The sequence below is a fragment of the Pseudomonas sp. efr-133-TYG-5 genome (assembly GCF_030209175.1).
In the GTDB taxonomy this organism is placed as follows: Bacteria; Pseudomonadota; Gammaproteobacteria; order Pseudomonadales; family Pseudomonadaceae; genus Aquipseudomonas.
Map to the genome: position 1 here is coordinate 57,672 of NZ_JARVSM010000005.1, position 55,092 is coordinate 112,763.

General features: G+C 62.7%; 58 protein-coding genes, 2 tRNA genes, 2 pseudogenes and 1 riboswitch (2 of these 63 running past the window's edge). Of the genes and pseudogenes, 36 read left to right on the forward strand and 26 right to left on the reverse strand.

Annotated elements, in window-relative coordinates; genetic code table 11:
- The 3 genes from QRN70_RS18700 to QRN70_RS18710 form a co-directional block, all read left to right on the forward strand.
- Positions 1–700, forward strand: partial view of a 2-hydroxyacid dehydrogenase gene (locus QRN70_RS18700; protein WP_285419409.1) — the 3' portion only. 266 nt of this gene lie to the left of the window's left edge; the window shows 700 of its 966 coding nt (coding positions 267–966); its start codon lies off the left edge, out of view; its stop codon occupies positions 698–700.
- A 33-nt stretch (positions 701–733) separates the two neighbouring features.
- Positions 734–1,732 (forward strand): methyltransferase, encoded by a 999-nt coding sequence (locus QRN70_RS18705; protein ID WP_285419410.1) that lies wholly within the window; start codon positions 734–736, stop codon positions 1,730–1,732.
- A 39-nt stretch (positions 1,733–1,771) separates the two neighbouring features.
- A riboswitch (yybP-ykoY riboswitch) is annotated at positions 1,772–1,896 on the forward strand.
- A gap of 88 nt (positions 1,897–1,984) precedes the next feature.
- Entirely contained in the window at positions 1,985–2,569 is a 585-nt protein-coding gene (locus QRN70_RS18710; protein WP_285419411.1) for a TMEM165/GDT1 family protein, read from the forward strand.
- 123 nt (positions 2,570–2,692) lie between these two features.
- On the opposite strand, the gene QRN70_RS18715 is transcribed toward QRN70_RS18710, so the two are convergent.
- The gene (locus tag QRN70_RS18715; protein ID WP_096822780.1) at positions 2,693–3,511 is read right to left on the reverse strand and encodes a M48 family metallopeptidase; all 819 of its coding nucleotides are present in this window, start codon (positions 3,509–3,511) and stop codon (positions 2,693–2,695) included.
- Between the two features lie 1,352 nt (positions 3,512–4,863).
- Here QRN70_RS18715 and QRN70_RS27815 point away from each other — a divergent pair.
- Positions 4,864–5,061, forward strand: a pseudogene (locus tag QRN70_RS27815) (HAMP domain-containing protein); the annotation flags it as partial.
- 111 nt (positions 5,062–5,172) lie between these two features.
- Positions 5,173–5,916 (forward strand): methyl-accepting chemotaxis protein, encoded by a 744-nt coding sequence (locus QRN70_RS27820; protein WP_502941621.1) that lies wholly within the window; start codon positions 5,173–5,175, stop codon positions 5,914–5,916.
- A 105-nt stretch (positions 5,917–6,021) separates the two neighbouring features.
- On the opposite strand, the gene QRN70_RS18725 is transcribed toward QRN70_RS27820, so the two are convergent.
- Genes QRN70_RS18725 through QRN70_RS18735 form a run of 3 tightly spaced genes read right to left on the reverse strand, consistent with a single transcriptional unit; the run spans position 6,022 to position 7,134 of the window.
- Positions 6,022–6,645 carry an SOS response-associated peptidase gene (locus tag QRN70_RS18725; protein WP_285419413.1) on the reverse strand — a complete coding sequence of 208 codons (624 nt, stop codon included), beginning with the start codon at positions 6,643–6,645 and terminating at the stop codon, positions 6,022–6,024.
- Positions 6,646–6,681: 36 nt separating this feature from the next.
- On the reverse strand, positions 6,682–6,942 hold the full coding sequence (locus QRN70_RS18730) for a putative signal transducing protein (RefSeq protein ID WP_003228093.1): 261 nt from the start codon (positions 6,940–6,942) through the stop codon (positions 6,682–6,684).
- A gap of 9 nt (positions 6,943–6,951) precedes the next feature.
- Positions 6,952–7,134, reverse strand: coding sequence for a CPXCG motif-containing cysteine-rich protein (locus QRN70_RS18735; RefSeq protein ID WP_096797159.1), 183 nt, complete (start codon positions 7,132–7,134; stop codon positions 6,952–6,954).
- 142 nt (positions 7,135–7,276) lie between these two features.
- On the opposite strand from QRN70_RS18735, the gene QRN70_RS18740 reads away from it, so the two are divergent.
- Positions 7,277–8,440, forward strand: coding sequence for a 1-acyl-sn-glycerol-3-phosphate acyltransferase (locus QRN70_RS18740; protein WP_285419414.1), 1,164 nt, complete (start codon positions 7,277–7,279; stop codon positions 8,438–8,440).
- A gap of 54 nt (positions 8,441–8,494) precedes the next feature.
- Here the strand turns inward: QRN70_RS18740 and QRN70_RS18745 are convergent, their stop codons facing one another.
- Positions 8,495–8,773, reverse strand: a complete 279-nt coding sequence (locus tag QRN70_RS18745) for a hypothetical protein (protein WP_285419415.1) — start codon at positions 8,771–8,773, stop codon at positions 8,495–8,497.
- Between the two features lie 193 nt (positions 8,774–8,966).
- On the opposite strand from QRN70_RS18745, the gene QRN70_RS18750 reads away from it, so the two are divergent.
- Positions 8,967–9,173 (forward strand): hypothetical protein, encoded by a 207-nt coding sequence (locus QRN70_RS18750; RefSeq protein WP_047296561.1) that lies wholly within the window; start codon positions 8,967–8,969, stop codon positions 9,171–9,173.
- Positions 9,174–9,276: 103 nt separating this feature from the next.
- On the opposite strand, the gene QRN70_RS18755 is transcribed toward QRN70_RS18750, so the two are convergent.
- On the reverse strand, positions 9,277–9,861 hold the full coding sequence (locus QRN70_RS18755) for a YajG family lipoprotein (protein WP_115984461.1): 585 nt from the start codon (positions 9,859–9,861) through the stop codon (positions 9,277–9,279).
- A gap of 204 nt (positions 9,862–10,065) precedes the next feature.
- Here QRN70_RS18755 and QRN70_RS18760 point away from each other — a divergent pair, with 204 nt between their 5' ends.
- Both QRN70_RS18760 and mqo read left to right on the forward strand, forming a co-directional pair.
- Positions 10,066–10,299 (forward strand): hypothetical protein, encoded by a 234-nt coding sequence (locus tag QRN70_RS18760; protein ID WP_039766297.1) that lies wholly within the window; start codon positions 10,066–10,068, stop codon positions 10,297–10,299.
- Positions 10,300–11,034: 735 nt separating this feature from the next.
- Positions 11,035–12,543 (forward strand): malate dehydrogenase (quinone), encoded by a 1,509-nt coding sequence (gene mqo / locus QRN70_RS18765; protein WP_285419416.1) that lies wholly within the window; start codon positions 11,035–11,037, stop codon positions 12,541–12,543.
- Positions 12,544–12,619: 76 nt separating this feature from the next.
- Here mqo and QRN70_RS18770 read toward each other — a convergent pair whose 3' ends face one another.
- From QRN70_RS18770 to QRN70_RS18785, 4 genes are all read right to left on the reverse strand, one after another.
- The gene (locus QRN70_RS18770) at positions 12,620–12,907 is read right to left on the reverse strand and encodes a PA4642 family protein (RefSeq protein ID WP_285419417.1); all 288 of its coding nucleotides are present in this window, start codon (positions 12,905–12,907) and stop codon (positions 12,620–12,622) included.
- 63 nt (positions 12,908–12,970) lie between these two features.
- Positions 12,971–13,450 carry a hypothetical protein gene (locus QRN70_RS18775; RefSeq protein WP_285419418.1) on the reverse strand — a complete coding sequence of 160 codons (480 nt, stop codon included), beginning with the start codon at positions 13,448–13,450 and terminating at the stop codon, positions 12,971–12,973.
- Positions 13,451–13,569: 119 nt separating this feature from the next.
- Positions 13,570–14,043, reverse strand: coding sequence for a WbuC family cupin fold metalloprotein (locus tag QRN70_RS18780; protein WP_285419419.1), 474 nt, complete (start codon positions 14,041–14,043; stop codon positions 13,570–13,572).
- A gap of 3 nt (positions 14,044–14,046) precedes the next feature.
- Positions 14,047–14,604, reverse strand: a complete 558-nt coding sequence (locus QRN70_RS18785; protein WP_285419420.1) for a hypoxanthine-guanine phosphoribosyltransferase — start codon at positions 14,602–14,604, stop codon at positions 14,047–14,049.
- A 165-nt stretch (positions 14,605–14,769) separates the two neighbouring features.
- Between QRN70_RS18785 and upp the strand changes: the two genes are divergently transcribed.
- Together upp and QRN70_RS18795 are read left to right on the forward strand one after the other, a co-directional pair.
- Positions 14,770–15,408, forward strand: coding sequence for a uracil phosphoribosyltransferase (upp, locus tag QRN70_RS18790; RefSeq protein ID WP_285419421.1), 639 nt, complete (start codon positions 14,770–14,772; stop codon positions 15,406–15,408).
- A 2-nt stretch (positions 15,409–15,410) separates the two neighbouring features.
- Positions 15,411–16,685: a uracil-xanthine permease family protein gene (locus QRN70_RS18795; protein ID WP_285419422.1), complete on the forward strand. Its 1,275-nt coding sequence runs from the start codon at positions 15,411–15,413 to the stop codon at positions 16,683–16,685.
- Between the two features lie 130 nt (positions 16,686–16,815).
- Here QRN70_RS18795 and hemH read toward each other — a convergent pair whose 3' ends face one another.
- Together hemH and QRN70_RS18805 are read right to left on the reverse strand one after the other, a co-directional pair.
- Complete coding sequence (gene hemH / locus QRN70_RS18800) at positions 16,816–17,841, reverse strand: ferrochelatase (protein ID WP_285419423.1); 1,026 nt, start codon at positions 17,839–17,841, stop codon at positions 16,816–16,818.
- Positions 17,842–17,854: 13 nt separating this feature from the next.
- The gene (locus QRN70_RS18805; protein WP_285419424.1) at positions 17,855–18,757 is read right to left on the reverse strand and encodes a TIGR01777 family oxidoreductase; all 903 of its coding nucleotides are present in this window, start codon (positions 18,755–18,757) and stop codon (positions 17,855–17,857) included.
- Positions 18,758–18,954: 197 nt separating this feature from the next.
- Here QRN70_RS18805 and QRN70_RS18810 point away from each other — a divergent pair, with 197 nt between their 5' ends.
- The 12 genes from QRN70_RS18810 to QRN70_RS18865 all read left to right on the forward strand — a co-directional run bounded on the left by QRN70_RS18810 (position 18,955) and on the right by QRN70_RS18865 (position 29,013).
- Positions 18,955–19,941, forward strand: coding sequence for an NAD(P)/FAD-dependent oxidoreductase (locus QRN70_RS18810; RefSeq protein WP_285419425.1), 987 nt, complete (start codon positions 18,955–18,957; stop codon positions 19,939–19,941).
- Positions 19,938–20,153, forward strand: a complete 216-nt coding sequence (locus QRN70_RS18815; protein ID WP_285419426.1) for a TIGR02450 family Trp-rich protein — start codon at positions 19,938–19,940, stop codon at positions 20,151–20,153. The genes QRN70_RS18810 and QRN70_RS18815 overlap by 4 nt, the downstream gene beginning before the upstream one ends.
- A gap of 127 nt (positions 20,154–20,280) precedes the next feature.
- The gene (locus QRN70_RS18820) at positions 20,281–21,243 is read left to right on the forward strand and encodes a YbgA family protein (protein WP_285419427.1); all 963 of its coding nucleotides are present in this window, start codon (positions 20,281–20,283) and stop codon (positions 21,241–21,243) included.
- Positions 21,243–22,184, forward strand: coding sequence for a MerR family transcriptional regulator (locus QRN70_RS18825; protein ID WP_285419428.1), 942 nt, complete (start codon positions 21,243–21,245; stop codon positions 22,182–22,184). Before QRN70_RS18820 ends, QRN70_RS18825 begins: the two co-directional genes overlap by 1 nt.
- A 20-nt stretch (positions 22,185–22,204) precedes the next feature.
- Positions 22,205–23,650: a deoxyribodipyrimidine photo-lyase gene (gene phrB, locus QRN70_RS18830; protein ID WP_285419429.1), complete on the forward strand. Its 1,446-nt coding sequence runs from the start codon at positions 22,205–22,207 to the stop codon at positions 23,648–23,650.
- On the forward strand, positions 23,643–24,065 hold the full coding sequence (locus QRN70_RS18835) for a nuclear transport factor 2 family protein (RefSeq protein WP_285419430.1): 423 nt from the start codon (positions 23,643–23,645) through the stop codon (positions 24,063–24,065). Before phrB ends, QRN70_RS18835 begins: the two co-directional genes overlap by 8 nt.
- Positions 24,062–24,844, forward strand: a complete 783-nt coding sequence (locus QRN70_RS18840; RefSeq protein WP_285419431.1) for an SDR family NAD(P)-dependent oxidoreductase — start codon at positions 24,062–24,064, stop codon at positions 24,842–24,844. Before QRN70_RS18835 ends, QRN70_RS18840 begins: the two co-directional genes overlap by 4 nt.
- The gene (locus tag QRN70_RS18845; RefSeq protein WP_285419432.1) at positions 24,841–26,088 is read left to right on the forward strand and encodes an NAD(P)/FAD-dependent oxidoreductase; all 1,248 of its coding nucleotides are present in this window, start codon (positions 24,841–24,843) and stop codon (positions 26,086–26,088) included. Before QRN70_RS18840 ends, QRN70_RS18845 begins: the two co-directional genes overlap by 4 nt.
- Positions 26,085–26,900, forward strand: coding sequence for a DUF1365 domain-containing protein (locus QRN70_RS18850; protein WP_285419433.1), 816 nt, complete (start codon positions 26,085–26,087; stop codon positions 26,898–26,900). Before QRN70_RS18845 ends, QRN70_RS18850 begins: the two co-directional genes overlap by 4 nt.
- On the forward strand, positions 26,887–28,158 hold the full coding sequence (locus QRN70_RS18855; RefSeq protein WP_285419434.1) for an SAM-dependent methyltransferase: 1,272 nt from the start codon (positions 26,887–26,889) through the stop codon (positions 28,156–28,158). Before QRN70_RS18850 ends, QRN70_RS18855 begins: the two co-directional genes overlap by 14 nt.
- A complete protein-coding gene (locus tag QRN70_RS18860) occupies positions 28,151–28,654 on the forward strand; it encodes a DUF2878 domain-containing protein (protein WP_285419435.1) in 504 nt (167 codons plus the stop codon). The genes QRN70_RS18855 and QRN70_RS18860 overlap by 8 nt, the downstream gene beginning before the upstream one ends.
- 53 nt (positions 28,655–28,707) lie before the next feature.
- Positions 28,708–29,013 (forward strand): YkgJ family cysteine cluster protein, encoded by a 306-nt coding sequence (locus QRN70_RS18865; protein WP_285419436.1) that lies wholly within the window; start codon positions 28,708–28,710, stop codon positions 29,011–29,013.
- 92 nt (positions 29,014–29,105) lie between these two features.
- On the opposite strand, the gene QRN70_RS18870 is transcribed toward QRN70_RS18865, so the two are convergent.
- The 6 genes from QRN70_RS18870 to hemA form a co-directional block, all read right to left on the reverse strand.
- Positions 29,106–29,624 carry an acyloxyacyl hydrolase gene (locus tag QRN70_RS18870; RefSeq protein ID WP_285419437.1) on the reverse strand — a complete coding sequence of 173 codons (519 nt, stop codon included), beginning with the start codon at positions 29,622–29,624 and terminating at the stop codon, positions 29,106–29,108.
- 112 nt (positions 29,625–29,736) lie between these two features.
- Positions 29,737–30,528, reverse strand: coding sequence for a glutamate racemase (gene murI, locus QRN70_RS18875; RefSeq protein ID WP_285419438.1), 792 nt, complete (start codon positions 30,526–30,528; stop codon positions 29,737–29,739).
- Positions 30,521–31,276, reverse strand: coding sequence for a molybdopterin-synthase adenylyltransferase MoeB (locus tag QRN70_RS18880; RefSeq protein WP_285419439.1), 756 nt, complete (start codon positions 31,274–31,276; stop codon positions 30,521–30,523). The genes murI and QRN70_RS18880 overlap by 8 nt, the downstream gene beginning before the upstream one ends.
- The gene (prmC, locus tag QRN70_RS18885; protein ID WP_285419440.1) at positions 31,270–32,100 is read right to left on the reverse strand and encodes a peptide chain release factor N(5)-glutamine methyltransferase; all 831 of its coding nucleotides are present in this window, start codon (positions 32,098–32,100) and stop codon (positions 31,270–31,272) included. The genes QRN70_RS18880 and prmC overlap by 7 nt, the downstream gene beginning before the upstream one ends.
- Positions 32,101–33,183 (reverse strand): peptide chain release factor 1, encoded by a 1,083-nt coding sequence (prfA, locus tag QRN70_RS18890; RefSeq protein ID WP_285419441.1) that lies wholly within the window; start codon positions 33,181–33,183, stop codon positions 32,101–32,103. It lies immediately after the preceding gene.
- Positions 33,180–34,466, reverse strand: a complete 1,287-nt coding sequence (gene hemA, locus QRN70_RS18895; protein ID WP_285419442.1) for a glutamyl-tRNA reductase — start codon at positions 34,464–34,466, stop codon at positions 33,180–33,182. The genes prfA and hemA overlap by 4 nt, the downstream gene beginning before the upstream one ends.
- Positions 34,467–34,648: 182 nt before the next feature.
- Between hemA and QRN70_RS18900 the strand changes: the two genes are divergently transcribed.
- From QRN70_RS18900 to ychF, 8 genes are all read left to right on the forward strand, one after another.
- A complete protein-coding gene (locus QRN70_RS18900; RefSeq protein ID WP_285419443.1) occupies positions 34,649–36,373 on the forward strand; it encodes a tetratricopeptide repeat protein in 1,725 nt (574 codons plus the stop codon).
- A 3-nt stretch (positions 36,374–36,376) separates the two neighbouring features.
- Positions 36,377–36,994 (forward strand): lipoprotein insertase outer membrane protein LolB, encoded by a 618-nt coding sequence (gene lolB / locus QRN70_RS18905; protein ID WP_285419444.1) that lies wholly within the window; start codon positions 36,377–36,379, stop codon positions 36,992–36,994.
- Positions 36,995–36,997: 3 nt separating this feature from the next.
- Positions 36,998–37,849 carry a 4-(cytidine 5'-diphospho)-2-C-methyl-D-erythritol kinase gene (ispE, locus tag QRN70_RS18910; RefSeq protein ID WP_285419445.1) on the forward strand — a complete coding sequence of 284 codons (852 nt, stop codon included), beginning with the start codon at positions 36,998–37,000 and terminating at the stop codon, positions 37,847–37,849.
- 37 nt (positions 37,850–37,886) lie between these two features.
- Positions 37,887–37,961, forward strand: a tRNA-Gln gene (locus QRN70_RS18915).
- 47 nt (positions 37,962–38,008) lie between these two features.
- Complete coding sequence (locus QRN70_RS18920) at positions 38,009–38,950, forward strand: ribose-phosphate pyrophosphokinase (protein WP_003171603.1); 942 nt, start codon at positions 38,009–38,011, stop codon at positions 38,948–38,950.
- 141 nt (positions 38,951–39,091) lie between these two features.
- Entirely contained in the window at positions 39,092–39,694 is a 603-nt protein-coding gene (locus QRN70_RS18925) for a 50S ribosomal protein L25/general stress protein Ctc (protein ID WP_095136806.1), read from the forward strand.
- 170 nt (positions 39,695–39,864) lie between these two features.
- Positions 39,865–40,449, forward strand: coding sequence for an aminoacyl-tRNA hydrolase (gene pth, locus QRN70_RS18930; RefSeq protein ID WP_285419446.1), 585 nt, complete (start codon positions 39,865–39,867; stop codon positions 40,447–40,449).
- 22 nt (positions 40,450–40,471) lie between these two features.
- Positions 40,472–41,572 (forward strand): redox-regulated ATPase YchF, encoded by a 1,101-nt coding sequence (gene ychF / locus QRN70_RS18935; protein ID WP_285419447.1) that lies wholly within the window; start codon positions 40,472–40,474, stop codon positions 41,570–41,572.
- Positions 41,573–41,754: 182 nt separating this feature from the next.
- On the opposite strand, the gene QRN70_RS18940 is transcribed toward ychF, so the two are convergent.
- Complete coding sequence (locus QRN70_RS18940) at positions 41,755–42,972, reverse strand: MFS transporter (protein WP_285419448.1); 1,218 nt, start codon at positions 42,970–42,972, stop codon at positions 41,755–41,757.
- Positions 42,973–43,304: 332 nt separating this feature from the next.
- On the opposite strand from QRN70_RS18940, the gene QRN70_RS18945 reads away from it, so the two are divergent.
- Both QRN70_RS18945 and QRN70_RS18950 read left to right on the forward strand, forming a co-directional pair.
- Complete coding sequence (locus QRN70_RS18945; RefSeq protein WP_285419449.1) at positions 43,305–45,362, forward strand: methyl-accepting chemotaxis protein; 2,058 nt, start codon at positions 43,305–43,307, stop codon at positions 45,360–45,362.
- Positions 45,363–45,477: 115 nt separating this feature from the next.
- Positions 45,478–45,554: transfer RNA gene (locus QRN70_RS18950), tRNA-Met, on the forward strand.
- Positions 45,555–45,642: 88 nt separating this feature from the next.
- Here QRN70_RS18950 and QRN70_RS18955 read toward each other — a convergent pair.
- Complete coding sequence (locus tag QRN70_RS18955; RefSeq protein WP_285419450.1) at positions 45,643–46,752, reverse strand: DUF2817 domain-containing protein; 1,110 nt, start codon at positions 46,750–46,752, stop codon at positions 45,643–45,645.
- A gap of 154 nt (positions 46,753–46,906) precedes the next feature.
- On the opposite strand from QRN70_RS18955, the gene ggt reads away from it, so the two are divergent.
- The gene (ggt, locus tag QRN70_RS18960; RefSeq protein WP_285419451.1) at positions 46,907–48,739 is read left to right on the forward strand and encodes a gamma-glutamyltransferase; all 1,833 of its coding nucleotides are present in this window, start codon (positions 46,907–46,909) and stop codon (positions 48,737–48,739) included.
- A gap of 80 nt (positions 48,740–48,819) precedes the next feature.
- On the opposite strand, the gene QRN70_RS18965 is transcribed toward ggt, so the two are convergent.
- The 6 genes and pseudogenes from QRN70_RS18965 to QRN70_RS18985 form a co-directional block, all read right to left on the reverse strand.
- Positions 48,820–49,053 carry a helix-turn-helix domain-containing protein gene (locus tag QRN70_RS18965; protein ID WP_285419452.1) on the reverse strand — a complete coding sequence of 78 codons (234 nt, stop codon included), beginning with the start codon at positions 49,051–49,053 and terminating at the stop codon, positions 48,820–48,822.
- Between the two features lie 7 nt (positions 49,054–49,060).
- Entirely contained in the window at positions 49,061–49,621 is a 561-nt protein-coding gene (locus tag QRN70_RS18970) for a DUF2975 domain-containing protein (RefSeq protein ID WP_285419453.1), read from the reverse strand.
- A gap of 90 nt (positions 49,622–49,711) precedes the next feature.
- Positions 49,712–50,311 carry a flavin reductase family protein gene (locus QRN70_RS18975; RefSeq protein ID WP_285419454.1) on the reverse strand — a complete coding sequence of 200 codons (600 nt, stop codon included), beginning with the start codon at positions 50,309–50,311 and terminating at the stop codon, positions 49,712–49,714.
- Positions 50,312–50,413: 102 nt separating this feature from the next.
- Complete coding sequence (locus QRN70_RS27825) at positions 50,414–50,845, reverse strand: methyl-accepting chemotaxis protein (protein ID WP_502941622.1); 432 nt, start codon at positions 50,843–50,845, stop codon at positions 50,414–50,416.
- A 156-nt stretch (positions 50,846–51,001) separates the two neighbouring features.
- Positions 51,002–51,730: pseudogene (locus QRN70_RS27830) on the reverse strand (PAS domain-containing protein); the annotation flags it as partial.
- A gap of 115 nt (positions 51,731–51,845) precedes the next feature.
- Positions 51,846–53,159: an MFS transporter gene (locus QRN70_RS18985; RefSeq protein ID WP_285419456.1), complete on the reverse strand. Its 1,314-nt coding sequence runs from the start codon at positions 53,157–53,159 to the stop codon at positions 51,846–51,848.
- 266 nt (positions 53,160–53,425) lie between these two features.
- Here QRN70_RS18985 and QRN70_RS18990 point away from each other — a divergent pair, with 266 nt between their 5' ends.
- Positions 53,426–54,844, forward strand: a complete 1,419-nt coding sequence (locus QRN70_RS18990; protein WP_285419457.1) for a short-chain fatty acid transporter — start codon at positions 53,426–53,428, stop codon at positions 54,842–54,844.
- A 157-nt stretch (positions 54,845–55,001) separates the two neighbouring features.
- Positions 55,002–55,092: the 5' portion of an acid phosphatase gene (locus tag QRN70_RS18995; RefSeq protein ID WP_285419458.1), read on the forward strand. It continues 1,610 nt past the right edge of the window; 91 of the gene's 1,701 nt are visible here — the first part of the coding sequence; the start codon lies at positions 55,002–55,004; its stop codon lies off the right edge, out of view.

Consider the following 55,092-nt stretch of genomic DNA (forward strand, 5'->3'; position numbering starts at 1 on the left):
CCGCGCCCATGGCATTACCGTGTGCAACTGCCAGGGTTACGGTACACCGTCGGTGGCGCAGCACACGATCATGCTGCTGCTCAACCTCGCCACGCGCTTGGCGGACTATCAAACAGCCGTCCGGGAAGGTCGCTGGCAACAGGCGAAACAGTTCTGCCTGCTGGATTACCCGATCGTCGAACTGCAAGGCAAAACCCTGGGCCTGCTCGGACACGGCGAACTCGGCGGCGCGGTCGCACGTCTGGCAGAAGCGTTCGGCATGCGCGTGCTGCTCGGGCAGATTCCGGGGCGCCCCGCCCGCCCGGACCGTCTGCCGCTGGATGAACTGCTGCCACAGATCGACGCTCTCACCCTGCACTGCCCGCTCAACGAACACACCCGGCACTTCATCGGCGCCCGCGAATTGGCCTGCATGAAACCCGGCGCCTTCGTCGTCAACACCGCCCGTGGCGGCCTGATCGACGAGCAGGCATTGGCCGACGCCCTGCGCAACGGTCATCTCGGCGGCGCAGCCACCGATGTGCTGAGCGTCGAGCCGCCGACCCAGGGCAACCCGCTGCTGGCCGCCGACATTCCCCGCCTGATCGTCACCCCGCACAATGCCTGGGGCAGCCGCGAAGCACGGCAACGGATCGTCGGCCAATTGACGGAAAACACCCAGGCCTTCTTCAGCGGTAAAGCGCTGCGGGTCGTCAGTTGATAAACTGCGGCACTTTTTTTTCAAGGAGCAGTTATGGATCCGCGCAGTGAAGTACTGCTTCGTCAGGCCGAGTTATTCCAGGGTTCGCTGTTGCTCGCCGGATTGCCCGCCGACGATCTGCTCGGGCGCCTGCCCAACGCGTTCGGCTGGTGCTGGCACGCTGGCGACCAGGCCGCGCTCGACTCTCGTTTCCAGGGCCGCAGCCATTTCGGCGTGACGGTCCCGGAGCGCCAATTCGACGCCGCCGTGGTGTTTCTGCCCAAGTCCAAGGACCTCACCGACTACATCCTCAATGCCGTGGCCGCGCGCCTGGCCGGGCGCGAGGTGTTTCTGGTCGGGGAAAAACGCAGCGGTATCGAGGGGGCGTCGAAGCAGCTCAACCCGTTCGGCAAACCGCGCAAACTCGACAGCGCTCGCCACTGCCAGTTGTGGCAGGTCACCGTGGCCAACGCACCGCAGGCCAAATCCCTGGAAAGCCTGGCACAGACTTACGAACTGCCATTGGCCGAGGGCCCGTTGAAAGTCATCAGCCTGCCGGGCGTGTTCAGCCACGGCCGACTGGATCGCGGCAGCGCGCTGCTGCTTGAGCACCTGGACAAACTGCCCAGCGGCCATCTGCTGGACTTCGGTTGTGGCGCGGGCGTGCTCGGGGCCGCGGTCAAACGACGCTATCCGCACAATCAGGTGACGTTGCTGGATGTCGACGCTTTCGCGGCAGCCAGCAGTCGTCTGACTCTCGCAGCCAACGGTCTGGAAGCCGAAGTACTGACCGGTGACGGGATCGATGCCGCGCCGATGGGTTTGAACGCGATTCTGAGCAATCCGCCGTTCCATGTCGGCGTACACACGGATTATTTCGCCACGGAGAACTTGCTGCGAAAAGCGGCCAAACATCTGAAAAACGGCGGCGAACTGCGGCTGGTGGCGAACAGTTTCCTGAAGTACCAGCCGCTGATCGAAGAGCATCTGGGCGTGTGTGCAATCAAGGCCGAAGGCAATGGTTTCCGGATTTACCGGGCCAAGCGCGGCTGAAAATTTGTTCTTGCTCTATCGGATCGGCGAAGGCAGAATCCGCTCCGTCCTAGGGGAGTAGTCTCCCACGAGCGCCAAGCTCGTCCGGCATACGTCAACATACTTGATCCTCAGATCATGGCGTATGCGACCCAAGCGTCCGCAGCAGACGGATCGCAGGGTTTGACAAGACCTATGACACGCACACCTTACCCGGGGCGGGAAGGCTGTACGTGTCATAGCCGTGTCGACCCGCCCCTTAGGAAAATCCTGATGCTGGACTCGTTACTCGTTCCCACCGCAATCGTTGCCTTGGCCGAAATCGGCGACAAGACGCAACTGCTCGCGCTGATTCTCGCCGCTCGCTTTCGCAAACCCTGGCCGATCATTGCCGGTATCGTCGCGGCGACCCTGGCCAACCACGCGGCAGCCGGTGTGGTAGGCGCCTGGTTCGGCAGCTTCTTCTCGGACGCAGTGCTTCACTGGATTCTCGCGGCGAGCTTCACCGCCACGGCGCTGTGGACACTGGTGCCGGACAAGATGGATGACGATGAAGCCAGCACCGCGCGCAAGTTCGGCCCGTTCCTGACCACGCTGATTGCCTTCTTCCTCGCGGAAATCGGCGACAAGACGCAGATCGCCACGGTCATGCTGGCGGCGCAGTATCCGGAGTTGTGGCTGGTGATTATCGGGACCACCGCGGGCATGCTGATTGCCAACGTGCCGGTGGTATTGGCGGGTAACTTTGCTGCGGAGAAATTGCCGCTGACGTTGATCCGTCGCCTGGCGGCTTCGGCGTTCTTCATTCTGGCGATCGTTGCGGTGTACAAGGCAATGCAGAGCAGTGGCTGGATTTAAACCCGTAAGTCGGTAGACCGAGTTATCGTTCTTCGCGAGCAGGCTCGCTCCCACAGTGGAATGCATTCCAAAGGTGGGAGCGAGCCTGCTCGCGAAGGGGCCATCAGCCTTGCGGCAAAACCATCAGGATTTAGGGGCTTTTTCGTACAGCGGCATCACTTTCGGGATCGCCGCCTGCAGCGAGGCGATCCGGCTCGACGAGGCCGGGTGAGTGCTCATGAATTCCGGCGGCGCGCCTTCCGACGCCTTGCTCATCTTGTTCCACAGGGTGATCGCCGCGTTCGGGTTGTAACCGGCGCGAGCGGCCAGCTCCAGACCGATGAGGTCGGCTTCGTTCTCATTGGCGCGGCTGTTGGGCAGGGTCATGCCGTAGTTGGCCACGGTATCGGCCAGCGCCAGGCTGTCCTGGCCCAGGCCGAGCAACGCACCGGCGCCCTGCTTGGCCATCTCGATGCCGTAAGCCTTGGACATCGCTTCACGACCGTGCTCGCGCAGGGCGTGGGCGATTTCATGGCCCATGACCGCGGCGATTTCATCGTCGGTGAGTTTCAGGCTGTCGATCAGCCCGGTGTAGAAAATGATCTTGCCGCCAGGACCGCAGTTGGCGTTGAGCTCATCGCTCTTGATCAGATTGACTTCCCATTGCCATTGCGCCGCATCCGGACGGAAGTTCGGTGCCTGGGCGATCAACCGGTTGGCAATCGCCTGGACCCGCTTGGCCTCGTTGCTGGTCTTGTCCAGCACGCCTTTGCTGGACGCCTCGCCCACGGTCTTCTGGTAGGACTGGGCGTACATCTGGTCGACCTCTTGCGAGGACAGCATGCTGAACATGTACTGCTTGCGCTCCACCCCTACGGCGCCGCCGCTGGTGGTGTTGACCGACTGACAACCGGCCAGCAACAGCGCTGCGCTCAGTGCACTTACAACCAAAGTCTTGTTCATTCAAAAGCTCCCTGAAAACCTGCCGCGTATCCTAGGCGGGTAATTGTATCGACGCCAGATACAACGGACGTGTTGCATGCACTTTCAGAAAGCGCCCGTCACCCTTGTAGGAAAAAATTCACACGGGGTGCCATGCCCTGCGCCACCGCGTCGCGCACCGATCCATTTGCGACATCCCCGATCATTTGCGCGCGCCGTTACTCATGGCGCCATGCCGCCTGCCGATACAACAGCGCAGACGTCCTCTCGCGTGCGGAGCTTCCATGAAATTCAAGTCGATCCAGTTTTCCGTGGCCGCCCTGGCCGGCGCCATCGTGCTCAGCGTGGTGGCCGCGCTGGTGCTGTATGCATTGTTCTCCGGCGCGCGCACCCAGGAGATGGTCCAGCAGCGCACCCAGGCGCAGTTCGAACAGGTCATCGAACAGCGCCTGACGTCCCTGGCGCAGACGCAGGTCAGCCAGATCCAACGCGAACTGGAAGCGCCGCTGCTGATTGCCGGTGGCCTGGTGCGGGTCAACGCGCTGCTGGGCACGCCGGGCACCGATGGCCAGCCGAAGCTGACCGTCAGCCGCGAGCAACTGATCAGCCTGATCAAGGAAAACGTCGAGAGGAACCCGAAGATTCTCGGCACCTACATCGGCTGGGAAAAAAACGCCCTGGATCACAATGATGCGGCCTACGTCGGCACCCAGGTGGTCGGGATCGACGCCAGCAACGGGCGCTTCCTGCCGTGGTGGTTCCGCAATGACGACGGCACCCTCGGCCTGGACAAACTGGTGGACGTCGATGACCAGAAAGTCCTGTCCACTGGCGTGCGCGCCAGCGAGTACTACCTGTGCTCCAAGGAAAGCAAAAAATCCTGCGTGATCGATCCGGCGCCGTACAAGGTCGGCGACAAGGTCGTCATGCTCGCCTCGTTCATCGAACCGATCATGCTCAACGGTGCGTTCCAGGGCATCGTCGGCGCTGACCTGTCGGTGAACTTCATCCAGGAAATGCTCCTCGCGGCCAACCAGAAGCTGTACGGCGGTGCCGGGCAGATGGCGTTGATTGGCGGCAACGGGCGCATCGTTGCCTACACCCAGGACCCGAGCAAATTCGGCGAAAAGGTCAGCGACATCCTCGACGCCCAACAGACGGCCAACATGGCCAATCTCAAGCGCGGCGAAGTCACCTACACCGTCAATAAAGAGCAGGGCCGCATCGAGTTGTACCTGCCGTTCGGCATCGGCCAGACCGATGCACGCTGGACGCTGATGCTGCAATTGCCGCTGAACGCGGTGATGGCCGACCTGCAAAAACTCCAGGGCGATCTCGATGCCCAGCGCAAGTCCGACACGTTCGGCATGGCCATGGTCGGCCTGCTCATCGCCGGCCTGGGCTTGCTGGTGATCTGGCTGGTCGGCCACGGCATCGCGCGGCCGCTGAAGCAGATGGTGACCATGCTCGATGACATCGCCCAGGGCGAAGGCGACCTGACCCGGCGCCTGAGCAGTGACCGCAGCGACGAACTGGGTTCGATCGCCAAGGGCTTCAACACCTTCCTCGGCAAATTGCAGGCGATGATTACGCAGGTGGTGACGTCGGTGCAGAGCGTCAGCGATTCATCGGAACACACCGCCGACATCGCCATTCGTACCAACATCGGCGTGCAGAAACAAATGGCCGAGATCGATCAGGTCGCCACGGCCGTGCAGGAAATGACCGCCACCGCGCAGGACGTCGCACGCAACGCAACCCAGGCTGCACAAGCGGCCAGCCACGCGGATCAGGCCGCCAGCCAGGGCATGCAGATCGTGCGTGACACCTCCAATTCGATCGGCGCACTCGCCGTGGAAATCAGCAAGGCCGTGGACGTGGTGCAGAACCTGGCCAAGGACAGCGAAAACATCAACGCGATCCTCACCGCCATTCGCGGGATCGCCGAGCAGACCAACCTGCTGGCACTCAACGCGGCCATCGAAGCGGCGCGTGCCGGCGAGCAGGGGCGCGGGTTTGCAGTGGTCGCCGACGAGGTGCGCAATCTGGCGCAGAAGACCCAGAAGGCCACCGAAGAAATCCAGAGCATGATCCAGCAACTGCAACAGGGCACCCGCGATGTCGTGCGGGTCATGGAAGACAGCCAGAACCGCACCGACGAAAGCGTGCAGCACGCCGCCAAGGCGGCGGAAGCATTGGAAACCATCACCCAGGCGGTGTCGGTGATCAACGACATGAACACCCAGATTGCCAGCGCCGCCGAGGAACAGAGCGCGGTGGCCGACGACATCAACCGCAACGTGATCAACATCGGCCAGGTGGCCAATGAGGTGGCGGGCGGCGCGGATGAGTCGAGTTCGGCGAGTGCCGACCTGACCAAACTGGCGGAACAGCAGCGGCGCCTGATCAATCAGTTCAAGGTCTGATGCAAAGGCCCCTTCGCGAGCAAGCCCGCTCCCACAGTGATTTTGCGCTGTTCACAAAACCTGTGGCAGCGGGCTTGCTCGCGAAGAGGTTGGCACAGCATCACATCAAGCCGGGGTCAGGCACTCCGGCCCGTTGAGCTTCGGATCGTTGACCAGATTCGCCAGCACCCGCTCGCGCAAAACGGCGGGTTCGCTGGCAAGCAGACCCTGCAGCACATGCAGCGGCGTGGCGGGATCGAGCCAGGCCGCCTGCCCGGCCTCATCGAGAATCAACGGCCGACGCTGACTGGCCGCCGGCTGGGTGATGACCGCTGTGCTCAGCCACACCTGCTCCTGCACCGGGTAGGCTTCCCAGATTGCCGCGAAGAACAGCGACGAGCCCTCCCCCGGCGTCAGCCAATAGGGGCGTTTGCGCTGGGTGCCGCGCCACTCGTAGAAACCGTTGGCCGGCAGCAGGCAACGCCGCAGGCGCAGGGCTTCGCGAAACATCGGTTGTTCGGCAACGGTTTCCGCCCGGGCATGCGCCGGCGTGCGCGACAGGTCGGTCAGCCATGGCGGCGTCAGTCCCCAGCGGGCGCGGGCCAGCGTGCGCTGGCCGTCGGGCTCGGCGCGCAGCATGAGCACCGAATCATTCGGGGAAATGTTCCACTGCGCCAGCTGATCGGCGGGAAAACCTGGCAGGGCCGCGAAATCGCGGTTCCAGCGAAACAGGGCATAACGTCCACACATGGGGCAACACGACTCAGGAATAAAACGAACGCCAGCCTAACAGACCAGCGTACCGGGGAAGCTCTCCGGTTCATCGCCGGGCAGCGGCAGCGCGGCATTGTACGCGGTGATCAGTTCGCGGGCGTATTCGGCCTGGTCGTTTTCCACCGACAGGCCCAACAGGCCGAAGATCGGCAACTCGCCGGTGCCGCCGAGCAGATCGCGGCCCACCAGATGCGCCTCGATGCCTTCGCTGGCGAGCATGCCCTTGAGCATCTCGCCTTCCATCAGGTTTTCCGGCTCGTAGATTCGCTGCATGGGCGCCCCTCATTCGTTTTCGCTGAACACTTCCAGAAACCAATCCTCGCCATGCACCTGCAAGACAAACGTGATCGGTCGACAACACACCTGACAGTCCTCGATATAGGTCTGGTCGCCTGCGGACAAATCCACCGTCGTCTCGACCTCTTCACCACAATACGGACATTCATACAGTGCGCTTTCCAGCATCGCGGTCTCCCGGGTGACTTGTGCGTATAATCGCCGGTCTATTTGCAGGGCTATTTTTGTCTGGCTACTTTTTCAGACCGTGCCCCGTTGGTTTTCGATCAAAACCTTTACTTACCCTAGCCGTTTCCAACAAGAGAGCATGATGGGCGAATTCGATGCCATCCGACCTTACGACGACAGCGAAGTACCTGCGGTACTGGCAAGACTGCTCGGCGACAAGGCGTTTCTAGATATCCTCACCCACTTCCGCTTCCCGCGTTTTGCCGGTGCCTTCGGCTGGATGCTCAAACCTCTTATAGCCCATCGGCTGCGTCGTGAGTTCGCCGACGTGACCTCGGTGGCGACTTTGCAGGACAAGGTCGAGTTTTATGTCGACCACACCATCGAGCGCGCCACCGATGGCGTGACCTACACCGGTGTCGAGCAATTCAAGTCCGGCAGCGCTTACCTGTTCATCGCCAACCACCGCGACATCGTCATGGACCCGGCCTTCGTCAACTACGCCGTGTACCACGCCGGCCTGCCGACCCCACGCATCGCGATTGGCGACAACCTGCTGCAAAAGCCTTTCGTCAGCGACCTGATGCGCCTGAACAAGAGCTTCATCGTGCACCGCTCGATCACCGGACGTCGCGAGAAAATGGCCGCCTATCAGCTGCTGTCGGCGTACATCAACCATTCGATCCGCAACGATTGCGCTTCGATCTGGATCGCCCAGGCCGAAGGCCGGGCCAAGGACGGCGACGACCGTACCGAGTCGGCGATCCTCAAGATGTTCCACATGAGCCGCAAGGACGAGCCGTTCGGCGAGGTCATTCAGTCGCTGAACCTGACCCCGGTGTCGATCAGCTACGAATATGACCCGTGCGACCAGGCCAAGGCTCGCGAGTTGTACATCCGCGCCACCACCGGCACCTACACCAAGGCACCGGGCGAGGATGACGTGAGCATCGCCAAGGGCATCACCGGCTACAAGGGTCGGGTGCACGTGAACTTCGCCGCGCCGATCACCGAGCTGTTCGAAGACACCAAGCAACTGGCGGTCGAGATGGACAAACAGATCCTCGGCGGCTACCGACTGTTCCCGGTGCATTACCTGGCGTATGCACAGTGGGCCGATGCCGACCCGCAACTGAACGTGCCGAAGGCCGCCGAGGTGTTCCCGGCCGACGAACTGGCCAAGGCGCAGGAAGAATGGCAGAGCCGGCTGGACGCCTGCCCTGAGGAGCACCGTCCGTACCTGGTGCTGCAATATGCGACGCCGGTGCGCAATCAGTACCGGGTCAAGGCGGGGTTGCCGTTGTAAGCCAACGGCCTGCTCGGAGGATCGTCCGAACCCGGTTCGGACGATCTTTTGCGCTCAGAAGCGCGTGCTGATCCAGGAAACGATCAGGGCCAGGCCAAGGCAGGCAAAGCCGAAGCGGTAGAAAAAGCGGTTCATGCGCAAGGTCGCCCAATCCAGAATCGGTTCGGCGTTCGGCTGGGCCTGGCGCTGCGCAGCGATGCTGGCCATGGCGCGCTGTTCGCGGCGCCGGGTGGCATGCAGCAGCCAACTGCCGGGGAAGGCGAACGCCAGGGCCAGCAGGTTGATCAATTTGGCGGGATGGGCGGTAAACAGCGTCATCAAGTGCAGCGACATCACAGACCTCAAGCTAAACCGGTGTGGCGAACGCCGGACCGACGACCGCGGCGCGGATTGTACCGAACCACTCCCCACCTGCCCTACCCTTTGCGACAAATAACCCGAGAATCGACCGATGGCTGTCCTGTGTCACGCCTTCGTCATTTACATCGGCCACCATGCGCGCCTCGAAACACACATGGAACGCGACATGCTTCACGCCGAAAATCAGGACCGCCTCTACCTCATCACCCCAAGCGACGAACAGCAGAGTCTCGTCGGCAGCCTCGCCTTCAATGTCCAGGACCGCCATTGGCTGGTGTATTGCGCGCTGGGTGGGCATCAGCATGCGGATTTGCCCGAGACCGATCTGCTGACCGGCGTCAGCGTCCTCGACTTCTATTCCCAGGCTGCCTGAACAAACACCAGCCCTGAGTGATGTGTGCAGGATTCAAAGTACCTGGCCACAAAAAAGCCCGAAGCCATCACTGGCTCCGGGCTTTTTCACATCAACCGACTGCTTACTCGGCGAGGACCTGGCCCACGGTCGGATCCTTGAACAGGCGAGTCAGCGCATCGCTCAACACGTCGCTGACCAGCTTGGTGTTGGTTTCCTGGTTCGGCGCCATGCCGAAACGCTGGTCCAGCGACGCACCGTAACGGCCGCTGTAGCGACGGTTGCCGCTCTGCACGTCGGAGCGGAAGGTCGCACCGATGGTGGCTTCGGTCACGTACATGCCTTCTTTCGGCGATTGATACTTGAGCTCGGTCAGGGTCACGGTCAGCTGCGGCGCGTTCATCGCGTTGCTGGTCGGGGTGAAGCCGAGCAGGCGTACCGCGGCTTCCGCCTGGGCCTGCAACTTCGGCAGGATCTGCTCGCGCTGCACGGTGATCGCGCTGGTTTCCGGATACAGGCCGCCACGGGTGCCGAGGGTCGGCGACGGACGACCGTCCACCACCCGCACGACCACTTGCTGGCCGTGGCCGACCGGGGCCAGCTGGGTGGTCAGCTTCGGTTCCGGGCTCAGTTGTTGCGGGCTGTGGGCGCAGCCAACCAGGGTCAAACTGGTCACAGTGATCAAACCGAACAACAGGCGTTGCAACATGCTCTTCTCTCCAGAATCAGGCACAGACAGGCCGGCAGTATAGCGGTGGGCCACTGCGGGTAACCAGCGCCGCACAGTGAATACTGAAATGTCTGACAAACCCCGCTGAATGCGGTTCCTGTCACAGATTGTTCACTGCCCATACACGTACGCGTCACGGCCGGTGGGCAACCTGCACGCAGTTCCCCAACAAGGTACTTCGCCATGCGTTATCTGATCTCGCTGTTTGCCCCGCGTCCGCTGCACCGCAGCTTCGCCCTGCTCGATCGCAACGGCCACTGTCAGGCGTTCAAACAGTGCAGCCTGCAACCGATGGGCGATGGCTGGGTGGAAATCGAGGAAATCCGTCTCAACTGGCTGCACCAGCCACTGCCCGCCAGCGCCCGCGTCGAACAGCAGCGCCCACGCGCACGGGCCCAGGCGATGTTGAGCATCTGACCGGATGCCTAATAAAAGTCATTAAACTCGACCAACTCCGCGCATTTCTTCGATACAATCTCCCCCCGATTATAAGGACGTCTCCTGATCGGGCCCCGCAACAGCGTCAATGCGCTTGCATTGGCATCCAAAATCGCCCACAGAGAGCCGCCCACACAGATCGAGTGAAGCTGGCGTGCTTGCTGTTTCCCTGGCAAATCCCCGCTTTTCGCGAATCTGCAGAGCTGTCATTACGCTCGGTCACTGAGCTGTTTGCCCGTTTTGCCGGTCATGTATCCCATGGCGGCAATCCATCCGGGCACGGTGCCCAGCCGGGACAGCCCTTTTTGAGGTTCACGTCTTCAAAAGAGCGTGAAAAAAACGGGTTTTCACAACTTCACAAGAGTGTGGCGAGCAAATGAATAGTTTTGCGTCTGAACATGCACCATTAGCGTCTGAAACAGCCCAACGACACAGGACCGGGTACGCCTCGAATACCGGAGCCTGAAGCCTGTCCGCTACGGATTTGGTTGCACAAACGGATGTCTCGACCATAAGTCGAATTGCCAGCCACGTGCTGAAATGAGTTCATGTAACTCTCAAGCCAGGCCGCATGCATCCGTCGAAGTTGCGAAAAATTGCGAAGATTCGGACATGGCGAACCTGACCGTCGTTACCTGGGGCCCACTGACCTGCCCCGGAACGCCTGGCAGCCATGCCGACAATTTGGTGCTGCAGATTTTGGAGACGCGTTAAATGGCGCATAACGAAGCAGTCGACGTAGTTCTGGTTGGGGCCGGCATCATGAGTGCCACCCTTGCAGTGCTGCTCAAGGAGCTCGACCCGGCGATCAAGCTGGAAGTCGTCGAGCTGATGGATTCCGGTGCCGCGGAGAGTTCCAACCCCTGGAACAACGCCGGTACCGGCCACGCCGGGCTGTGCGAGCTGAACTACACCCCGCAGGCGGCCGACGGCAGCGTCGACATCAAGAAAGCCGTGCACATCAACACCCAGTTCGAGGTGTCGAAGCAGTTCTGGTCGTACCTGACCAAGAAAGGCACCTTCGGCTCGTGCAAATCCTTCATCAGCCCGGTGCCGCACCTGAGCTTCGTGCAGGGTGACAAAGGCGTGTCGTTCCTCAAGGAGCGTTGCGAGGTGCTGCGCAAGCACCATGCCTTCGCCGACATGGAATACACCGAAGACAAGGCCAAGATGGCCGAGTGGATGCCGCTGATGATGCCGGGCCGCTCGCCGGACGAAGTGCTCGCCGCGACCCGCGTGATGAACGGCACCGACGTCAACTTCGGCGCCCTGACCAATCAGTTGCTCAAGCACCTGACCAGCGCGCCGGACACCCAGGTCAAGTACTGCAAGCGCGTGACCGGCCTCAAGCGCAACGCCAACGGCTGGACCGTCAGCATCAAGGACGTCAACAGCGGCAGCAGCCGTGAAGTCGACGCCAGATTCGTCTTCCTCGGCGCCGGTGGCGCGGCCCTGCCGCTGCTGCAAGCGTCGGGTATCGAGGAAAGCAAAGGCTTCGGCGGCTTCCCGATCAGCGGCCAGTGGCTGCGTTGCGACAACCCGGAAGTGGTCAAGCACCACCAGGCCAAGGTCTACAGCCAGGCTGCCGTGGGTTCGCCACCGATGTCCGTGCCGCACCTGGACACCCGCGTGGTCGACGGCAAGAAATCCCTGCTGTTCGGGCCATACGCCGGTTTCACCACCAAGTTCCTCAAGCACGGTTCGTTCATGGACCTGCCGCTGTCGGTGCGCGCCAGCAACATCGGGCCGATGCTGGCCGTGGCGAAAAACAACATGGACCTGACCAAATACCTGGTCAGCGAAGTGATGCAGTCGATGGAACAGCGCCTGGAATCCCTGCGCCGTTTCTACCCGCAGGCGAAAGCCGAAGACTGGCGCCTGGAAGTGGCTGGGCAACGGGTGCAGATCATCAAGAAAGATCCGAAAAAGGGCGGCATCTTGCAATTCGGTACCGAACTGGTCGCGGCCAAGGACGGCTCGCTCGCCGCCCTGCTCGGCGCTTCGCCAGGTGCCTCGGTAACCGTTTCGATCATGCTCGAGCTGATCGAGAAATGCTTCCCGGCCAAGGCCAAGGGTGAGTGGGCGGCCAAACTGGCCGAGATCTTCCCGGCCCGCGAGAAGGTCCTGGAAACCGATGCTGCGCTGTATCGCAAGATCAACACGCAGAACAACATCGCCCTGGAACTGGTGGAAGAAAGCAGCGAGACCCCAAGCTTCGCTTGATCTCGCGGCATGAAAAAACGCCCCGCACTCAATGAGTGCGGGGCGTTTTTTTACAGCCTTGAAAAAGCAGAAGGGCTCAGCCGCGGGCCTTGTCGATCAGCTCGATGTACTCGGCGGCGTTGCGCTGATCCTTGATCTGGTCGACAAAGGTCTGGCCGTGCTCGTCCTTGCCATCCACGTCATAGCCGGCCGCGACGAAGAACGTCAGGAACCGCTCGAAATCGTCGATCCGCAGGCCGCGATAGGCCTTGACCAGTTTGTGCAGCGACGGCGAAGTGGCATCGACCGGTTCAAAATCGAGAAACAGCTTGATCTGCTCATCGCCGATCTCGTCACCAATCACTTGTTTCTTGTCTTTACGCATTGCCGACTCCAGCTCGCAGATATTTCACGGGGCGGGCAGTTTACCCCTGCCCGGGCGCCGGGCTCAACGCGAGCGCGTGCTGCCGGTGTGCAGATCGGCCCAGATGTGGCCGTTGGCATAACTGAGGAACTGCACGTACACGGTATCGTTGCGCAGCAGATCGATCACTACCCGGTACTGGGCCAGCGGATAGAACAGGGTCAGGGTCTTGCTCTTGTCGTCATAGACCGGCTTCTTCAGGCTTTTGCTTTCGCCGTCGAAATTGACCAGCACCTGACTGATCGTCGCCCCCTTGTTCAGCGATTTGCCCTTGAGGCGGATCATCAACGGCGAGGTCACCGGGATCGGCTGCTGATTGGACTGACGCTGGGCACCGACCACCACCGAATAGTCGGTGACCTGGAGCAATTGCTGCTGCTCCGGCTCGGCATCGCGCAGGGTCAGATCGTCCGGTGGCAGGAACTGGCTGTGCATCGGCGCGGCGGCCAGGGGCAGGCTGACGGTCAGCGCCAGGGCGACAAAGCTACGGATCAATAGGCTCATGACGGGCTCCGAAAGCGAGGCCCAGCACTCTAGCACGGGTTTTGCGCCGTCCTGCACAGCAAAAAAAAGCGCAGCCTGCGATTGTCCGCAGCCTGCGCCTTTGCTGTTCCCGCCTCGGCTCAATCGAACTGCGCGCGCATCCAGGCCTGATACTCGGCCACGCCAGGCTCGCCTTCACGCGGCGCCCAGTGAGCCAATTCGCCGGCACCGACCGGACGATACGGCCCGGCCTTGCATTCGAACATCAGGCTGTCGGCTTCCAGGGCCACCAGGCCATGGAAAACGCCGGTCGGCAGATCCACACCGACGCACTCGCCACCAGCCTGGAGAATCCGCTTGGTCACCACATTGCCGGCTTCGTCGAAGATCAGCAGACCCAACCGGCCCTTGAGCACCAGCAACGTTTCCGCCTTGTTCTCACCCAGATGGCGGTGCGGCGGAATATAAGTGCTCGGTTGCAGCCCCACCGCCATGCGATGACACGCCTCTTCCATCTGGTGGAAGTTGTGGTGCTGGCGTCCGCGCGGACTGGCCGCAGCTTTCTCGGCCAATTCAGCGAACAGCGTTTGATCAAGAAAGCCCGGTGTGCTCATTGTTTACATTCCTTTGACGGCGAAGATGCCGTTAGCGTTGCGCCAATAGCCCTTGTAGTCCATGCCATAACCGAAGATATAGCGGTCGACGCACGGCAGGCCGACGAAATCGGCTTTGAGGTCAGGCCGCGCCTTGCGGTCGTGATCCTTGTCGATCAGCACGGCGGTGTGCACGGCACGGGCGCCAGCGTGTTTGCAGAAATCGATGATCGCGCCCAGGGTGTGACCTTCATCGAGGATATCGTCGATGATCAGCACGTCGCGGTCGATGAACGAGACTTCCGGCTTGGCTTTCCAGAACAGGTCGCCGCCGCTGGTTTCGTTGCGATAGCGGGTCGCGTGCAGGTAGGACGCTTCCAGCGGGAATTGCAGATGAGTCAGCAGTTTGCCGGAGAAGATCAGGCCGCCGTTCATCACGCAGAACACCACCGGGTTGCTGTCAGCCAGTTGTTCGTTGATTTGTGCACCGACGCGGGCGATGGCCGCCTCGACTTCAGCTTCGGTGTACAGGCAGTCAGCCTCTCGCATGATTTGACGGATATGCTCGAGATCAGCGGACATGGCGCTCTCCAGGGGGGTGTCGGATTCGGAAAAGCGGGCAAAGGTACGCATCCGCAACGGCCGAATCAAGCCTTTATGGACTAACGTACTGTATGTCCTATAGGACATCACCCTCGGATAGATTAATCTAGGCCGGTTTTTTTGCCCGCCGCCGGAGCCTTTCCCATGCCCATCCTCGAGATCCGCCATCCGCTGATCCGTCATAAACTTGGCCTTATGCGCCGTGCAGATATCAGCACCAAGAATTTCCGCGAGCTCGCTCAGGAAGTCGGCGCCCTGTTGACCTATGAAGCCACCAAAGACCTGCCCCTGGAAACCTACGATATTCCAGGCTGGTGCGGCACCGTGTCGGTGGAGAAAATCGCCGGCAAGAAGATTACCGTGGTACCGATCCTGCGCGCCGGCATCGGCATGCTCGAAGGCGTGCTGAGCCTGATCCCGGGCGCCAAGGTCAGCGCCGTGGGCGTGGCCCGCAACGAAGAAACCCTGCAGGCCCACACCTATCTGGAAAAACTGGTTCCGGAAATCGACGAACGCCTGGCCATGATCATCGACCCGATGCTCGCCACCGGCAGCTCCATGGTCGCGACCATCGACCTGCTGAAAAAGGCCGGTTGCAAGGACATCCGCGCGATGGTCCTGGTGGCTGCGCCGGAAGGCATCGCCGCCGTCGAGAAGGCTCACCCGGACGTGACCATCTACACCGCTTCCATTGACCAGAAACTGAACGAACACGGTTACATCATCCCAGGGCTTGGCGATGCCGGTGACAAGATCTTCGGCACCAAGCAGAAGGACGCGTGAGCATGCAGCAAGAGTTCAACGATCCGCTCTGGCGCACGGTGCTGTCCGGCGCACAGATGCTGTTCGTGGCTTTCGGCGCCCTGGTGCTGATGCCGCTGATCACGGGCCTTGACCCGAACGTGGCACTGTTCACCGCAGGTCTGGGAACCATCCTGTTCCAGATCGTCACTGGCCGTCAGGTGCCGGTGTTCCTCGCGTCGAGCTTCGCCTTCATTACCCCGATCATTCTCGCCAAGGGCCAGTTCGGCCTCGCCGCGACCATGGGCGGCGTGATGGCGGCCGGTTTCGTCTACACCTTCCTTGGCCTGGCCGTGAAGATCAAGGGCACCGGTTTCATCGACCGACTGCTGCCGCCCGTGGTGATCGGCCCGGTGATTATCTCCATCGGCCTGGCCATGGCGCCGATTGCCGCCAACATGGCGATGGGCAAGGCCGGCGACGGTTCCGAGCTGATCCACTACCAGACCGCCATGCTGATCTCGATGCCGGCACTGCTGACCACATTGATCGTGGCGGTGTTCGGCAAAGGCATCTTCCGCCTGGTGCCGATCATCTCCGGGGTGCTGGTGGGGTTTGCCCTGTCGTTCTACTTTGGCGTGGTCGACACGGCGAAGATCGCCGCTGCACCGTGGTTCGCCCTGCCGAACTTCACCGCGCCGGAGTTCAACTGGCAGGCGATCCTGTTCATCGTTCCGGTGGCACTGGCTCCGGCCATCGAGCACATCGGCGGCGTGATCGCCGTGGGCAGCGTGACCGGTCGCGACTACCTGAAGAAGCCGGGCCTGCATCGCACCCTGCTCGGTGACGGCATCGCCACCACGGCGGCCGGCCTGTTCGGCGGTCCACCCAACACCACCTATGCCGAAGTGACCGGCGCGGTGATGCTGACCAAGAACTACAACCCGAAAATCATGACCTGGGCGGCGATCTTCGCCATCAGCCTGGCGTTCATCGGCAAGTTCGGCGCCCTGCTGCAGAGCATTCCGGTGCCGGTGATGGGCGGGATTCTGTGCCTGTTGTTCGGCTCGATCGCCGCGGTGGGGATGAATACCCTGATCCGCCACAAGATCGACCTGGGCGAGGCGCGCAATCTGGTGATCGTCTCGGTGACCCTGGTATTCGGTATCGGCGGCGTGCTGGTCGGCACCGGCACCGGCCCGGACGACTTCGGCCTCAAAGGCATCGCGCTGTGCGCGGTGGTGGCGATTGCGCTGAACCTGTTGCTGCCGGGCAATGACGGCTGGAAGCAGAAGAAGGCGGATGAGCCGCTGATCTAAGCCTTAGCTTCAAGATCGTTCCCGCGCTCTGCGTGGGAATGCCTCAGGGGACGCTCCGCGTCCAGTGACGCGGAGCGTCACGGGCTGCATTCCCACGCGGAGCGTGGGAACGATCAATCATCGACGATCATCAAAGAGCCAGGGGCGCTCGTTCGCAGAGGGTGGCCAGCGCCTTCGCCCATTGCGGGTCGTCATTCAGGCACGGCACCAGCACCAGTTCCTCTCCCCCCGCCTCGCGGAACTGTTCCTTGCCGCGATCACCGATCTCTTCCAGGGTCTCGATGCAATCGGCAACAAACGCCGGGCACATCACCAGAATCTTCTTCACGCCGCTTTTCGCCAGTTCATCCAGCCGCGCTTCGGTGTAGGGCTCGATCCATTTCGCCCGGCCCAGCCGCGACTGAAATGACACCGACCACTTACCGTCCGGCAAACCCATGCGTTGCGCGAACAGCGCCGCTGTACGCAGGCATTGCGCGCGGTAACAGGTGGCCAGCACCGCCGGCGAAGCGTTCTTGCAGCAATCTTCATTCTTCAGGCAATGATTGCCGCTCGGATCGAGCTTGGTCAGGTGCCGCTCCGGCAAACCGTGGAAGCTCAACAGCAGGTGGTCGTAATCCTGCTGCAAGTGCGGTTTGGCGCTCGCCACCAGGGCGTCGAGGTATTCCGGCTGGTCGTAGAACGGTTGCAGCACCGACAACTGCACATTGAGCTTCTTCTCGCGCAGCACCCGCTTGGCTTCTTCGATCACCGTGGTCGTGGTGCTGTCGGCGAACTGTGGATAAAGCGGCGCGAGGGTGATGCGCTTGTGCCCCGCCGCGACCAGCTTCAACAAGCTTGTCTCGATCGACGGCTCGCCGTAACGCATGGCCAGCTCGACCGGGCCATGGGTCCACTGCGCCTTCATCTGCTGCTGCAGACGACGGCTGAGCACCACCAGCGGCGAACCTTCGTCCCACCAGATCGAGGCATAGGCATGGGCCGACTGCTCGGGCCGCTTGATCAGAATCAACGACACCAGCAGCCGCCGCACCGGCCATGGCAGGTCGATCACGTACGGGTCCATCAGGAATTGATTGAGGTAGCGGCGCACATCGGCCACCGCAGTGGAAGCCGGCGAACCCAGGTTGACCAGCAGCAGGGCGTGATCGGTCATGCAACGTCCTATTTCAGAGGCGGCTGGAGAGATCGTCCAGGGCCGCGCGTAAATCCGTGAAGCGGAAGGTGAACCCCGCCTCCAGCAAGCGTGCCGGGGTGGCCCGTTGGCCGCCCAGCAACAGCAATGACATTTCGCCGAGCCCGACTTTCAGCGCCAGAGCCGGCATCGGCATGAACGCCGGGCGATGCAGCACGCTGCCCAGCGTCTTGGCGAATTCGCGATTGCGCACCGGTCTGGGCGCGCACGCATTATAAGGACCACTGGCCTGCTCGCGGTGCAGAAGAAAATCAATCAGGGCGATTTGGTCATCGATATGAATCCACGGCATCCATTGCCGGCCATTGCCCAGTGGCCCGCCCAGGCCGAGCTTGAACGGCAGCAGCAGGCGCGACAAAAAGCCGCCCTCCGCCGACAGCACCAGGCCGGTGCGCACCAGCACCACGCGGATCCCCAGGGCTTCGGCGCGCTGTGCGGTTTCCTCCCAGGCGACGCATAACTGGCTGGCGAAATCGTCGATGACCGGGGGCGCATCCTCGCTCAGTTCCCGCTCGCCACCGTCGCCGTACCAGCCGATCGCCGAGCCGGAAATCAGCAGCGCCGGTTTCTGCGCGCGGGTTTCCAGCCACGTCAGCAACGACTCGGTCAGGCTGATGCGACTGCTCCACAGCAGCGCCTTGCGCCGATGCGTCCAGGGCCGGTCGGCAATCGGCGCACCGGCCAGGTTGACCACCACATCCAGCGGCTCGTCGCCGTAATCCTCCAGACGCACGATGCCGCGCACCGACGCGCCGCAGATCTTCGCGACTTTCTCCGGGCGCCGGCTCCACACGGTCAGTCGATGGCCCTGGCCGAGCCAGTGCCGGCACAGTTGACGTCCGATCAAACCAGTACCGCCGGTCAGCAATATGTGCATGACATCTTCCTCGCGTGGCGTTTTACCCGGATCACTAGTCTATTTTTATAAGCAGGGATCTTTTCTATCGGGCAGGCTCTATTGTTTAACCATAGGCCAAGCTGTCAGAACGAGAACGCTAGAAGTTATACCAAAAAACAAAATTGTACAGGTTTCATCGACGGCGTAGTCTGTACAGAAAGGTAAACGAGGCCCCTATGACTGTACCTATCGCAATCATCGGCACCGGCATCGCCGGACTCTCCGCCGCACAGGCCCTGACGGACGCCGGGCACACCGTGCAACTGTTCGATAAAAGCCGTGGCAGCGGCGGACGCATGTCGAGCAAGCGCAGCGATGCCGGCTCGCTGGACATGGGCGCGCAATATTTCACTGCCCGCGACCGCCGCTTCGTCACCGAGGTGCAACGCTGGCAAAGCCTGGGCTGGGTCGCCGAGTGGACGCCGCAGCTGTACACCTTCCACGGCGGACAACTGAACCTGTCCCCCGACGAACAGACCCGCTGGGTCGGCACTCCACGCATGAGCGCCATCACCCGCGGCCTGCTCAATGGCCTGCAAGTGCATTTCGCCTGCCGGATCACCGAGGTCTTTCGTGGCGAAGAACACTGGCACCTGCAGGATGCCGAAGGCTTCACCCATGGCCCGTTCAGTCATGTCGTGATCGCCACTCCGGCCCCGCAAGCCACCGCGCTGCTGGCGGCGGCACCGAAACTCGCCGGCGCCGCCGCCGGGGTGAAGATGGAGCCGACCTGGGCCGTCGCCCTCGCCTTCGAAACGCCTCTCGACACCCCGATCGAAGGCTGCTTCGTGCAGGACAGCCCGCTCGACTGGCTGGCCCGCAACCGCAGCAAACCCGGGCGTGACACCACCTGCGACACCTGGGTGCTGCACGCCTCCAGCGCCTGGAGCCGGCAGCACATCGACCTGCCCAAGGAAGCCGTGATCGAGCAATTGCACGGCGCCTTCGCCGAACTGCTGCACAGCGCCATGCCCGCCCCGACCTTCAGCCTCGCCCACCGCTGGCTCTACGCCCGCCCGGCGAGCGGCCACGAATGGGGCACCCTCGCCGATGCCGACCTGGGCCTGTACGCCTGCGGCGACTGGTGCCTGTCCGGCCGCGTCGAAGGTGCCTGGCTCAGCGGCCAGGAAGCCGCCCGCCGCTTGCACGAGCACCTGCAGTGAACCGCATCAATCCGCGCAAACTGCTGCTGTCGAAATGGACAGCAGCCCAGCCGCAAAACCGCGAAAAGCATTTCCTGGTCACCGAACTGCTGCGTGACGAGGACGGCACGGTGCTGCAGATCGAGTTGCAGGCGGTTCTCAGCAAACGCAGCGAACAGCTCGACTGGCGCGCCTTGCAGGACGATTCGCGCTGGCGAATGGGCTGGCTCTAGACGTCGTACCGCAGCACTTGTACAGAAATCTTGTACAAAACATTTGACTTGTACACCTTTAAATCTATGCTGAAGGAATGTTGTACAGCGCGAACGCGCTGTACAGGTTTAGATTCGAGGTGTTTGCATGTCTGACCAACCCGCGACCCCGCCAAAAATCGCCATCAGCGCCTGCCTGATGGGGGCCGAGGTGCGCTACAACGGTGGCCACAAGGAATCACGCCTGTGCAGCCGCACCCTCACTGAATATTTCCAGTTCGTCCCGGTGTGCCCGGAAGTGGCGATCGGCCTGGGCATTCCCCGCGAGCCGATCCGCCTGGTCGGCGACCCGGACAGCCCGCAGGCCGTCGGCACGGTCAACCGCGAGATCGACGTCACCGCGCCCCTGGCCGCCTACGGCGAGCAAATGGCCGGCGAACTCAGCGACATCAGCGGCTACATCTTCATGCAGCAGTCGCCGTCCTGCGGTCTGGAGCGGGTCAAGGTCTATCACGCCAATGGCGCCCCGGTGAACGGCGGCGGACGCGGCATCTATGCCCGGGCGTTCTGTGCGCGGCATCCCGACCTGCCGGTGGAAGAAGCCGGACGCCTGAACGATCCGGTGCTGCGGGAAAACTTCATCAGCCGGGTCTTCGCCTACAGCGACTGGCAGCAATTGCTCAAGCAAGGGCTCAGCCGCCGCGCCCTCACCGAATTCCATTCGCGCTACAAGTACCTGCTCATGGCCCACAACCCGGTGCAGTACAAGGCCCTCGGCGCGATGCTCGGCAACATGGGCAATCACGATCCCGCCGAACTCGGCCCGCGCTATTTCAGCCAGTTGATGGTGGCGCTGAGCACCTGCGCCACGCGCCGTACCCACAGCAACGTCCTGCAGCACATCAGCGGTTACCTGAAACGGGTGATCAGTGCCGAAGACAAACAGGAAATGCAGCACGTCATCGGCCAGTACCGCCACGGCATCGTGCCGCTGGTAGTGCCGCTGACGCTGCTCAAGCACCACTTTCGTCAACACCCGGATCCGTACATTGCGCAGCAGGTCTATCTGCAGCCGCACCCGGAAAACCTCAGCCTGCGAAACGCCATTTGATGAACGACACCACCGATGCAAGCGCCCGTGAAGACCTCGGCGCCGACTTCAAGAAAGCCCTCGACGAGGGCTGGCTGCCGATCCGCGAGGTGGCGCGGCAGACCGGCGTCAATGCCGTCACCCTGCGCGCCTGGGAGCGTCGTTACGGGTTGATTGTGCCGCAGCGTACGCCCAAGGGGCATCGCCTGTACTCGGCCGACCACGTGCAACGCATCCTGACCATCCTCACCTGGCTCAATCGCGGCGTCGCGGTCAGTCAGGTCAAGCCGTTGCTCGACACCCCGCAAGCCTTCAGCGAGCCGGTGGAGAACGATTGGCAGGCCCTGCGTAACAACGCCCTGGCGGCCGTCGCACAGCTCAACGAGCGCAGCCTCGACGATGCGGTCAACCAGGCCATGGCGCTGTATCCGCCGCGCACGCTGTGCGAGCAACTGCTGATGCCCCTGCTCGACGAACTCGAACAGCGCTGGCAGGGCCAGTTCGGCGCACAGATGGAGCGCACCTTTTTTTATTCCTGGCTGCGCAGCAAATTCGGCGCACGCATCTACCATAACAACCGCCAGTTGCGCACCGCGCCGCTGCTGTTGGTCAACCATTCGGACCGTCCGCTGGAACCGCACCTGTGGCTCAGCGCCTGGTTGATCAGCAGCGCCGACTGCCCGGTGCAGGTGTTCGACTGGCCGCTGCCGCCCGGTGAACTGGCGCTGGCCACCGATCACCTGCAAGCCCGTGGGCTACTGCTGTATTCCAGCAATGCCATGAACCTTGCGCAATTGCCGAAACTTCTGCACGGCGTCAGCTGCGCAAAAATGATTGCCGGACCAACGGTATGCATCCACCACGCCGAGTTGTCCGTAACAACTTCCGAGATCGCTGATTTGTACCTGGCCGCAGACCCGTTGTCGGCGCATCAGGGGCTGATCGAGCGTGGGCTGATTTGATGACGGATGGCGCACACACCATGCAATTGATCTGGCTGCGCAGCGACCTGCGCCAACATGACAACACCGCCCTCGCGGCCGCCGCCGAGCGCGGCCCGACCGTGGCCGTGTATCTGTTGAGTCCCGAGCAATGGCTGGAACATGACGACGCCGCGTGCAAAGTCGATTTCTGGCTGCGCAACCTGCGCGAACTGAGCCAGAGCCTCGCCGCCCTGAATATCCCGCTGCTGATCCGCAATGCTGCGCGCTGGGAGCAGGCGCCGGCGGTGCTGCTCGAGTTGTGCCGGCAACTGCAGATCGACGCGGTACACGTCAACGAGGAATACGGCATCCACGAAAGTCGCCGTGACGCGGCGGTCGCCGAGGCCCTGCAAGCCGAGGGCATCGCCTTTCACAGCTATCTCGACCAATTGCTGTTCCAGCCCGGCAGCGTACTGACCAGGACCGGTACCTATTTCCAGGTCTTCAGCCAGTTCCGCAAGGTCTGCTACGAGCGTCTGCATCGCTCGTTGCCGGCGCTGGTGCGGACCCCGGGCAAGCAAGCTGCACTGGATATCGCCAGCGATCCGCTGCCTCAGGCTGTCGACGGTTTCGCCACGCCGCCAGCGTCTCTGCGTGACCTGTGGCCGGCTGGGGAAAAAGAAGCCCGGCGGCGCCTGGATACGTTCGTCGACGCGCAGATCGACTACTACAAGAGCGAACGCGATTTCCCGGCCAAACCCGGTACCAGCCAGCTCTCGCCCTATTTGGCCGCCGGGGTGATCTCGCCGCGCCAGTGCCTGCACGCCGCCCTGCAAAGCAATCAGGGCGAATTCGAGAGTGGCAAGGTCGGCGCGGTCACCTGGATCAACGAATTGCTCTGGCGCGAATTCTACAAACACATTCTGGTGGGTTACCCACGGGTATCGCGGCACCGCGCGTTTCGCCCAGAGACCGAAGCCCTCGCCTGGCGTGACGCGCCGCAGGATCTCGCCGCGTGGCAAGAGGCCCGCACCGGCCTGCCGATCATCGACGCGGCGATGCGCCAGCTGCTGGAAACCGGCTGGATGCACAATCGCCTGCGCATGGTGGTGGCGATGTTCCTGACCAAGAACCTGCTGATCGACTGGCGTGAAGGCGAGCGTTTCTTCATGCGCCACCTGATCGACGGCGACCTGGCCGCGAACAATGGCGGCTGGCAGTGGAGTTCGTCGACAGGCACCGACTCGGCGCCGTATTTCCGCATCTTCAATCCGCTGAGCCAGTCGGAAAAATTCGACAGCGAAGGCCTGTTCATCAAGCACTGGCTGCCCGAACTGGCCACGCTGAACAAGAAAGAAGTGCACAACCCGGCCAGCGCTGGCGGTCTGTTCGGCGTGGCCGATTATCCGGCGCCGATCGTCAACCTCAGCGCTTCGCGGGAGCGCGCGCTGGCGGCGTTCAAGAACCTGCCGACCCGTCAGCCGGCCGGAGGCGAGCATGAGTGAGTTCCTGCGCCGCTTCGCCCAGCGCTTCGCCGCACTGGACAAGGACAACCTGCAGCGGCTCGACGAGCTGTACAGCGACGACATTCACTTCACCGATCCGCTGCACGAGGTGCAGGGGCTGGCGCCATTGCGCAGCTACTTCAGCGAGCTCTACGCCAACGTCCATGAGCTGCGCTTCGACTTCCACGGCTTCGATCAGGTCAGCGCCGGCGAAGGCTATCTGCGCTGGGTCATGAGCTACCGCCACCCGCGCCTGGCGGGCGGGCGGCTGATTCGCGTGGCCGGCTGTTCGCACCTGCTCTGGCGCGACAAGGTTTATCGCCACCGGGATTACTTCGATGCCGGGGCCCTGCTGTATGAACATCTACCCGTGTTGGGCCGGGCCATTGCCTGGCTGAAAAGGAGATTGGGATGAGTCTTACAACTCCACGGCGTTACTGGTTGACCGGCGCCAGCAGTGGCATCGGTGCTGCCCTGGCCGAAGAGATCCTCAAGAGCGGTGCGCACCTGGCGGTCAGCTCGCGGCAGACCGCGCCACTGAAAGTCCTGGCGCAACGTTATCCGGGGCAAGTACTGGTGGTGACCGGCGATCTGACCAACAGCCAGACCGTGCGCGAAATCGGCGAGCAGATTGCCGCCGCCTGGGGCTCGCTGGACAGCGTGATCCTCAACGCCGGTACCTGTGAATATGTCGACGCCAAGCAGTTCGACGCGTCGATTGTCGAGCACGTGGTGCGCACCAACCTGCTGGCCAGCAGCTACTGCATCGAGGCCGCGCTGCCACTGCTGCGCAAGGGCACCGCGCCGCACCTGGTGGGCATGGCCAGTTCGGTCACTTACGTACCGCTGCCACGAGCCGAAGCCTACGGCGCCTCGAAGGCCGGGCTGCGTTATCTGTTCGAATCGCTGCGCATCGACCTGGCTGACGAGGGCATTGAAGTGACGGTCATCAGCCCCGGTTTCGTCGACACGCCGCTGACCGCGAAAAACGATTTCCCGATGCCGCTGAGCTGGCCTGTGGATAAAGCCGCGCGACACATCTTCGCCAGACTCAAGGACCGGCCGCTGGAAATCGCCTTTCCGGCGCTGTTCATGGCCGTACTCTGGCCACTGTCGAAAATGCCCGCGCGCGTGCAACTGGCGATCGGCAAACGCATGGTGCGCAGCAATCCACCGCTGCGGGACGCCACATGAAAATCGCCATTATCGGCAGCGGCATCGCCGGCCTGACCTGCGCCTACCTGCTCAACCGCCGACACGACATCAGCGTGTTCGAGGCGGGCGCGTGGATCGGTGGCCATACGCATACGGTGCCGGTCACCGTCGACGGCCGCGATTACGCAGTGGACACCGGCTTCATCGTGTTCAACGACTGGACATACCCCAACTTCATCCGTTTGCTCGGCCAGCTCGGCGTGGCGTTCAAGCCGACCGAAATGAGCTTTTCGGTGAGCGACCCGGACACCGGCCTGGAATACAACGGCAACAACCTCAACAGCCTGTTCGCCCAGCGCAGCAACCTGCTGTCGCCCGGGTTCTGGGGCATGCTGCGCGACATCCTGCGCTTCAACAAACAAGCTCGCCGCGATCTCGCCGAACTGCGGATCGCCGCCGACACCACGCTTGACGATTACCTCAAGGCCGGGGGATACGGCGAGCGCTTCATCCTGCATTACATCGTGCCGATGGGCTCGGCGATCTGGTCGATGCCGATGGCCGAGATGCTCAATTTCCCCCTGCAGTTTTTCGTGCGTTTCTTCGAAAACCACGGCTTGCTGTCGGTCAACGAGCGCCCGCAATGGTGCGTCATCGAGGGCGGTTCCAGCGCTTATATCGAGCCGCTGTGCGCGTCGTTCCGCGAGCGGATTCGCCTGAACTGCGCGGTGACGCGCATTGATCGCGACGCCCATGGCGTGGTTATCCACAGCCCGGCCGGCCTCGAACGCTTCGACAAAGTGGTGCTTGCCTGCCACAGCGACCAGGCCCTGCAACTGCTGGGCGATCCCGACAGCGCCGAACGACAGATCCTCGGCGCCCTGCCCTACGCCGACAACGAGGTGGTGCTGCACACCGACACCCGCCTGCTGCCGACGCGCAAACTGGCCTGGGCCAGCTGGAATTATCGCCTCAACGGCGCCGGTCACAGCCACGCCGCCGTGACCTACGACATGAACATTCTGCAGGGCATCCAGAGCGAAACGACGTTTTGCGTCAGCCTCAACCAGAGCGCCGCGATCACGCCGTCCAAGGTGTTGGCGCGCTTCACCTACGCCCACCCGCAATTCAGCCTCGCGGCCGCGGCGGCGCAGCAGCGCTGGGCGGAAATCGATGGTGCGCGACACACGCATTATTGCGGCGCCTACTGGGCCAACGGGTTTCACGAAGATGGTGTGGTCAGCGCCCTGCGGGTGGCCGGCGCCTTTGGAGAAAGCCTGTGAACAGCGCTCTCTACAGCGGCTGGATCGGCCATCGGCGGTTCGCCCCGCGGCGCCACGAATTCCGCTACCGGATCGGCCTGCTGTACCTCGACCTGAGCGAACAGGAGGCCGTGCTGAACCTGTCGCGGCTGGCCAGCAACCGCCGTTTCGCGCCGTTCTCGTTTCGCGAAACCGACTACCTGAAAACCTTCACCGGCCAGGGCATGCGTCTGATCGACGCGGTGCGTCAGCAGGTGCGTGCCGCCATCGGTCACGCACCGCAGGGTCCGATCTGCCTGCTGACCCAACCGCGCAGCTGGGGCCTGGCGTTCAACCCGGTGAGTTTCTTCTACTGTCACGAAGCCGACGGACAACTGGCGGCGATTCTCTGCGAAGTCAGCAACACGCCGTGGCGCGAACGCTACCACTACGTACTGCCGGCCCGCCCCGTGGAAGACCTCGGTGATTTCCACCAGCACTTCGCGGTGGCCAAGGCCTTCCACGTCTCGCCATTCCTGCCGCGGGACCTGGAATACCGCATGAGTTTCAGTCCGGCGGCGAAAACCCTCGGCGTGCACATGGCCGACTGGCAGGGCGACCTGAAACTGTTCGACGCGACCCTCAACCTGCAGCGCGAAACCCTCGACCGCCGCAGCCTGCATCGCTACCTGCGACGCTTCCCGTGGATGACGGCCAAGACTGCCCTGGCCATCTACTGGCAAGCCCTGCGCCTGCTGCTCAAACGCACGCCGCTTTTTGCCCATCAGGCTGCCGACGGCAGCTTCCAAACCGCCACCGTGCCTCCCAAGGAGCGCCGTCATGAAGTCCTCTAGCGTTTCGGCGAAAGCCTCACTGTTCAGCACCAACGGCCTGGGCGGATCGCTGCTGCGCCGGGGGGTGCTGCGTCAACTCGGGCAACTCAAGCACGGCCAGCTGGTACTGATCGAGGACGGCGAACGCCAGGTCTTCGGCGCACCGGGCAGCACGCTGGTCGGGGAAATCCACGTCAACGACGCGGCTGCCTGGGGCCTGGTCGCCGGCAACGGTTCGATCGGCGCCGGCGAGGCGTTCATCCACGGCTACTGGACGTCGCCTGACCTGACCGCGGTGGTGCGGGTGTTCGTCAGCAACCTCGAGGTGCTCGACGCCATGGAGGGTGGCCTGGCCCGACTCGGCCGGCCGCTGGTGCAAGCGCTGCACTGGCTCAACCGCAACACGCGCAAGGGTTCGCAGAAAAACATTGCCGCCCACTACGACCTCGGCAATGACCTGTTCGAACAGTTTCTCGATCCGACCATGATGTATTCGGCCGCGCAGTTCCTCAGCCCCGACGACACCCTGGAGCAGGCGCAACTGAACAAACTCGAGCGGATCTGCCAGAAACTCGCGCTCAAGCCCGACGATCACCTGCTGGAAATCGGCACCGGCTGGGGCAGCATGGCGCTCTACGCCGCGCAGAACTATGGCTGCAAAGTCACCACCACGACGCTGTCGAAGGAACAGTTCGCCTTCACCGCCGCGCGCATCGAACGCCTCGGCCTGCAGGACCAGGTGACGCTCTTGCTCACCGACTACCGCGACCTCACCGGCCAGTACGACAAACTGGTGTCGATTGAAATGATCGAGGCGGTCGGCCATCGCTTCCTGCCGACCTACTTCAAACAATGCGCGCAGTTGCTCAAGGACAATGGCCTGATGTTGCTGCAGGCGATCACCATCCGCGACCAGCGTTACGAGCAGGCGCGGCGCAGCGTCGATTTCATCCAGCGCTATATCTTCCCCGGCGGCGCCCTGCCCTGTGTGCAGAAAATGCTCGAGATCGTCAGCCGCGACACCGACATGAACCTGCTGCACATGGAGGATTTCGGCCTGCACTACGCGCGCACCCTGCGCCTGTGGCAAGAAAACTTCCGCCGCGCCCACGGACGGCTCAGCGAACTGGGTTATGACGATTACTTCCTGCGCCTGTGGGAGTTCTACCTGTGCTACTGCGAGGGCGGTTTCCTCGAGCGCACCATCGGCACCGCGCAACTGGTGCTGGCCAAACCGGCCGCGATCACCGCGCCGTTGCTGGGCCGCTTCGATGCTTGAGCGGCTGGCCAATGCCGTGCTGTTCCAGGTCGGCTGGCTGGCGTGCGTGCTGGGTGGCAACAGCCTGTGGCTGCTGCTGGCATTGGCGGTGCTGGTGATTCATCTGCGCTGGATCAGCGCCTGGTCGGCGGAAGGCCGCCTGATCCTCAGCGTGGTGGTGGTCGGCACGGCCGTCGACAGCAGCCTGCGCGCTGCCGGGGTGTTCGCATTCGAGGATCTGTCGCCGCTGATTCCGCTGTGGCTGATGCTGCTCTGGGCCTTGCTCGCCACCACCCTGCGCCATTGCCTGCAATGGACGGCACGGCCCTGGTGGCTGGCCAGCAGCCTGGGCGCCGTCGGTGGTGCGCTGTCGTATTACGGCGGCGGCCAACTGGCCGGCGTGCAATTTCCCTACGGCCAGTTACCGACGCTGATCGGCATCGGCCTGCTGTGGGCCCTGCTCTTTCCGTTGCTGCACTACATGGCGCGACGGCTGACGCCGACCCGTGCCGACTAGACGCCTGTCAGGCCTTTCACACAGTCGGTGGCCACTGCCTTACACTGGCGCCCATGAAAACCATTCCCCACCAGCAAATCGCCGACCCCGTGGTCACTTGCTCGACCTGTGCGGCCTGCTGCTGCCAGCTCGAAGTCATGCTGATTACCGACACTGGCGTGCCCGAGCGCTTTATCGACACCGATGAGTGGGGCGGGGAAGTCATGTTGCGTCTGGACGACGGCTGGTGCGCGGCGCTGGATCGCAACAGCATGATGTGCACGATCTATGAGAAACGCCCGCTGATCTGTCGCGAATTCGAGATGGGGGCAGCGGAGTGCCTGGAAGAACGCCAGGGCATTGCCACGGCGTATCGTTGAGCCAAACAAAAAGATCGCCGCCTGCGGTGGCCCAGAGCGAGACATTCATCTGCTCTGAAGCGCCCGCGGACGGCGATCTTGGTTCGACGTGCTTACAACGGCATCGTGTAATGCAGTGCGTAGCTCTCTACACCGTCGTTGCTGCTGGCCAGGCCGGCGTTGGAATAGTGCGTGGCACGAATCCCGACTTCATGCCCACCGTTGAAACGCAGGCCAAAACCCAGGCGGTCTTCGAACTGGAAGGCGCCGCCGATGTTGTTCTCTTCGTACTTGGTGTTGGAAAACACCGCCACGCCGATCCCTGCCTCGACGTAGGGTTTGACCGACTGACCGGCAAACTCGTAGACGAACACTGGCGAGAACGACAGGCTGTTGTTGCTGGAGGTCTTGTCGCCTTCCCAGTAGGTGTAGGCGCCGCTCCAGTAACCGGTCAGGCGACCGACGTCGCTCTGCAGCCAGCTCTTGTCCCAGTCGAAATTCATCCCCAGGCGATAAGTCATGGTCGAATCACTGGTGCCCCCGACCGCAAACTCGACGCCTGCAGCCTGTGCGGTAAAACTGTGCCCCATTAGTGCGGCCGCAATCGCGGCCAAGCAGAATAGTCGCTTCACTTTGAAACTTCCTTTTCCGGAACGATCGTTTGGTTTTCTAGGTTACGCAGCGGTATAGAAATCAGCGCTCAATCAGAAGTTCAGCTGATTTTTATGTTATTTCACATTTTTTTTACAAAGCGAAGCGTTGCACTTTGCCGGATGCCTGACCCAACAGCGGCAGGATGTTCTGGAAGTACTGCGGGTCGGCGCTGGTCCAGAATCTGACCGGTCGGTTCGGGCCGGCGCCGAGCAGATCGCGCTCGGCCAACAGGCGCTGAAGTTGCCGCGCCACGGCGGCACCGGTGTCGATCAGGCTGATATCGGCGGGAATCATCTCGCGCAGCATCGGCTTGAGAAATGGATAGTGGGTGCAGCCGAGGATGATCGTGTCGCAGCCGTTGGCCAGCAGCGGGTCGACATAGCCCTTGAGCATCCGGCGCAACTCGGCGCTGTGCAGGTCGCCGCTTTCGATCAGCTCGACCAGCCCCGGGCAGGGCTGGGTGATCACCCGCACATCGGTGGCAAAACGATCGAGCAGCGCGGCGAACTTGGCGCTCTGCAAGGTACCGGTGGTGGCGAGCACACCGACCACGCCACTGCGGGTCGCGGCGGCGGCGGGTTTGACCGCCGGCTCCATGCCGACAATCGGCCAGTCGGGGAAATCACGGCGCAGTTCGGCCACCGCAGCCACCGTCGCCGTGTTGCACGCCAGCACCAGCGCCTTGGCGCCCTGCTCACGGAAAAACGCAGCCATCACGCTGCAACGCTGGCGGATGAATTCCGGAGTTTTCTCGCCATAGGGGATGTGCCCGCAATCGGCGAAGTACAGCAGCGATTCGTCGGGCAGCAGACGCTGGATCTCGGCCAATACCGACAGACCGCCGACACCGGAGTCGAACACCGCGATCGGCGCTTCACGCATGCGGCGTACCGCAGACGCTGCAGCCCGGATCGCGCTTGACCCGCAGCTCACGGAAACGCGAGCCGAGTGCATCGATCAGCAACAGGCGCCCGACCAGCGGTTCACCGAAACCAACCAGCAGCTTCAGCGCTTCCAGCGCTTGCAGGCTGCCGACCAGGCCCACCAGCGGGCCGACCACGCCGGCCTCGCTGCAGGTCAGTTCGGCTTCGCTGCCATGCCCATACAGACAGTGATAGCACGGGCTCTCGGCGCGACGCGGGTCGAACACCGACAGTTGCCCCTCGAGGCGAATCGCCGCGCCGCTGACCAGCGGTTTGCGCGCGGCGACGCACGCGGCGTTGACCGCCTCACGGGTAGTGAAATTGTCCGAGCAGTCGAGCACCAGATCCACCGCGGCGACCGCGGCGGCGAGCGAATCGGCGTCGAGCGCCTGACGATGCGGCACCAGTTGGATTTGCGGATTGATTGCGCTCAGGCGCTGGAGCGCCGAATCGACCTTGCTCATGCCGACACTGGCGGTGTCGTGGATGATCTGGCGTTGCAGGTTGGTCAGGTCGACCGTGTCGAAATCCGCCAGGTGCAGTTCGCCGACACCTGCAGCTGCCAGGTACAACGCCACCGGCGCGCCCAGACCGCCGAGGCCGACGATCAATACCCGACTGTCCTTGAGCCGCAACTGGCCGTCGATATCGACATGTTGCAGCAGGATCTGCCGACTGTAGCGCAACAATTCCTGATCATTCAGCACGGCAGGCGCCCCAGGCTGATCCGTTGGTGGCCGCCCAGATCGGTGCGGCTGTGGACGTGCGCGAAACCGCGGGTCAACAACAGATCGCGCACGGCTTCGGCTTGATCATAGCCGTGTTCGAGCATCAGCCAGCCACCGGCGTCGAGATGCGCCGGCGCCTGGTCGACGATCAGCCGCAGGTCGTCGAGGCCGTCGACGCCCGCCACCAGGGCACTGGCCGGTTCGAAGCGCACATCGCCTTCGACCAGATGCGGGTCGGCGGCGGCAATGTACGGCGGGTTGCTGATAATCAGCTGGAAGCGCTGCCCCTCGAGGGCGCTGAACCAGTGACTGCTGAGCACCGTGGCGTTGTCCAGGTGCAGGCGTTGGCGGTTGCGTTCGGCCAGCGCCACGGCTTCGAGCACGCGATCCACCGCCGTCACCTGCCAGGCCGGACGTTCGCTGGCCAGGGCCAGGGCGATTGCGCCGCTGCCGGTGCCGAGGTCGAGGACCCGGGCCGGGGTTGCCGGCAGTAACTCCAGCGCGGCTTCCACCAGCAATTCAGTGTCCGGACGCGGGATCAGCGTGTGCGGCGCCACTTCCAGGTCGAGTTTCCAGAACCCCTGCTGGCCGAGAATGTAGGCCACCGGCTCGCCGCTGCGGCGGCGCTGCAGGTACTCGGCAAAGATCAGCGCGGCCTCGCTGGGCACGATGCGCTCGGGCCAGGTGTGAAGGAAACTGCGCGACTTGCCCAGCGCCGCCGCCAGGAGCAGTTCGGCGTCCAGGCGCGCAGTCGGCGAGTCGGGCAGTTCGGCGGCGCGCAACAGGCTGGCGATGATGGTCATTTACTCACCTATCGCTGCAAGTTGATCGGCCTGGTATTCGGCCAGCAACGGCTCGATGACCGCTTCGACGCCCCCGGCAAGGATTTCGTCGAGGGAGTACAGGGTCAGGTTGACGCGATGGTCGGTGACCCGGCCCTGGGCAAAGTTGTAGGTGCGAATACGCTCGGAGCGGTCGCCGGACCCCACCAGCAATTTACGTTCGCTGGCGATGGCGTTGGCGGCGGCGGCGGTCTGCTGGTCGTTGAGCTTGGCCGACAGCCAGGCCATCGCCCGGGCGCGGTTCTTGTGCTGGGAACGTTCTTCCTGGCACTCGACCACGATGCCGGTCGGCAAGTGGGTGATGCGGATCGCCGAGTCGGTCTTGTTGACGTGCTGACCACCGGCCCCGGAGGAACGGTAGGTGTCGACGCGCAGATCCGCCGGATTGATCTCGATCGCTTCCTGCTCGTCCGGCTCTGGCAATACCGCCACGGTGCAGGCCGAAGTGTGGATGCGGCCCTGGGATTCGGTGGCCGGCACGCGCTGCACGCGGTGGGCGCCGGACTCGAATTTCAGCTTGCCGTAGACGTTGTCGCCTTCGACCCGGGCAATGACTTCCTTGTAGCCGCCATGCTCGCCCTCGTTTTCCGAGAGGATTTCCACCCGCCAGCCACGCTTCTCGGCGTAGCGCGAATACATGCGGAACAGGTCGCCGGAGAAGATCGCCGCCTCGTCGCCACCGGTGCCGGCGCGGATTTCGAGGAACACGTTGCGGCCGTCATTGGGATCCTTGGGCAGCAGCATGCGTTGCAGCTCGGACTCCAGGGTGACCAGCAGTTCCTTGGCTTCGCGCACTTCTTCGACGGCCATTTCGCGCATGTCCGGGTCGCTGTCCTTGAGCAGCGCCTGGGCGCCTTCAAGGTCGCTCTGCACGCCGAGCAGCTTTTTATAGGCTTGCACGACCGGTTCGACTTCGGCGTATTCCTTGGAATAGGCACGGAACCGGGTCTGGTCGGAAATGACTTCGGCGTCGCCAAGCAGCGCGGTCAGTTCCTCGAAACGGTCCTGGAGGATGTCCAGCTTATTGAGCAGTGACGCTTTCATTGCGGTTTTTTATCCGAAAAGCTATCCGGTGAGCCCTCGAGGGCAAAGAGTTCCTGAGCCATGGCCAGCGCATCGAGGCGGCCTTCGGCAGAAAGCTTTTTCAACTGCACGCTCGGTGCGTGCAGGAGTTTGTTGGTCAGGCCACGGGCCAGTTGCCCGAGCACGTCTTCGGCGTTGCCGCCGTTGGCCAGCAGGCGCAGGGCCTTTTGCAATTCTTCGTCGCGCAGGCGTTCGCTCTGTTGACGATAGGCCTTGAGCACGTCGACCGCCGCCAGCTCGCGCAGGCGCACCATGAAATCGTCGGCGCCGACCGCGACCATTTCTTCCGCGGCCTGCGCAGCGCCCTGGCGGCTCTTGAGGTTTTCCGCGACCACTTCGTGCAGATCGTCGACGCTGTACAGGTAAACGTCGTCGAGCTCGCCGACTTCCGGCTCGATATCGCGAGGCACGGCGATGTCGACCATGAAGATCGGCTTGTGCTTGCGCTGCTTGAGCGCACTCTCGACCGCGCCCTTGCCGAGGATCGGCAACTGACTGGCGGTGGAACTGATGACGATGTCGCTGCGCACCAGTTCGGCCGGGATGTCCGACAGCAGCACCGCGTGCGCGCCGAACTGTTCGGCCAGCAGGCTGGCGCGCTCCAGGGTGCGGTTGGCGACCACGATGCGCTTGACCCCCAGTTCGTGCAGATGGCGGGCGACCAGAGTGATGGTCTCGCCGGCGCCGATCAGCAGGGCCTGGCTGCGTTGCAGGTCACTGAAAATCTGTTTCGCCAGGCTGACGGCGGCGAAGGCCACCGACACCGGGTTTTCCCCGATGGCCGTGTCCGTCCGCACCTGCTTGGCGGCATTGAAGGTGGCCTGGAACAGCCGCCCCAGCAACGGCCCGATGGTGCCCGCCTCGCGGGCCACGGCGTAGGCCGATTTCATCTGGCCGAGAATCTGCGGCTCGCCCAGCACCAGCGAATCGAGCCCGGAGGCGACCCGCATCATGTGACGAACTGCCGCATCATCTTCGTGCACATAGGCACTCGCGCGCAGCTCTTCGAGGCTCAGTTGATGGTATTCGGCCAGCCAGCGCAGCACGATATCCGCCGAAACGTGATCCTGTTCTATATACAGTTCACTGCGATTGCAGGTGGAGAGGATCGCAGCTTCGCGGCTGTCGGTGAGTCGGCAGAGCTGCTGCAAGGCCTCAACCAGCTGCTCAGGGGTAAAGGCCACGCGCTCGCGGACGTCTACTGATGCAGTCTTGTGGTTGATACCGAGTGCGAGGAAGGCCATTCAAGGTCGCTGATGGTGACGTGAAGCCGGCAATTGTCCTACTTCGTCAGATTCAGAACAACTACCGCTGACTATTGTCCCAATTGTCGGCCCCTATAATGGCCACAACTGAGACTCGGTTATGTTTGGCCGAAGGCTTGTGTCATGATGATCCGACCGCAGGTTAGTCGTCCTCTTCCTATATGAATAGATCTTCCGCGTTGCTCCTCGCTTTTGTCTTCCTCAGCGGCTGCCAGGCCATGGCCCCCGTTTCGCCGGACGGCACGCCGCCGGTCGAAGACACCACTCCCGTGCCTGAAAAGCCCAAGGTCTACAGCTCGTTCAGCGAGGAAACCGTCTATAGCCTGTTGAGCGCCGAACTCGCCGGCCAGCGCAATCGTTTCGACATTGCCCTGGACAACTACGTGACCCAGGCCATCAATACCCAGGACCCGGGTGTCTCCGAGCGCGCGTTCCGCATCGCCGAGTACCTCGGCGCTGACCAGCCGGCGCTCGACACCGCGCTGATCTGGGCGAAGAACGCCCCGGACGACCTCGAGGCGCAACGCGCCGCCGCCGTGCAACTGGCGCGCGCCGGGCGTTACGACGACTCCATGGTCTACATGGAGAAAGTCCTGCAGGGCAAGGGCGACACCCACTTCGACTTCCTCGCGCTGTCGGCTGCCGACACCGACCAGGAAACCCGCAACGGCCTGATGAAAAGCTTTGATCGCCTGTTGCAGAAACATCCGCATAACAATCAGCTGATTTTCGGCAAGGCCCTGCTGCTGAAGCAGGACGGCGACAACAAAGGGGCGCTGACCCTGCTCGAAGACAACCCACCGGAAGACGGCGAAATCGCGCCGATTCTGCTGCGCGCGCGCCTGCTGCAAGGGCTCAACCGTGGCGACGAAGCGCTGCCGCTGCTGCAGAAGAGCATCAAGAAATACCCGGATGACAAGCGCCTGCGCCTGACTTACGCGCGGATGCTGGTCGAACAGGACCGCATGGACGACGCCAAGGTCGAGTTCTCCACCCTGGTCCAGCAATATCCGGAAGACGACGAACTGCGTTACTCGCTGGCCCTGGTCTGCCTCGAAGGCAAGGCCTGGGATGAAGCCAAAGGCTACCTGGAAGACCTGATCGCCCGCGAAAGCCACGTAGATTCCGCGCACCTGAACCTCGGGCGTATCGCCGAAGAACGCAACGACCCGCAAGGCGCCCTGATCGAATACGCCCAGGTCGGCCCGGGCAACGACTATCTGCCGGCGCAACTGCGTCAGGCCGACATTCTGATGAACAACGGCAAGACCGCCGAGGCCCAGAGCAAACTGGCCGCCGAACGCGACGCACAGCCTGATTACGCGATCCAGCTGTACCTGATCGAAGCCGAGACCCTGTCGGCCAACAAGCAGGACGACAAGGCCTGGAAGACATTGCAGCAAGCCTTGCAGCAATACCCGGACGATCTCAATCTGCTCTACACCCGGGCGATGCTGGCGGAAAAACGCAACGATCTGGCCCAGATGGAAAAAGACCTGCGCCTGATCATCAAGCGCGATCCGGACAACGCCATGGCGCTCAACGCGCTGGGCTACACCCTGTCCGACCGCACCACCCGCTACGCCGAAGCCAAGGCGCTGATCGAGCAGGCACACCAGATCAATCCGGAAGACCCGGCGGTGCTCGACAGCCTCGGCTGGGTGAACTTCCGCATGGGCAACCTGGACGATGCCGAGAAGTATCTGCGCCAGGCCCTTGAGCGCTTTCCCGATCACGAAGTCGCCGCGCACCTGGGCGAAGTGCTCTGGACCAAGGGCAACCAGCGCGAAGCCCGACAAATCTGGGGCAAGTTCCTCAAGGACCAGCCTGACAGCACCATCCTGCGCAGCACCATCAAGCGCCTGACCGGATCCGAGACTCTATAAGTTATGTTCTTGCGCCACGTTATTGTTTTCAGCTTCATCGCCCTGCTCGCCGGTTGCGCGGGTTTCGGCGCCCGTGAATCGGTCGAAGGCCACGGCAGCCCGGCTCAATGGGCCGCGAACAAACAGCAGCTGACCGGCCTCGACGGCTGGCAGATCGACGGCAAGATCGGCATCCGCGCCCCGAAAGACTCGGGCAGCGGCACGCTGTTCTGGCTGCAACGTCAGGATTACTACGACATTCGTCTGTCCGGCCCACTGGGTCGCGGCGCGGCACGCCTGACCGGGCGTCCGGGCAAGGTTTCGCTGGAAGTCGCCAACCAGGGCCGTTATGACGCCGAGTCACCGGAAGCGCTGCTCGAAGAGCAACTGGGCTGGAAGCTGCCAGTGTCGAATCTGGCCTGGTGGGTCCGTGGCCTGCCGGCACCGGAAAGCAAAAGTCGCCTGACCCTGGATAACGACAGTCGCCTGGCCAATCTGGAACAGGACGGCTGGAAGGTCGAGTACCTCAGCTACGCCGAGCAGAACGGCTACTGGCTGCCCGAGCGGATCAAACTGCATGGCACCGATCTGGACGTGACGCTGGTGATCAAGACCTGGCAACCGCGCAAACTGGGGCAATAAAGCATGACCGCTCCACGTCTGACGCTGCCGTCGCCGGCCAAGCTCAACCTGATGCTGCATATCCTCGGTCGCCGCGACGACGGCTATCACGAATTGCAGACGATTTTTCAGTTCCTCGATTACGGCGACGAGATCACCTTCGCCGTGCGTGACGACGGCGTGATTCGTCTGCACACCGAGTTTGCCGGCGTGCCTCACGACAGCAACCTGATCGTGCGAGCGGCACGGCAGCTGCAGGCACAATCCGGCTGCGCGCTGGGCATCGACATCTGGATCGACAAGATCCTGCCGATGGGCGGCGGCATCGGTGGCGGCAGCTCCAACGCGGCCACCACCCTGCTCGGCCTCAACCACCTGTGGCAACTGGGCTGGGATGCAGACCGGCTCGCCGCGCTGGGCCTGACGCTTGGCGCCGATGTCCCGGTTTTCGTCCGCGGCCACGCGGCTTTCGCCGAGGGCGTGGGCGAGAAACTGACCCCGGTCGACCCCGAAGAACCGTGGTACGTCGTGCTGGTTCCGCAAGTCTCTGTTAGTACGGCAGAAATTTTTTCAGATCCATTGTTGACACGTAACACGCCGCCCATTAAAGTGCGCCCCGTTCCCAAGGGAAACAGTCGAAATGACTGCTTGCCGGTGGTTTCAAGGCGTTATCCAGAAGTACGTAACGCATTGAATTTGTTAGGTAATTTTACCGAAGCAAAACTCACCGGAACTGGAAGTTGTGTGTTTGGGGGCTTCCCAAGCAAAGCTGAAGCTGATAAAGTCTCGGCCCTTCTGACAGAGACCCTTACAGGGTTTGTAGCAAAAGGAAGCAACGTTTCGATGTTGCATCGCAAGCTGCAAAGTCTGCTCTAACGGAACCAAGTGCCCGGCACTTGCAAGCAACAGATACAGGGGCGTCGCCAAGCGGTAAGGCAGCAGGTTTTGATCCTGCCATGCGTTGGTTCGAATCCAGCCGCCCCTGCCATTTTCCTATACTCATCCAGGTATACCCTCAGCCTTCAGGTACTGCGCGTGTCCAAGATGATGGTCTTTACGGGGAACGCTAACCCCGATCTGGCTCGGCGTGTCGTACGTCAGCTGCATATCCCTCTCGGTGACATCTCTGTCGGTAAGTTTTCCGACGGCGAAATTACTGCCGAGATCAATGAAAACGTTCGCGGTAAAGACGTCTTCATTATTCAGCCGACTTGCGCTCCGACCAACGATAACCTGATGGAACTGGTAGTGATGGCTGATGCCTTCCGCCGCTCCTCGGCTACTCGTATCACTGCTGTTATTCCTTATTTTGGTTATGCCCGTCAGGATCGCCGTCCGCGTTCCGCACGTGTGGCTATCAGCGCGAAAGTCGTCGCTGACATGCTTACCGTAGTCGGCATCGACCGTGTTCTCACGGTTGATCTGCATGCTGACCAGATTCAGGGCTTCTTCGATATTCCGGTAGATAACATCTACGGCTCCCCGGTTCTGGTGGATGACATCGAAGATCAGCGCTTCGAGAACCTGATGATCGTGTCCCCGGACATTGGTGGCGTCGTGCGTGCACGGGCTGTTGCCAAATCCCTGGGCGTGGATCTCGGGATCATCGACAAACGCCGTGAGAAAGCCAATCACTCTGAAGTGATGCATATCATCGGTGATGTCGAAGGGCGTACCTGCATCCTGGTCGATGACATGGTCGATACCGCCGGCACTCTGTGCCACGCGGCCAAGGCCCTGAAAGAGCATGGCGCAGCCAAGGTCTTTGCCTACTGCACACACCCTGTGCTGTCGGGCCGGGCCATCGAGAATATCGAAAATTCCGTGCTGGACGAGCTGGTGGTGACCAACACCATCCCGCTGTCCGCTGCAGCACAAGCCTGTGCGCGTATCCGTCAACTGGATATCGCACCGGTTGTTGCCGAAGCGGTTCGCCGCATCAGCAATGAAGAATCGATCAGCGCGATGTTCCGTTAAGGGCCCTGCCCTTCACGAAATGTCTCGTTGACGAAAAGCGCCCCGCCCCGGCATACCTGCCGGGGCGGGGCTTTTTTGCCCATACCGTGTTTGGCGCTGGTCGCAAACGCCACGCGGTGATGGCTATTTTGGAGATACAAAATGAACGATTTTACTCTGAATGCTGAAGTGCGTTCCGACCTGGGGAAAGGTGCGAGCCGCCGCCTGCGTCGTCTCGCCGCCCTGGTTCCAGCTGTTGTTTACGGTGGCGACAAAGCCCCTGAATCCATCAGCATGCTGGCCAAAGAAGTTGCCAAACTGCTCGAAAACGAAGCGGCTTACAGCCACATCATCGAGCTGAACGTTGGTGGCAAGAAGCAGAACGTCGTGATCAAAGCTCTGCAACGTCACCCGGCCAAAGGCCACGTGATGCACGCTGACTTCGTACGCGTTGTCGCTGGTCAGAAACTGACCGCTATCGTTCCTGTGCACTTCATCAACGAAGCTGCTCCAGTGAAGAAAGGCGGCGAAATCTCGCACGTTGTTGCCGAGATCGAAGTTTCCTGCCTGCCAAAAGATCTGCCTGAGTTCATCGAAGTCGACCTGGCTGACGCTGAAATCGGCACCATCGTTCACCTGTCGGACCTCAAAGCTCCTAAAGGTGTCGAGTTCGTTGCTCTGGCACACGGCGATGACAAGGCAGTAGCCAACGTCCACGCTCCTCGTGTTGCTCCAGAAGCTACCGAAGAAGGCGCAGCAGAGTAATTTCACTCTGTTCGCCGGAGTGAGCGGAAACATCGCGGACTAGAGCGTAGCGAGAAAGCGGGCGAGAACGCGGAGTTTACATTCATGGTAAATGAGCATTGTTCGTCCACTTTCGCCGCACTCCCTGATCGCGGCGATGTTATCCACCACTCCAAGGAAGGGCCCCTATCGTGACTGCCATCAAACTGATCGTTGGCCTGGGAAATCCAGGCGCCGAATACGAACAGACCCGGCATAACGCAGGGGCCCTTTTTGTTGAGCGCATCGCCCAGGCACAGAATGTGAACCTGGTAGCCGATCGCAAATATTTCGGCCTGACCGGGCGCTTTTCGCACCAGGGTCAGGATGTTCGTCTGCTGATTCCCACCACCTACATGAACCGCAGCGGCCAGGCCGTGGCGGCACTCGCCGGTTTCTTCCGCATCAAGCCCGAAGAAATCCTGGTGGCACACGACGAACTCGACCTGCCTCCGGGCGTCGCCAAGCTCAAAGTCGGCGGCGGCCATGGCGGCCACAACGGGTTGCGCGACATCATTGCGCAACTGGGCAATCAGAACACTTTTCACCGCCTGCGACTTGGCATCGGCCATCCGGGCGTCGCCAGTATGGTTTCAACTTTCGTCCTGGGTCGTGCGCCACGCGCCGAACAGGAAAAACTCGATGCCAGCATCGACTTTGCCCTCGGCGTGCTGCCGGATATCCTCGCCGGTGAATGGAACCGCGCGATGAAAAACCTGCACAGCCAGAAGGCCTGACTCTAATCCGAGGGGAAACACCATGGGATTCAATTGCGGCATCGTCGGCCTGCCTAACGTCGGCAAGTCCACCCTGTTCAACGCCCTGACCAAATCCGGGATCGCGGCCGAGAACTTCCCCTTCTGCACCATCGAGCCGAACAGCGGTATCGTGCCGATGCCGGATCCGCGTCTGGACGCCCTGGCTGCCATCGTCAACCCGAAGCGCATCCTGCCGACCACCATGGAATTCGTCGACATCGCCGGCCTCGTGGCCGGTGCTTCGAAAGGTGAAGGCCTGGGCAACAAGTTCCTGGCCAACATCCGCGAAACCGACGCGATCGCCCACGTCGTGCGCTGCTTCGAAGACGACAACGTGATCCACGTGTCGAACAGCGTCGACCCGAAACGCGACATCGAAATCATCGACCTGGAACTGATCTTCGCCGACCTCGACAGCTGCGAGAAGCAACTGCAGAAAGTCGCGCGCAACGCCAAGGGCGGTGACAAGGACGCCGTGGTTCAGAAGGCGCTGCTGGAGCAACTGATCGCGCATTTCACCGAGGCCAAGCCTGCGCGCAGCCTGATGAAGAACATGAGCGCCGACGAGAAAGCGGTGATCAAGGGCTTCCACCTGCTGACCACCAAGCCGGTCATGTACATCGCCAACGTCGCTGAAGACGGTTTCGACAACAACCCGCACCTGGACGTGGTCAAGGCCATCGCCGAAGAAGAAGGCGCCATGGTCGTTCCGGTGTGCAACAAGATCGAAGCGGAAATCGCCGAGCTCGACGATGGCGAAGAAAAGGACATGTTCCTCGAGGCCCTGGGCCTGGAAGAGCCGGGCCTGAACCGCGTAATCCGCGCCGGCTACGAAATGCTCCACCTGCAGACCTACTTCACCGCCGGTGTCGAAGAAGTCCGCGCCTGGACCGTCCGCGTCGGTGCCACCGCACCACAGGCCGCTGGCGTGATTCACACCGACTTCGAGAAAGGCTTCATCCGCGCCGAAGTCATCGCCTACAACGACTTCATCCAGTACAAGGGTGAAGCCGGTGCCAAGGAAGCCGGCAAATGGCGCCTGGAAGGCAAGGACTACATCGTCAAGGACGGCGACGTGATGCACTTCCGCTTCAACGTCTAAGCGCCACGCCCAAGAAAAAGCCGCGTTTGCTACGCGGCTTTTTTTGCCTGAAATTTACCGCTGAACCTATTTGCCCTATTGGAGCGAGCCTGCTCGCGAAGAGGCAGTGCCAGGCACATCTCTGTGGATACCACACCGCATTCGCGAGCAGGCTCGCTCCCACAGTTGGAAATGGTGTGGGGTCAGGCCTTTCTGGTCCGCGGCAGGAAGATCGCCAACACCCCGAACAACGGCAGGAACGAGCACAGGAAGTACACGTACTCGATGCCATGCACGTCGGCCAGATGCCCGAGCAGCGCCGCACCGATCCCGCCAAACCCGAACATCAGGCCGAAGAACACCCCGGCGATCATCCCGACGTTGCCCGGCACCAGTTCCTGCGCGTACACCACGATCGCCGAAAACGCCGAGGCGAGAATGAAGCCGATCACCACGCTGAGCACGGTGGTCCAGAACAGGTCGACGTGCGGCATCAACAGGGTGAACGGGGCCACGCCGAGGATCGAGAACCAGATCACCGCCTTACGCCCGATCTTGTCGCCAATCGGCCCGCCGAAGAACGCCCCCGCCGCCACGGCGCCGAGAAACAGGAACAGGTGCAACTGCGAGCTGGCCACCGACAGGTCGAATTTCTCGATCAGGTAGAAGGTGAAGTAACTGGTGAGGCTGGCCATGTAGAAATACTTGGAGAACACCAGCAACCCGAGCACCACCAACGCGCTGACCACCCTGCCCTTCGACAGGCCATGCGTCGCCGCCTGACCCTGTTTCAGCTTGAACAGGCTGAGGTGATTGGCGTACCAGCGGCTGATGCGGTACAGCACGAACAGCGCAAAAACCGCGAACAGACCGAACCAGGCGACGTTGCCTTGGCCGAAAGGGATGATGATCGCCGCTGCCAGCAACGGGCCGAACGCCGATCCGGCGTTGCCACCGACCTGGAACGTCGATTGCGCCAGGCCAAAACGCCCACCGGAAGCCAGCCGGGCGATACGAGAAGCTTCAGGGTGGAAGGTCGAGGAGCCAATGCCGATCAGCGCCGCCGCCAGCAAGATAAGAGGGAAACTGCCAACCATCGACATCATCACAATGCCGACAAGCGTGCACACGGAACCTGCCGGCAACAGCCACGGTTTCGGGTGGCGGTCGGTGTGAAAACCGACCCACGGCTGCAACAGCGAAGCGGTCAACTGGAAGGTCAGGGTAATCAGGCCGACCTGGGTAAAGCTCAATCCGTAATTGGCCTTGAGCATCGGATAAATCGATGGCAGCACCGACTGAATCAGGTCGTTGATCAAATGCGCCAGCGCCACCGCGCCGATGATGCGCATCACCAGTGGACTGCTTTGGGGAGGAGCGGCCGCCGCGGCAGCGGCGGTCTGAACGTTGCTGATAGCCATGAAAGTTTCCGTACAGCAGATGGGTGCACGCAGGCAGGTGCGTCAATGTGCCATTTTTCGGTGCGTCGACGCCATCCCCTTAGCCAGCTAACGAACGAGTTGTTCATCGGCGCGCAGTGATAGCGCAACGCCATGGTCTGAATCTTGCCTTGCTTCTCCGCTTGAACGCGGCCCCCTTACAAAGGGGATCGAGAATGGGAAGTTTCGCTACAGAGCCGGCCTACCGAGCGGGCAAGAGTGAACTTTCGAGGCCTTTTAGCAGGGCACGACATCAACGTCGACCGACCGCGATGCACGCCAATGGTGCGTAGTGTCCAGAGGAGTCATGAGGCATGCAGGCTTTCTTATCACCGGGGATCAAATTGCTCGGGCGGTTTGGCTTCGCGCGTAAATTCCAGTTGTTGTTCCTGCTGTTCATCCTGCCGCTGGCCGGCAGCCTGCTGATGATCGGCCAGGACTATCGCGACAAACTCAACCTGATCGCCGGCGAACGGGCCGGCGTGCGCCAGTTGCTCGCCCTGGATGCACTGGACAACCTGCTCGCCGCCCAGCGCGACCGCGCCGCGCGCTGGCGCGCTACCGAAACCAACCGTCAGCCGACGCCGGCCACCCTCGCGGCGATGGCGGCCTTCGACGCCGTGCAGCCGGCCGTCGCGCAAGCCACGCAAGACCTGGGCAAGGCCCTGCAGGCCGAGGGCGCAGAAGACGCCACCCTGAGCCGCTATCAGGCCCTGCAGACCGCGCTCGGCGGGCTCGATTCGAAAAGCCTGAGCGGGATCGGCTGGTGGCCGGACGGCTATGACCGCTTCACCAACGCCCTCAGCGCCCTGCAAGCGTTGCGCGAACAGATCGCCATGGACAATCGGCTGATCCTTGCGCCGTGGCTGGACACCTACCTGCTGACGCAGATTTCCACCCAGCACGCACCGGACCTGATCGAACGGGTCGGGCGTCTCGCCGCCGTCGGCCAGGCATCCGTGGTATCGGGTCAGTTCACCCTGCAAAGCCGCCTGCAACTGCGCGACCTGCGCAGCCGCATCGGCGATGCCCGCGAACAACTGGTGAAAACCGCCGGCCTGCTGGAAGCGCGCCTGCCTGCCGCACTGCAAGGCTGGGCCGGGCAGTACCACGACAGCCTGAAACAGCTGGACAGCGGCCTCAAGGTCCTCGATGACGGGGTGTTCGCGGGCAGCATCACGCTCAAGCCGGAAGATTTCGAGCGCAGTCTCGACGGCCTGCTCGGCAATCTGGCGACACTTCGTCAGCAATCCCTGGTGTCGCTGGATCAGCGCCTGGACGACTACCACCGCTCGGCGATTCGCCAGTTCATCGTGGTCGCCGCGGTCTTCGGTTGCCTGCTGCTGGCGGCGCTCTATCTGTTCACCTGCCTGCAGGCCTCGATCCGCCGCAGCGCCAGCGGCATCACCGTACTTGCCGAAGCGTTGCGCGATGGCAACCTGAGCCTGCAAGTGCCGGTGGTGGGCCGGGATGAACTGGCCTCGATCAGCACCGCGCTCAATGTCGCCGTGGTGCAATTGCGCACCAGCCTGCTCGGGGTCGACCATGAAACGTCGCAGCTGAGCAGCGCGGTGCGCAGCCTCAACGATCACTCCAGCGGCGCGCTCAGTGAAGTCGAGGCGCAGCAGTTGCAGATCAGTCAGATCGCCGCAGCCGCCACGCAACTGGCGGCCACCTCGCAAGGCGTGGCGCAGAGCTGCGAACAGGCCTCCGGCAGTGCCCAGCACACCCGGCGCATCGCCGCCGACAGCAGTCGCGACAGCCAGCGCACCACGGCGAGCATTCAACAACTCAACCAGCGTCTGAATGAAACCGCCGCGGCGCTGGGCCGGGTCAGCGAGCAGGGGCAGCAGATTCAACTGGTGGTCGACACCATTCGCGGCGTCGCCGAGCAGACCAACCTGCTGGCGCTCAACGCCGCGATCGAAGCGGCGCGCGCCGGCGAGCAGGGACGCGGTTTTGCCGTGGTGGCCGACGAAGTCCGCAGCCTGTCGCAACGTACCCAGTCGTCCACCGCGCAGATCGCCGGCACCGTCGACAGCCTGCGCGCCACGGTCGACGAAGCGGTGAGCCTGATGGAGGCCGCGTGCGGCCAGGCGCAATCGGATGCCGAGGCGGTCACCGGGCTGGGCGAGCGTCTGGGTGAAATTGCCAGTGCGGTGCAGAGCGTCACCGATACCCTGGCGCAGATCGCCACGGCCGTCGAGGAACAGGCGAGCACGGCCGATGAAGTCAGCGGCAATATCCAGCAGGTCGATCAGGCGGCAGTGCGCTTGCTCGAAGGTGCCCGCGCAGTGAACCTGGCGGCCGACACCTTGAGCCAGGGCAGCCACGCCCTGAGCGCCAATACCGGCAGATTCCAGCTGCGTTGATACCCCGCCCGGGCCCGATTTTCCGGGCCTGCGGTTAAGCGGTTGAAAATAAGAAGAAATATTTTGGATTTACGCTTGACGCTTCTGCATTACAGGTGAATAATGCGCGCCACTTGGCTACATAGCTCAGTTGGTTAGAGCATAGCATTCATAATGCTGGGGTCCGGGGTTCAAGTCCCTGTGTAGCCACCAAGTACTAAAAACGGCTTACCGAAAGGTAGGCCGTTTTTTTATGCCCCGAGAAAAGTGCCGACCGTTGCCACGGTCGGCGGGCCGTCGATCAATCCCCTTCCCCGGCCAATGCCGCCAGGCCTCTGGCCCAGATCTGCCGGGTGCGCAGGCCGACCATCGCGCGCCAGTCCGGATCGGCAGGATAGAACTGCTCGAGCAACTGCGACTTGATCTCGCGCCCGCAGGCGTCCAAGGGATCGCCGTGCAGGTGCAGCCAGTGATCGTCGCGCAGGTGTCGATGCACCTGCGGCCCCGGATAGGTGCCGCACTCGATGACGAAGGGCATCACCTGCACGCCCGGCAGCGCATCGAGCAACGCCTGCGAGGTGTAGCCGGTGGCCGTCGCTGCAACCCCGGTTTCACTCACAGCGTCGGCGCCGGTGTGCAAGGTGTAGAGCCATGGGCCGTAGATCGATTGCGCCTGCGCCAACGCCGGATAAGGCGCCTCGGTGATGGTCAGCAACATCGGATGGCCATACTCCCCGGCGCCGGTGTGCAGATCGAAACACATCACGCTTTCAGCGCCTGCCAGGTGCTGCGCGATGATCCGCTGCAGCGTGCGATTCGACCAGCTCGGTGCGACACCCCCATAGAACAGCCCATCGGGATGGCGGTGCTGGCCACCCTCGACGATGGCCATCACCGCCGGCCAGCCGTGTTCGGCAATCTGCTCCTCGAGCAATGCATCGGCGCGCTGCCGGCCGGCGCCGTGCAACGTGCAGCAGGCGTAGATTTCATGCAGTGCGGCGTAGGCGCGGTTGTCCGGCAGCGGGCGGGAGAAATCCAGGTGATTGCGATTGAGGTCGATGTTGTCTTCGTTGACCCGCCGTAACCACGCGGTGCCCCACGGATTGATCAGGTGAATCATCACCACGGCAACGTCGTCGGGCAACGCGCCCGGGACGAACGCCTCGAGCCAGTCGATCTGACAGTCCGAGCCGTAGTAGCCCTCCACGCCGTGCGTGCCGCTGAGTGCCACCAGACGCCGTTTCGCCTGCGGGTTGCCCAACACCGCGACGTCGGTGCTCAACGCCTCGCCAAACGGCCCGCAGCGCGGATGCGCGTAAGAAGTGAGCTGGGCCCCGGCGGCGCTGGCGGCGGCCAGAAACCGCTCGCGTTGCTGACGGTAACTGGAATGGCTTGGAAACTCGCTGTGCATGGCGGCCTCTTGTCGATTGTTCTGGCTTCACATTGATCCCCGACCCTACAGAAAATCCGTCAAGGCATGAAGGACAACCGTACCGGCGGTTTGCGTCGTACCCGGTCGGTCGATACAGTCCGTCAGACTTTTATCCCACGGACGGAGAGCCCGCGTGTTTTCAGCCCTGCCCCTCAGCCGCTTGCGCCGGCCTGCGTTGACGCTGCTCGTCAGCGCCCTGACCCTCACGGCATGCCATGCGCCCTCCTCCTCGACTCTGCCGCTGGCACCGGAAGCCGCTTCGGGCTATCGCACCGACCTGCACACCCGCTACGCCAACAAGCACATGGCGGCGGCCGCGAACCCGCTGGCGGCCGAGGCCGGTCGCGAGATGCTGCGCCAGGGCGGTTCGGCGATCGATGCGGCGATTGCCATGCAAGCGGTGTTGACGCTGGTCGAGCCGCAATCCTCCGGGATCGGTGGCGGTGCGATGATCGTCCTGTGGGACGGCAAACAGGTGCGCACTTACGACGGTCGTGAAACCGCCCCGGCCGGGGCGACCGAGCAGTTGTTCCTGCAGGCCGATGGCCAACCGATGCCGTTTCCCCAGGCGCAGATCGGCGGGCGCTCGGTCGGCACACCGGGGGTGATGCGCGCCCTGGAACTGGCGCACCAACAGCACGGCCGGCTGCCCTGGGCAACACTGTTCGAACCGGCGATCAAGCTCGCCGAGCAAGGCTTTGCGATCTCGCCGCGCCTGCATTCGCTGCTCGCCGCCGATCCGGTCGTGCGGCAGTCGCCGGAGATGGCCGCGTACTTTCTCAACGCCGACGGCAGCGTCAAAGCGGTGGGCACCCGCCTGCGGAATCCAGCGCTGGCCGCCGTCCTCAAGCGCATCGCCCACGAAGGCGCCGATGTTCTGTACCAAGGCCCGATTGCCGCAGAGATCGTCGCCAAGGTGCAGGGTCACGCCAATCCCGGCAGCTTGTCGCTGAACGACTTGCAGCACTATCAGGCCAAGGAACGCGCGCCGCTGTGCAGCGATTACAAACGCTGGCAGGTCTGCGGCATGCCGCCACCGTCGTCGGGCGGGATTGCCGTGGCGCAGATTCTCGGCACGCTGCAGGCCCTCGAAGGCCGCGACCCGCGCCTGGCGCTGGCGTCACTGAAACCACGCAAGACCGATAAGCCCGCCGGCCTCGAACCGGCGCCGCAAGCGGTGCACCTGATCGCCGAAGCCGAACGCCTGGCCTACGCCGACCGCGCGCAATACGTCGCCGACACAGACTTCGTGCCGGTGCCGGTCAAAGGTCTGCTCGATCCGGGTTATCTGGCCAGCCGCGCCAGCCTGATCGGCGAACGCAGCATGGGCAGCGCCCCACCGGGCACGCCACCGGGCGTACAGGTCGCCTACGCGCCGGATCGCTCGCCGCTGCGCCTCTCCACCTCACAAGTGGTGGCGGTGGATGACGCGGGCGGCGCGGTATCGATGACCACCACCATCGAAGCGGCATTCGGCTCGCACCTGATGGTGCAGGGCTTTTTGCTCAACAACCAGATGACCGACTTCTCGTTCATCCCCGAAGAGAACGGGCAGAAGGTCGCCAACCGCGTCGAACCCGGCAAACGCCCGCGATCATCGATGGCACCGACGCTGATCTTCGATCGCGCCAGCGGCGAGTTCATCGCGGCCATCGGTTCGCCCGGCGGCTCACAGATCATCGAGTACGTCGCCAAAACCGCCATCGGCCAGCTCGACTGGAACCTCGATCCGCAAAGCGCCATCAGCCTGCCCAACTTCGGCAGCCGCAACGGCCCGACCGAACTGGAGCAAGGCCAGTTCACCCCGGCGCTGATCCAGGCTTTGAAGGACCAGGGCCACACCGTGAGTGAAATCGACATGACCAGCGGCACCCAGGCCATCGTTCGGGCCAAGGACGCACAAGGTAAGGCGTCCCTGGCCGGCGGCGCGGATCCACGCCGCGAAGGGGAAGCGCTGGGGGATTGAGGCTTACCAGGCGAAACGCAAAGGCTTACCGCGAGGCAGGCCTTTTTTGCCGCTATCCGCGCTGACCGCTACAGCAGCCTTCACTCCTGCGCCTCAACGCTCCCAGCAAGCGGCGCGACACGCACCAGCAGATCGCCAGGCTGGCAGTCCAGGTAGGCGCAGATCGCGTCGAGCGTCGCCAGGCGCAGGCCCTTGACCTTGCCCTGTTTCAACAGCGACAGGTTTGCTTCGGTGATGCCGATGGCCGCTGCCAGGTCCTTGGACTTGACCTTGCGCAGCGCCAGCATCACGTCCAGCTGGATGACAATTGGCATGACTACCTCAAATGAAAGTACGGTTCTCGCGATCCACTTCACTGGCCTGTGCGAGGATTCGTGCGATGACCGCGATACAAGCGGCCAGGAACAGCGCGACAAAAGACGCTGCGGTGATGCTCACGGTGACCAGCCGCTCACCGACCGGCGCCTGCTGCGTGAGCCACAGGCTGAGCAGCGGCTCGCAGAGGAAATCCAGCAACACCCAGAGCGCCACCGCGCGCCCGACCTTGCCGAGGAGAACAGCGGTGTCCCGGGCAAAATATTCACCCTGCGCATAACGCTGGAACAACCGCCGCAAATGATCCAGGCCCGCCGCCAGCGCCAGCAGGGGGATGCTCGACAGGACGATGCCGCCGAGCGTCTGCCACCACGCAAAGTGCGCAGCGGCATCGGCGATGTGCGAGAGCTGGCGCTCGGTCAGCGCAAACCCCAGGCCCCAGCCGTCCGGCCTGGCCAACTCCGGGTACAGCCACAGCAGGGCGTTGAGCAACAGCATGACGATCATCAGCGACAAGGTAACGGTCGCCATCCGCCGACTGAATCTGGCAAGCACATTGGAACTCATGGGACAGCCTCACAGTAATGAATGTGAGCGCCACCCTAGCGAATAAAATTATCGAATAACAATAATTAATTGCTGCAAGACATTAACCGATCACGCCTGCAGCGTTTTACCGTCGACCGGATCGCCAATGCGCAGAAAGTGCCCGCCCGCGACATGGTGCAGGGTGCGCAGGCCGTCATGCCCGTCGAAATGCCAGCGCCCTTCGCTGAACACACGCTCATCGGCGTGGGCGGCAATGACCTCGGCGAGAAACAGATCGTACTCAGCGTGATTGCGCGGCTCCGGCAACAGGCGGCATTCGAGCCAGGCCACGCAGCCGTCGAGCAGCGGCGCCTCGACGCGCTCGCCGGCGAACGTCTGCAGCCCGTAGGCCTGAAACTTGTCGCGGCCCTGATCGCGGTTGATGTCCAGCCCCGACGTCGTGCCGACTGTCTGCACGATGTCGGCCTGGTTGACGCACGGCACATTGAGGACGAAGGTGCCCGCGGCTTCGAGCAGTTGTCGGGTCCAGGTGGATTTGTCGAGCACCACGGCGACTTTCGGTGGTTCGAAATCCAGCGGCATCGCCCACGCGGCGGCCATGATGTTGCGCTGGCCGGCATGGGCGGCGCTGACCAGCACGGTCGGTCCGTGGTTGAGCAGACGGTAGGCTTTGTTCAGGGGAACCGGGCGGCGGAAGGCTGCGCTCATGGGGATCTGCTCCGGGAAAAAAGAACAGATTGTAGCGGCAGTCAGCCCGCACACGCAGAACCTGTGGCAGCACGGCACGCTCCCACAGGACCTCGATGCCGCTTAGCTGGACAGCTGATTGGCGAACTGCCCGACCGCATTCACGACTTTCTGCGCACCGTCCTGGATCTCGACGATCACCGTGCCCGCCTCCGCTGCCAGCGCCAGCCCTTGCTCGGCCTGGAGCTTGCCGTCGGTCATCAGGGCCACGGCGTTGCGCGCCATGTCCTGGTTCTGCCGCACCACGCCAACGATCTCGTCAGTCGCCTGGCTGGTGCGCGAAGCCAGCTGCCGCACTTCGTCGGCCACCACCGCAAATCCCCGGCCCTGCTCGCCGGCACGGGCCGCTTCGATCGCGGCGTTAAGCGCCAGCAGATTGGTCTGCTCGGCGATGCCGCTGATGGTCTTGACGATGCTGCCGATCACCAGCGACTGCTCGTTCAGTGCCTCGATGCCTTCACCGGCGGTCTGCATGTGCCGCGACAGATCGCGCATCACATTGACGGCCTCGGTCACCACGGTTGTGCCGCGCTGGGCCGTGCTGTCGGTTTGCAGCGAGGTGCTGTAGGCGATGTTGGCGGCTTCGGCGACGGCTTGCTCCTGGTTGACCTGATCGGTGATCACCGTGGCGAACTTCACCACCTTGTAGAGCTTTTCGTTGGCGTCGAGCACCGGGTTGTAGGACGCCTCCAGCCAGACTGTACGACCATGGCTGTCGACCCGCTTGAAACGGTCGGCGACGAACTCGCCGTTGTTCAGGCGACGCCAGAATTGCTGGTACTCGGCGCTGTTGTACTCCTCCGGCAGACAGAACAGGCGGTGATGCTTGCCCTTGATCTGCGCCAGGCTGTAACCCATGCCGTTGAGGAACCGCTCGTTGGCGTTGAGCACCGTGCCGTTGAGGTCGAACTCGATCACCGCGGTGGAACGCACCAGCGCGCCGATCAGGTTTTCGTGCTCGCGGGAGGCTTCGATGGTGCGGGTCAGGTCACTGGAAAAAATCGAGAAATGTTTGATCCGGCCGTCCGAAGAACGCACCGGCTGCACGATCGAACGCAGCCACGCTTCCTCGCCATTGCCCCGCGAAAGGCGCACGGCGCCGGCGAAATGCTCGCCACGGGTCAGCGCAGCCTTGAAGCGGTGATGAAACTCGTCGGACTTCACATGGGCCGGCACGATGTCTTCGATGGCGCGGCCGATCAGGTCCTGGCTCTTGTAGAGCATCTCGCTGAGGAAGTTCTGGTTGACCGACTGGATCCGGCCGTCCGGCTCGAGGTTCAGCACCAGCATTTCGCTTTCCAGACTCTCCTTCACTTGCAGAAGGCTGGAGAGTTCTTCACGAAGAGCCGCCAGCTCTTGCTTCAGGCGTTTATTGAACATGGGAAAGCACCGATGGAGAGGTAGAAAGCGGTATGCAGCCTAGCCATCGGCCTTGGAAAACTTTTCTGAAGAGTGTCTGAGCGTTGTCCTACAAAAATAGTTCGGCCCGCTGAATTCAGGCGGTTCCGGCCGCCTGACAGGGTCCCGGACGCGGCAGCCGCGAGCCGAAATACGCCGCGCTGGCGATCCCCACCACGCCCATCGCCGCACAGAACATCACGCAGATCCACGGACTCCACGGCATCAGACCAATCAGCAACAGCGGGGTGATACTCGCCCACGCGGCGTAGGCAATGTTGTAGGTGAAGGAAATGCCCGAGACGCGAATCCGCGCCGGGAACAGACCGACCATCACCGAGGGCACCGCACCGACCACGCCACAGGCCAGCCCCGCAACGGCGTAGGCCGCGCCAATCCATGGCGCGCCGGCGATGAGGCAGGCGTAGAGCAGGCCGATCCCCAGCGGCAGCAGCAGGCTGTACAGCATGACCGTGCGCCAGGCGCCGATCCGATCGACCAGCAGGCCGGCAAGCACGCAGCCGATATTCAGGAAGACGATGCCCTGGGCGCTCAGGGCAAAGGTGTGGCTGGCCGTCATGCCGAAGGTTTTCTGCATCATCGTCGGGGTGATGACCACGAACACCACCACCGCCGACGTCAGCACGCAGGTCAGGAGCATGGCCGGCAGCATCGCCAGGCGATGCTCGCGCAACACCGTGCGCAGCGGCAGTTCGACCCGCGCGTCACGCTGCGCCTGCAGGGCCATGAACACCGGGGTCTCGCTCAACCAGCGGCGCAGGTAGACCCCGACGACGCCAAACACCCCGCCGAGCAGGAACGGGTAGCGCCAGGCGTAATCGAGAATTTGCGCCGGGCTGAAAACCTGCGCCAGGCAGGTCGCGGTAAGCGCGCCGATCAGGTAGCCGAAGGTCAGCCCGGCCTGCAGAAAGCCCAGCGCATAGCCGCGACGGCCGGCGGGCGCGTGCTCGGCAACGAATACCCAGGCGCTCGGCACTTCGCCGCCCACCGCGGCGCCCTGAAGGATACGCAGGGCCAACAGCAGCAAGGGGGCGAAATAACCGATCTGGGCATACGTCGGCATGATCCCGATCAGCAGGCACGGCAGCGCCATCATCAGGATGCTCAGGCTGAAGACTTTCTTGCGCCCCAGCCGATCGGCGAAGTGCGCCATCAGGATTCCGCCCAGCGGCCGCGCCAGGTAGCCGGTGACGAAAATTCCGAAGCTCTGCAGCAGGCGCAGCCACTCGGGCATTTGCGGCGGGAAGAACAACTGGCTGAGGGTCAGGGCGAAGAAGACGAAAATGATGAAGTCGTAGATTTCCAGGGCGCCGCCAAGGGCAGCGAGGCCCAGCGTCTTGTAGTCGGAACGGCTGAACGGCGCCGGGCGGGCGGTGGAACGGGCGGTCATGGCAAAGAACTCTGGCAGGCAAAAAACCAAGGCGACCATGGTCTACGCAAATGCAGCGACGGACAACCCGTTAGACCATAGTCACGGTTTCGCAAAAGCCGAGTACAAATCGGTGTCGCCTGATTTACTGTTGGCGTCTGTCCAGAGGGGACAGCCCCAACCGTGCGAGAGCGAGCCGACGCGGTGCTCCACGCCATGTCCGATTTGTCGGTTTTGGGCCGCGTCCCCCGAAGACCACAACAAACATAAAAATCCGAGGTACTCCCGTGGCCGTTGATATCGAAGATAGCCGCTCTGCGCGCTTTGCCTTGCGCTGTTCAAGTTTTGCCGAACGCTGGTTCCCCGACTCCTGGGTATTCGCCGCACTGGCGGTGATCATCGTGGCGCTGGCCACCCTGGCCATGGGCGCCAAACCGACCGACGCGGCCATGGCCTTCGGTGACGGCTTCTGGAGCCTGATCCCGTTCACCATGCAAATGGCCTTCGTGGTGATCGGCGGCTATGTGGTCGCCAGTTCGCCGCCCGCCGTGAAGCTCATCGACCGTTTGGCACGCATCCCGAACAACGGCCGCTCCGCGGTCGCCTGGGTGGCGCTGATTTCGATGGTCGCCTCGCTGCTCAACTGGGGCCTGTCGCTGGTGTTCGGCGGCCTGCTGGTGCGCGCCCTCGCCCGCCGCGCCGACCTGAAAATGGACTATCGCGCCGCCGGTGCCGCTGCCTACCTGGGCCTCGGTGCGGTGTGGGCGCTGGGGCTGTCGTCGTCCGCCGCGCAGCTGCAGGCCAACCCCGCCAGCCTGCCACCGTCGATTCTGGCGATCACCGGGGTGATTCCCTTCACCCAGACGATTTTTCTCTGGCAATCGGGGTTGATGCTGCTGGCACTGATCGTGATTTCGCTGATCGTAGCCTACGCCACGGCACCGGGACCGAACTCGGCGCGCGATGCCCAGGCCTGCGGCATCGACCCAAGCTTCAACCTGCCGCCGCTGCAGCCGCGCACCCGCCCCGGCGAATGGCTGGAACACAGTCCGCTGCTGATCATTCTGCTGGTGTTGCTGGCGGCCGGATGGCTTTTCCACGAGTTCTCGACCAAACCGGCGATCACCGCGATTTCCGGGCTCAACACCTATAACTTCCTGTTCATCATGGTCGGCGCACTGCTGCACTGGCGTCCGCGCAGTTTCCTCGACGCCGTGTCCCGCGCCGTCCCGACCACCACCGGCGTGCTGATCCAGTTCCCGCTGTACGGCTCGATCGCCGCGCTGATGACCACGGTCAAGGGCACCGACGCGCAGACCCTGGCCCATCACATCTCGACCTTTTTCGTCAGCATCGCCTCGCATGACACCTACGCGCTGCTGATGGGCGTGTACTCGGCGATTCTCGGCTTCTTCATCCCGTCCGGCGGCGGCAAGTGGATCATCGAAGCGCCGTATGTGATGCAGGTCGCCAACGATCTCAACTACCACCTGGGCTGGGCGGTGCAGATCTACAACGCCGCCGAAGCGTTGCCGAACCTGATCAACCCGTTCTACATGCTGCCACTGCTCGGCGTACTCGGGCTGAAGGCGCGCGACCTGATCGGTTTCTCGTTCGTGCAGTTGCTGGTGCACACGCCACTGGTGCTGCTGTTGCTGTGGGCGTTGGGGGCGACACTGGCGTATACGCCACCGGTGATGCCGTAAGCCGGCGTCCGTACACCGAGCGAGTCGGTCCGCAGCAGCGGCGGGCTCGCTCCTTCTTTCATGAGGTGTCGGCGTCAAAGCGTCACCCCTCTGTCACATTGCCTTGCTAGCGTCCGCCCGAAACATATTGAAACATTTGCGCAAAACGGGCTGAGACATGAGCGACGAAACCAACGACAGCGGCACCCCTTCTGCTGAATCCGACTCCCCTGCCGACACCAGTCGCCGACGCTTCCTCGGTGGCGTGG

Bases quoted from the DNA above. Each gene is read 5' to 3' on its own strand.
- QRN70_RS18820 (WP_285419427.1), top strand. From the start codon at position 20,281: ATGTCTGACCAACCCGCGACCCCGCCAAAAATCGCCATCAGCGCCTGC.
- QRN70_RS18940 (WP_285419448.1), bottom strand. From the start codon at position 42,972: ATGGCTATCAGCAACGTTCAGACCGCCGCTGCCGCGGCGGCCGCTCCT.
- ispE (WP_285419445.1), top strand. From the start codon at position 36,998: ATGACCGCTCCACGTCTGACGCTGCCGTCGCCGGCCAAGCTCAACCTG.
- QRN70_RS18925 (WP_095136806.1), top strand. From the start codon at position 39,092: ATGAACGATTTTACTCTGAATGCTGAAGTGCGTTCCGACCTGGGGAAA.
- QRN70_RS18900 (WP_285419443.1), top strand. From the start codon at position 34,649: ATGAATAGATCTTCCGCGTTGCTCCTCGCTTTTGTCTTCCTCAGCGGC.
- QRN70_RS27820 (WP_502941621.1), top strand. From the start codon at position 5,173: ATGGCCGAGATCGATCAGGTCGCCACGGCCGTGCAGGAAATGACCGCC.
- QRN70_RS18825 (WP_285419428.1), top strand. From the start codon at position 21,243: ATGAACGACACCACCGATGCAAGCGCCCGTGAAGACCTCGGCGCCGAC.
- QRN70_RS18770 (WP_285419417.1), bottom strand. From the start codon at position 12,907: ATGCGTAAAGACAAGAAACAAGTGATTGGTGACGAGATCGGCGATGAG.
- QRN70_RS18740 (WP_285419414.1), top strand. From the start codon at position 7,277: ATGGGCGAATTCGATGCCATCCGACCTTACGACGACAGCGAAGTACCT.
- murI (WP_285419438.1), bottom strand. From the start codon at position 30,528: ATGCGTGAAGCGCCGATCGCGGTGTTCGACTCCGGTGTCGGCGGTCTG.
- QRN70_RS18855 (WP_285419434.1), top strand. From the start codon at position 26,887: ATGAAGTCCTCTAGCGTTTCGGCGAAAGCCTCACTGTTCAGCACCAAC.
- QRN70_RS27825 (WP_502941622.1), bottom strand. From the start codon at position 50,845: ATGCGCGATCTGTCGCGGCACATGCAGACCGCCGGTGAAGGCATCGAG.
- QRN70_RS18730 (WP_003228093.1), bottom strand. From the start codon at position 6,942: ATGCAGCGAATCTACGAGCCGGAAAACCTGATGGAAGGCGAGATGCTC.
- QRN70_RS18840 (WP_285419431.1), top strand. From the start codon at position 24,062: ATGAGTCTTACAACTCCACGGCGTTACTGGTTGACCGGCGCCAGCAGT.
- QRN70_RS18710 (WP_285419411.1), top strand. From the start codon at position 1,985: ATGCTGGACTCGTTACTCGTTCCCACCGCAATCGTTGCCTTGGCCGAA.
- hemH (WP_285419423.1), bottom strand. From the start codon at position 17,841: ATGACCGATCACGCCCTGCTGCTGGTCAACCTGGGTTCGCCGGCTTCC.
- QRN70_RS18795 (WP_285419422.1), top strand. From the start codon at position 15,411: ATGCAGCAAGAGTTCAACGATCCGCTCTGGCGCACGGTGCTGTCCGGC.
- mqo (WP_285419416.1), top strand. From the start codon at position 11,035: ATGGCGCATAACGAAGCAGTCGACGTAGTTCTGGTTGGGGCCGGCATC.
- QRN70_RS18970 (WP_285419453.1), bottom strand. From the start codon at position 49,621: ATGAGTTCCAATGTGCTTGCCAGATTCAGTCGGCGGATGGCGACCGTT.
- prmC (WP_285419440.1), bottom strand. From the start codon at position 32,100: ATGACCATCATCGCCAGCCTGTTGCGCGCCGCCGAACTGCCCGACTCG.
- QRN70_RS18715 (WP_096822780.1), bottom strand. From the start codon at position 3,511: ATGAACAAGACTTTGGTTGTAAGTGCACTGAGCGCAGCGCTGTTGCTG.
- QRN70_RS18805 (WP_285419424.1), bottom strand. From the start codon at position 18,757: ATGCACATATTGCTGACCGGCGGTACTGGTTTGATCGGACGTCAACTG.
- phrB (WP_285419429.1), top strand. From the start codon at position 22,205: ATGCAATTGATCTGGCTGCGCAGCGACCTGCGCCAACATGACAACACC.
- upp (WP_285419421.1), top strand. From the start codon at position 14,770: ATGCCCATCCTCGAGATCCGCCATCCGCTGATCCGTCATAAACTTGGC.
- lolB (WP_285419444.1), top strand. From the start codon at position 36,377: ATGTTCTTGCGCCACGTTATTGTTTTCAGCTTCATCGCCCTGCTCGCC.
- QRN70_RS18750 (WP_047296561.1), top strand. From the start codon at position 8,967: ATGCTTCACGCCGAAAATCAGGACCGCCTCTACCTCATCACCCCAAGC.
- QRN70_RS18955 (WP_285419450.1), bottom strand. From the start codon at position 46,752: ATGCACAGCGAGTTTCCAAGCCATTCCAGTTACCGTCAGCAACGCGAG.
- QRN70_RS18780 (WP_285419419.1), bottom strand. From the start codon at position 14,043: ATGAGCACACCGGGCTTTCTTGATCAAACGCTGTTCGCTGAATTGGCC.
- QRN70_RS18725 (WP_285419413.1), bottom strand. From the start codon at position 6,645: ATGTGTGGACGTTATGCCCTGTTTCGCTGGAACCGCGATTTCGCGGCC.
- QRN70_RS18760 (WP_039766297.1), top strand. From the start codon at position 10,066: ATGCGTTATCTGATCTCGCTGTTTGCCCCGCGTCCGCTGCACCGCAGC.
- prfA (WP_285419441.1), bottom strand. From the start codon at position 33,183: ATGAAAGCGTCACTGCTCAATAAGCTGGACATCCTCCAGGACCGTTTC.
- ychF (WP_285419447.1), top strand. From the start codon at position 40,472: ATGGGATTCAATTGCGGCATCGTCGGCCTGCCTAACGTCGGCAAGTCC.
- QRN70_RS18835 (WP_285419430.1), top strand. From the start codon at position 23,643: ATGAGTGAGTTCCTGCGCCGCTTCGCCCAGCGCTTCGCCGCACTGGAC.
- QRN70_RS18945 (WP_285419449.1), top strand. From the start codon at position 43,305: ATGCAGGCTTTCTTATCACCGGGGATCAAATTGCTCGGGCGGTTTGGC.
- QRN70_RS18705 (WP_285419410.1), top strand. From the start codon at position 734: ATGGATCCGCGCAGTGAAGTACTGCTTCGTCAGGCCGAGTTATTCCAG.
- QRN70_RS18985 (WP_285419456.1), bottom strand. From the start codon at position 53,159: ATGACCGCCCGTTCCACCGCCCGCCCGGCGCCGTTCAGCCGTTCCGAC.
- QRN70_RS18865 (WP_285419436.1), top strand. From the start codon at position 28,708: ATGAAAACCATTCCCCACCAGCAAATCGCCGACCCCGTGGTCACTTGC.
- QRN70_RS18845 (WP_285419432.1), top strand. From the start codon at position 24,841: ATGAAAATCGCCATTATCGGCAGCGGCATCGCCGGCCTGACCTGCGCC.
- QRN70_RS18735 (WP_096797159.1), bottom strand. From the start codon at position 7,134: ATGCTGGAAAGCGCACTGTATGAATGTCCGTATTGTGGTGAAGAGGTC.
- QRN70_RS18810 (WP_285419425.1), top strand. From the start codon at position 18,955: ATGACTGTACCTATCGCAATCATCGGCACCGGCATCGCCGGACTCTCC.
- QRN70_RS18785 (WP_285419420.1), bottom strand. From the start codon at position 14,604: ATGTCCGCTGATCTCGAGCATATCCGTCAAATCATGCGAGAGGCTGAC.
- QRN70_RS18755 (WP_115984461.1), bottom strand. From the start codon at position 9,861: ATGTTGCAACGCCTGTTGTTCGGTTTGATCACTGTGACCAGTTTGACC.
- QRN70_RS18775 (WP_285419418.1), bottom strand. From the start codon at position 13,450: ATGAGCCTATTGATCCGTAGCTTTGTCGCCCTGGCGCTGACCGTCAGC.
- QRN70_RS18975 (WP_285419454.1), bottom strand. From the start codon at position 50,311: ATGAGCGCAGCCTTCCGCCGCCCGGTTCCCCTGAACAAAGCCTACCGT.
- hemA (WP_285419442.1), bottom strand. From the start codon at position 34,466: ATGGCCTTCCTCGCACTCGGTATCAACCACAAGACTGCATCAGTAGAC.
- QRN70_RS18965 (WP_285419452.1), bottom strand. From the start codon at position 49,053: ATGCCAATTGTCATCCAGCTGGACGTGATGCTGGCGCTGCGCAAGGTC.
- QRN70_RS18745 (WP_285419415.1), bottom strand. From the start codon at position 8,773: ATGTCGCTGCACTTGATGACGCTGTTTACCGCCCATCCCGCCAAATTG.
- QRN70_RS18860 (WP_285419435.1), top strand. From the start codon at position 28,151: ATGCTTGAGCGGCTGGCCAATGCCGTGCTGTTCCAGGTCGGCTGGCTG.